The following is a 56,949-nucleotide window of genomic DNA, read 5'->3' on the forward strand; positions in this document are numbered from 1 at the left end:
GGAAAGATCGATGTTCTGCTGGCCAGCACCGGTGGCGCCAGTGGCAGCGGGTCCACCGGATCGTCGTCGCTGGACGCCTACGACCTGCACAGCGGCAACGGCAACAACCTGTCGGGATATGCGAATCCGCAGGTCGACGGCATAATCGGTGCACTTGCGGTGTCCGGCGACCCGGCCGAGCGTGTTCGCCTGCTTGCCGAAGGAGCCCCGGTACTGTGGGGTGATATGCCGACGTTGCCCCTATATCGGCAGCAGCGCACGTTGCTGATGTCGAAAAAGATGTACGCAGTCAGCGCGAATCCGACCCGCTGGGGCGCGGGTTGGAACATGGACCGATGGGCTTTGATGCAGTGACGGATATTCGCGAGCATGCGGCCCTGGCCGACCTCATCGCGTCGTTGACCCGCGACGTTTCCAACTTTCCGAAGCGAGGAGTCCAGTTCAAGGACCTCACTCCGCTGTTCGCCGACCGAACGGCGATGAACGCGGTGATCGACGCGCTGGCTGACATCGCGGCCGGCTCGGATCTGGTCGCCGGGATCGAATCGCGGGGGTCGTTGGTGGCCGCGGCCGTCGCCGCCCGGCTCGGCACCGGCGTGCTGTCCATCCGCAAGGAGGGCAAGCTGCCGCCGCCGGTGCTCCACGAGAAGTACACCCGCGAGTACGGTCCCGCGGCGATCGAGATTCCCGCCGACGGTCTGAACTTGCGCGGCACCAGCATCACGATCATCGACGACGTGCTGGCCACCGGCGGAACGCTGGGTGCCGCGAATCGCTTGCTCGAGCGAGCCGGAGCCAAGGTGACCGGTGCGGCCGTACTGGTGGAAATCACCGCGCTGGGCGGCCGGGAGGCGGTCGCCCCGTTGGTGGTAGACAGCCTGAGCCGCGTTTAGAGGGGATATCCTCGAGGTCGGAGGTGACCAGCGTGGCGGATGAGCAAAGCACGGCGCAAGCTGTCGTGCCGCCCCCCACCGAGACTCCCTCGGCGTCCGGGCCCGTCGTGGAGACGCCGGAACCACCGGCCGAAACCCTGAAGACGTCCAGCAGCGCGTCGCGTCGCGTCCGGGCCCGGCTGGCCCGGCGGATGACCGCCCAGCGCAGCGCGTTCAATCCCGTCCTCGAACCGCTGGTGGCGGTGCACCGGGAGGTCTATCCGAAGGCGAACTTCTCGATGCTCAACCGAGCCTTCGAGGTCGCCGACCAACGGCACGCCAGTCAACTGCGGCGCTCCGGCGATCCCTACATCACCCACCCGCTGGCCGTCGCCAACATTCTCGCCGAGTTGGGCATGGACACCACCACTTTGGTGGCCGCACTGCTGCACGACACCGTCGAGGACACCGGTTACACGCTGGAGGCGTTGAGCGAGGAATTCGGCGAAGAGGTAGGCCATCTCGTCGACGGCGTGACCAAGCTGGACCGCGTCGAGTTGGGCAACGCCGCCGAAGGCGAGACCATCCGCAAGATGATCACCGCGATGGCGCGTGACCCGCGGGTGCTGGTGATCAAGGTGGCCGACCGGCTGCACAACATGCGGACGATGCGCTTTCTGCCGCCGGAAAAGCAGGCGCGCAAAGCCCGCGAGACGTTGGAAGTCATTGCGCCCCTTGCGCATCGGCTGGGTATGGCCAGCGTCAAGTGGGAGCTCGAAGACCTGTCGTTCGCGATCCTGCACCCGAAGAAGTACGAGGAGATCGTTCGTCTGGTCGCCGGGCGCGCGCCGTCTCGGGACACCTACCTGGCCAAGGTCCGCGCCGAAATCGTCGCCACCCTCACCGCGTCGAAAATCAAAGCGACAGTTGAGGGCCGGCCCAAGCACTACTGGTCGATCTACCAGAAGATGATCGTCAAGGGCCGCGACTTCGACGACATCCACGACCTGGTCGGCATTCGCATCCTGTGCGACGAGATCCGGGACTGCTATGCCGCTGTGGGCGTGGTGCACTCGCTGTGGCAGCCGATGGCGGGGCGGTTCAAGGATTACATCGCCCAGCCCAGATACGGCGTCTACCAGTCACTGCACACCACGGTCGTCGGTCCGGAGGGCAAGCCGCTGGAGGTGCAGATCCGCACCCGCGACATGCACCGCACCGCCGAATACGGCATCGCCGCGCACTGGCGATACAAGGAAGCCAAGGGCCGCAACGGTGTTCTGCATCCGCACGCCGCCGCCGAGATCGACGACATGGCCTGGATGCGGCAGCTGCTCGACTGGCAACGTGAGGCCGCGGACCCGGGCGAGTTTCTGGAGTCGTTGCGTTACGACCTTGCGGTGCAAGAGATTTTCGTGTTCACCCCGAAGGGTGATGTCGTCACCCTGCCGACCGGGTCGACGCCGGTGGACTTCGCCTACGCGGTGCACACCGAGGTCGGCCACCGCTGCATCGGTGCCCGGGTCAACGGGCGGCTGGTGGCGCTGGAACGCAAGCTCGAAAACGGGGAAGTCGTCGAGGTTTTCACTTCCAAGGCCGCCAACGCCGGACCGTCGCGAGACTGGCAGCAGTTCGTGGTGTCGCCCCGGGCCAAGGCGAAGATCCGCCAATGGTTCGCCAAGGAGCGCCGTGAAGAGGCGCTGGAGGCCGGCAAGGAAGCGATGGCCCGCGAGGTCCGTCGCGGTGGACTTCCGTTGCAGCGCTTGGTCAATGGCGAGGCAATGGCGGCGGTGGCCCGCGAATTGCACTACACCGACGTGTCCGCGATGTACACCGCGATCGGTGAGGGGCATGTGTCGGCGCGCCACGTCGTGCAGCGGTTGCTCGCCGAGCTCGGCGGTATCGACCAGGCCGAAGAAGACCTCGCCGAAAGGTCCACGCCCACAACGATGTTGCGCCGCCCGCGCAGCACCGACGACGTCGGCGTCTCGGTCCCCGGTGCGCCCGGCGTGCTGACCAAGCTGGCCAAGTGCTGCACACCCGTGCCGGGCGACGCGATCATGGGCTTCGTCACCCGCGGCGGTGGTGTTAGCGTGCACCGCACCGACTGCACCAATGCCGCGTCGCTGCAGCAGCAGGCCGAACGCATCATCGAGGTGCTGTGGGCGCCGTCGCCGTCGTCGGTGTTCCTGGTGGCTATTCAGGTCGAGGCGCTCGACCGGCACCGGTTGCTGTCGGATGTCACGCGGGTGCTCGCCGACGAGAAGGTGAACATCCTGTCCGCGTCGGTCACCACCTCGGGTGACCGAGTTGCGATCAGCCGCTTCACTTTTGAGATGGGTGACCCCAAGCATCTCGGGCACTTGCTCAATGTCGTGCGCAATGTCGAAGGCGTATACGACGTCTACCGCGTCACGTCTGCCGCGTAAGCCTCAGCCGATCCGCACCGAGGTGATGGTGACCGGGCTGGACGGCAGCCCGTCGTCACCGTTGCCGAGAACGCCGGCCTTCACGATCTTGTCGATCGTCGCCAGGCCCGCCTGATCGATCGTGCCGAAGACCGTGCAGTTCGGGTCGCTGACGCTGTCCTTGTAGGTCAGATTGAATTGGCTTCCGCTCGGATTGGGCCCGTCGAAGGGCGCCGTGGTGAGCGCCCCGCGCGGGTACAGCACGGGCTGCTTGTAGGCGGGATCGCCTGCGCTGTACTGGTTGGCGGGGTATTCGTTGGCGAACTCATAGCCCGGGCCGCCGGTGCCTTCGGTGTCGGGGCCGCCGCACTGCAGGATGCCGAAATCGGACTGGATTATCAGCTTGCCGCATTGGGTGCCGTCGAAGAATTGCTGTCTTGCCAGGCTGACGAAGCTGTTCACCGTGCAGGGGGCTTTGGCGTTGTCCAGCGCGATGCCGATATCGCCGACGTTGGTGGTGATGGTCGCCCGGATCACCGGCGGTTCGGTGGATATCTTGCCCGACGGCGGTGGGTTGACGGGCTTGACGGACGCTTCCTGCGCCGCTGGGTACTGGCAGTTGGCGCCGAGGTCGGGCGGCGGGGCGAACGCCGGCAAAGCCGGAACGGGCGCCCCCGGCCCGATTCCGGGTCTGGGCTCTTTGGTGTGCACCGGGATCCGCATCGTCGTGCTGGTTGTCGCCGTTGAGGATCCGCTGTTGTGGTGGGTCACCAGGACAACCACCAGCGTTATCACCGCGGCGAGCACCACGACCGATCCGCCGACGATGCCCAAGATCAATCGCCGGGAATTCGCCGGTTTGGGTTGCTGTGACGCTCCCGATTCGGGCCGGGGTGCCGGCGGCTGGGAGGCAGGCGGTTGCGCCGGCGGCGCGCTCCAGGCCGCGGTCGAGGACGGGCTGCTCAGGGCGGCCCGGGCCGCCTGCGCCAGCTCGATGGCCGTCTGGAAGCGCCGGTCGACGTCTTTTGCCATGCCGCGCGCGACCACCGCGTCGAGCGCTTGCGATACGTCCGTCGAGGCTGCCGACGGTCGCGGCGGCGGGGTGTTCAGGTGCGCGTTGAGCTGTTCTTCGAAGGTGTCGCCGGGGTAGGGCAGATGCCCGGTCAGGCATTCGTAGAGCACGCAGGCCAGCGCGTAGACGTCGGCGCGGTGATCGGTGATGCCCCGGAAGCGCTCGGGGGCCATGTAGGCCATCGTGCCCATGGTGTGCCCGGTGTGGGTCAGCGCGGTGTCGGCGGCGGTGCGCGCCAGCCCGAAGTCGATCAAGTAGACGAAGTCGCGGGTGGACACCAGGATGTTGGACGGCTTGATGTCGCGGTGGATCAGGCCGACCTCGTGGGCCGTATCCAGTGCTGCGGCAACCTGTTCGACGACCGCGACGGCGCGCTCGGGGCTCAGCCGTCCACCGTTTTCGGCGATGTAGGCCAACAGGTCGCGGCCCTCGACCAGCCGCATGTCGACATACAGGCGGCCGTCGATCTCGCCGTAGCTGTGGATCGGCACCATGTGCGGATCGTTCAAGCTCGCCGCGATGCGCGCCTCACGCCGGAACCGCTGCTGAAATTCCTCGTCGTCGGCCAGATGCGCGGGCAACACCTTGAGGGCAACCACCCGGTCGGTGCGGGTGTCGTGAGCGCGGAACACCTGTCCCATCCCGCCGCGCCCCAACAGGCCCTGTAGTTCGTAATGTCCGAATACTTCGGTCGACACCCAACGACCATAAGCCGTCGTGCGCGCCAAATCGTGGGATCCGCGCCGTTAGCGCAACGGCTTTGGTGTTAGCCGACCCGCACCGAGTTGATCGTTACCGGAGACGTGGGAAGGCCGGTCGGCCGGTGGCCGGCGACTCCTGCCGCGGCGATCTTATCGAGGACCGCCAGGCCGGCCGCGTCGATGTTGCCGAGCACCGTGAACGTCGGCGGAGCCTCGGTGTCCTGGTAGAACATCACGAACTGGCTGCCGTTGGTGTTGGGCTCGTTGGTGGCCATGACCACGGCTCCGCGCGGGTACACCACCGTCGCCCTGAGCGCGGGATCTCCGGGCGGATATTGATTGGTGGGGTATTCGTCGGCGAATTCGTAACCGGGGCCGCCGTTGCCGTCCTTGTCCGGGCCACCGCACACCAGCGTCGCGCCGTCGGAGCCGGTGGACAGGCGCGGGCAGGTGGTGCCGTCGAAGAATTGTTGGCGGGCCAGGCTGACGAAGCTGTTCACCGTGCACGGTGACTCATTGTTGGCGAGCGTGATGCCGATATCGCCGAAGTTGGTGGAAAGCGTGGCGGGAATCTGCGCCGGCGTGGTCGAGACCCTGCCGGACGGAGGCAGGTTGACGGGCTTGGGGGATGCATCCACGGAATCGCTGCCGACGACCACGTATTGGCAATTGGCACCCAGGTCGGGTGGCGGGGCGAAGGCCGGCAACGGCGGCGCGACATTGCCGTTCGGGGTGGCCGGGGTCGTCGCCGCGCCCGGTCCGCCGAAGGTGGGTCCTTGCTTGGGCGACCTCGGGCGGGGTGCGGCGCTGGATGTCGCATTGTTCGACGAGGAATCTCCGTTCGTCACCAGGGCGACGACCAGCAACGTGACCATGGCCAGCGTGAAGAGCGATGCCGCGACGATGCCGACGATCAGGCCCCGGTTCGATTTCTGCGGCTGGGATTGCTGCGGGGTGTGGGCCGTCGGGGTGGGCGTGGTTTGCGCAGGCGGCGGCGCCGGGGTGGCCGCCGTTGCCGGGTAGGACGGCGGTGGTGGCGGGCTGGGCGGGATGGTGCCGCCGTGGCTTGCCAGTGCGGCTTTGGCGGCGTCGGCGAACTCGATGGCCGTCTGGTAGCGGTGGTCGACGTCTTTTGCCATGCCGCGGGCGACCACCTCGTCCAGGGCGGGCGGGACGCCGGGCACGGTGAACGAGGCGCGCGGCGGCGGGGTGTTCAGGTGCGCGTTGAGCTGTTCTTCGAAGGTGTCGCCGGGGTAGGGCAGATGCCCGGTCAGGCATTCGTAGAGCACGCAGGCCAGCGCGTAGACGTCGGCGCGGTGATCGGTGATGCCCCGGAAGCGCTCGGGGGCCATGTAGGCCATCGTGCCCATTGTGTGCCCGGTGTGGGTCAGCGCGGTGTCGGCGGCGGTGCGCGCCAGCCCGAAGTCGATCAGGTAGACGAAGTCGCGGGTGGACACCAGGATGTTGGACGGCTTGATGTCGCGGTGGATCAGGCCGACCTCGTGGGCCGTATCCAGTGCTGCGGCAACCTGTTCGACGACCGCGACGGCGCGCTCGGGGCTCAGCCGTCCGCCGTTTTCGGCGATGTAGGCCAACAGGTCGCGGCCCTCGATCAGCCGCATGTCGACATACAGGCGGCCGTCGATCTCGCCGTAGCTGTGGATCGGCACCATGTGCGGATCGTTCAAGCTCGCCGCGATGCGCGCCTCACGCCGGAACCGCTGCTGAAATTCCTCGTCGTCGGCCAGATGCGCGGGCAACACCTTGAGCGCGACGACGCGGTCCGTGCTGGTGTCATAGGCGCGAAATACCTGTCCCATGCCCCCGCGGCCCAGCAGCTCGCGCAGTTCGTAATGTCCGAATGACTCCGTCACCACGCAATGACCTTAAGGTGTCGGCCCATGGGGGCACCAAATTTCACGAACCCGTAACGACTCGTGTTGCGCTGCCTCGGGTTTAGTCCAGCAGGATCGACTTGATCGTGACTTCGCTGTTCGGTGCGCCGTCTTCACCGCCACCGTTGATGCCGCCCTTGGCGATCTTGTCGAGAACGGCCAGCCCGTCGGGCTGAATCGTGCCGAAGACGGTGTACTGGGGCGGCAGCTGCGAGTCCTTGTAGACCATGAAGAACTGGCTGCCGTTGGTGCCGGGTCCGGCGTTGGCCATCGCGAGGGTGCCGCGCGGGTAGAGCACCGGTTCGCGCAGCTTGGGGTCGTTCGGCGGGTACTGGTCGGTCGGATACTCGTTGGCGAACTGGTAACCCGGTCCGCCGGTGCCGTCACCCTTGGGATCACCACACTGCAGGACGCCCAGCGTGTCCGAGGTGGTCAGCCGGTGGCACTTGGTGTTGTCGAAGTACTTCTGCCCGATCAGGCTCGCGAAACTGTTGACCGTGCAAGGTGATTCGTTGTTCGCCAGCAGCAGGCCGATGTTGCCCTGGCTGGTCGCCATGCTGGCGCTCACCTGCGCGGGATCGGTCGGCACCTTGCCGGTGCGCGGCGGCTTGACCGGCTTGGCGGCCGGGTCCGTCGACGGTGGGTACTGGCAGTTGGCGCCCACGGTGTCCGACGGTTTGAAGACCGGTAGCGGCGGAACCGGCGGAACCTGACCGGTTTGCGGAGTCGTCGTGCCGGACGTCGCCGGCGAGTTGCTCGTCGTCGGCGCTGCCGTGTCGTGCTTGTGCTTGTTGTTCGTGTTGATCACGGTCACCACCACCGCGGCGATCACCGCGATGGCCGCGACCACACCGCCGACGATGAGTAGGATGCGGCGCATGCGGGCTTGCTTCGCGCGGCGTTCGAGCTGCCGTTCGAGTTTGCGCTTGGCGTTCGCGCGTCGTTGTTCGTTGGTCGGCACGGCCGGTATGCCTCCATGCTCGTCAGTGGGGGCGGGTTAGCAGGCTCAGGCTAATGCGGGCGGCGCGAGCGGTGTCAACTGGCCCCCGTGGGAAAATGACAAACGTGTTGATAACCGGATTTCCCGCCGGCATGTTGCAGTGCAACTGCTACGTGCTGGCCGAGCGCCCCGGTACGGACGCCGTGATCGTGGATCCGGGGCAGCGAGCGATGGCGCCGCTGCGGCGCATTCTTGACCAGAATCGGCTCACCCCGGCCGCCGTGCTGCTCACCCACGGGCACATCGACCACATGTGGTCTGCTCAGAAGGTGTCCGATACCTACGGCTGCCCGACTTACATTCATCCCGCAGACCGCTTCATGCTCAAAGACCCGATCTTCGGCATGGGGCCGCGGCTGGCGCAGCTGATGACGGGTGCGTTCTTCCGCGAGCCCAAGCAGGTGATTGAACTGGACCGCGACGGCGACAAGATCGACCTGGGCAACCTCAGCGTCAACGTCGATCACACGCCCGGGCACACCCGCGGATCGGTGGTGTTCCGGGTCGCCCAAGCCGCCAAGTCCGACAAAGATGTGGTGTTCACCGGCGACACGCTGTTCGAGCGCTCGGTCGGCCGCACCGACCTGTTCGGCGGCAGTGGTCGCGATTTGCTGACCTCGATCATCGACAAGCTCCTGGTGCTCGACGACGACACCGTGGTGCTGCCCGGCCACGGCGGCGCGACCACGATCGGCGCCGAGCGGCGTTTCAATCCGTTCCTCGAAGGCCTGGCCGGATGACGGAGTCGTTCACCGCCTTCTCCGGGCCCAAGGGCGTGCCCGACTATGTCCCGCCGGACTCGGCACAATTCGTCGCGGTGCGCTCTGGCCTGCTCGGAGCCGCCCGCCGGGCCGGCTATGGCGACATCGAGCTGCCCATCTTCGAGGACACCGGGCTGTTCGCCCGCGGCGTCGGTGAATCCACCGACGTGGTGTCCAAGGAGATGTATACCTTCGCCGACCGCGGTGAGCGCTCCGTGACGCTGCGGCCGGAGGGCACCGCCGGGGTGGTGCGCGCGGTGATCGAGCACGGCTTGGACCGCGGCGCGCTGCCCGTCAAACTCTGTTACGCCGGGCCGTTTTTCCGTTACGAGCGTCCTCAGGCCGGCCGGTATCGCCAGCTGCAGCAGGTGGGCGTGGAGGCGATCGGCGTCGACGACCCGGCGCTGGACGCCGAAGTGATCGCGATTGCCGACGGCGGGTTCCGGTCGCTGGGCCTGACTGGGTTCCGGCTGGAGATCACCTCGCTGGGCGACGACAGTTGCCGCCCACAGTACCGGGAACTGTTGCAGGAGTTCCTATTTGGGCTCGATCTCGACCAGGAAACGTTACGACGCGCACGACTGAACCCGCTGCGCGTGCTCGACGACAAACGGCCCGAGGTGAAGGCCATGACGGCCGACGCCCCGGTGCTGCTCGACCACCTGTCCGATGCGGCCAAGCAGCACTTCGACACGGTGCTGGCCCACCTGGATGCGCTGGGTGTGCCCTATGTCATCAACCCGCGGATGGTGCGGGGGCTGGACTACTACACCAAGACCACCTTCGAGTTCGTGCACGACGGGCTGGGCGCCCAGTCGGGCATCGGTGGCGGTGGCCGCTACGACGGGCTGATGCGCCGGCTCGGCGGACAGGACCTGTCCGGCATCGGATTTGGGCTCGGAGTGGACCGCACGCTGCTGGCGCTGCGGGCCGAGGGCCGCAGCGTGGGGGAGACCAGCCACTGCGAGGTCTTCGGTGTGCCGTTGAGCGAGGCGGCTAAGCTGCGGCTGGCGGTGCTGGGCGGTGAGCTGCGCGCCGCGGGTGTCCGGGTCGATATGGCCTACGGCGACCGCGGGCTCAAGGGTGCGATGCGCGCCGCCGACCGGTCCGGTGCCCGCTACGCGCTGGTGGCCGGCGATCGCGATCTGGAGGCCGGCACAATCGGCGTCAAGGATCTCGCGACCGGGGAACAGGTGTCGGTGTCGCTCGATTCGGTTGTCGCCGAGGTGCTCTCGCGTCTCGGGCGTTGAGTTCAACCGATCTTCCGGTCTGCGCCGGCGACTTCCCAGTCTTTGATATTGGCGACGGGCCCGAATACATCCCTGGGCACGTCGGGCGATAACGGTTGGCCGGACCGCACCCGGTGGGGCCAGTCCCGGTTGGCCAGCGCCGGTTTGGCCAGGGCGACAACATCAGCGGCGCCGGAATCGATGATCGCGGCGGCGTCCCGGGGGTCGTCGAGATGGCCGTTGGCGATTATCGACAGCCCGCTGTGTTGCTTCGCGAGTTGTGCGAGCGATTTGTCAGATTCGGCGAATGCTGGTGCCAGCGCCCGATATTCGGTGGTATGGACGTAGTCGATGCCGGTGTCGGCCAGAGTGCCGAAGATGATGGCTGCGTCGTCCTCGGTGCCGGCCCACCGATGGCGATTGTCGGACACCTTTGCCTGGGAGATCCGGATACCGACGGCGATGTCGCCGTCGACGGCCGACACGACGTCATGGCAGACCTCGGCCGCCAGCCGCACCCGATTGGCGACGCTGCCGCCGTACCGGTCGGTGCGCGTATTCAGGTAATCAGTGAGAAATTCGTCGAGCAGGTAGCCGTTTGCGCCGTGGATCTCGACTCCGTCGAACCCGGCGTCGCGCGCCTGCCGTGCGGCATTGACGAAGGCGGAGCGGACTTGGTCGATGTGCTCGGTGGTCATCGCCTGGGGAATTTGGAATGGGCCGGAACCGCGGTACATGGGCAGTTGCTCGCCTTTCGGGCGTATTGCGGACGGGCCCCAGGTCGTCGTTGTGTGCGGGTTGCCCTGCGACTGGCTGCCGGCGTGCATGAGTTGGGCGAAATACTTGGCCCCACAGTCATGGACGCCGTCGACGACCCGACGCCAGGCCGCGGCGTGACTGGAGTTCGCGATGCCGGGTTGGAAGAGGTACCCCTGACTCGTCAGGTCGTCGATGTAGAGCCCTTCGGTGATCAACAGACCGAAGCCGCCCAGGGCGAATGCGCGGTAGTAAGAAGCCATCCGGTCGGTGGGCAGACCGTCGGCCGTCGCGCTCACTCGCGTCATCGGCGACAGGGCGACGCGATTGGCGAGGTCGACGTTGCCGATGGTCGCCGGGGTGAACAGGCTCTGGTGCGGCGGGTGTACGGGGTCGGTCACGAGGTCATCCTTGCCTTTAGGATTGCGGCCCTTTTTCGCGATGCAGTTGAAAGAGATTCACCGCAGACAACGACATAAAGAGCAGCGGGATAACTGGAGGCTTTATCTTCAGGGGAAGCACGTTTGCCGGCACCTGCGGGTGCAAGTGCACATAGGTGGCACCCGCCATGTTGGCAATCAGCCCCGCCGAGGCGCCGGCGACGATCGGGCGAAACAGATTCGACGGCTTCCGTCTGAACCAGGAAGCCGAAAGCAGCGCGAGACCAATGGATATCTCTCCGGCAATGCCCACGGGGATGCTGAGTCGCGGGAGACCACTTTTGGTGATCTGAACATCGAACCACGTCCGAAATGGCTCGAAAAATTTCAAGACGCCGAACACGAACGTCGTGGAACCCAGAAACATCGAGTTATAGGTCAGGACCCTGTGCGTGTTGCTCACCGTGCGTCCGGATGCTCGGTTATGTAGCGGATGAAGCCGATCACGTCGTCGGCGACCAACCGGCCGATGGCGCCGCTCGAGTACACGGCGAGCCGCACCGTCCCGTCCGGTGCCAAGATGAAGCCGGTCGATTGCAGAAAGTGCGGGTCGTCATTGACGTAGGCGCCCGTCGCCGCGGCGATCGTGTCGGCATCCGCGCTGTGGCCGACCGGGAAGCGCAGCTTGCGCTTGGAGACCAGCTCCGCGGAGGTCTGGGCATCGTCGACCGACAAGGCGACGACCTTGACCCCCAGCTCGGTCAGCGCGTCGAATGCGCGAGAGAACGCGGCCAGCTGAGCATTGCAGTACGGGCACCAGGACCCTCGGTACATCAAGACGACGCCGTAGGAACCGGCGAGATCGCCGGGCAGCGAGATGGTGCCGCCACCGACAGCGGGGACCTCGAGCGCGGGGAACCGCTGGCCGTAGTTCAGGCGAGACAATGTCATCCTTTCGGAGGGGTAGCAGAATACGTCGCCAAATTCTGCTGAAGCCGCAGTGGACTATCAAGTCCAATTCGCTCTAAGCTTTCGTGCATGTCCTCGAATGACCGCCCTGGTGCTACGCGCCTGACGAGTCGTGGTGCGGCGACCAGAGCCCGCATCGTCGCCGCGGCGGCAGCACTCGTCCACAAACAGGGGGTTGCCGGAACGAGTCTGGACGACGTGATGGCGGCGACCGGCACCAGCAAGTCGCAGCTGTACCACTACTTCGCCAACAAGGACGACCTCATCCGCGAGGTGGTGAAAACCCAACTCGGCCAGGTCATTGCGGCCCAGCAGCCCAATCTGGGCGAGGTCTCTTCGTGGGAGGGCCTGCAACGGTGGTGTGAGCACGTCGTCGCCATGACCCGTGCGACGCAAGGTGTGGGGGGTTGTCCGCTGGGCTCGCTAGTGGGCGAGCTCGCGGAGCGGTCCGATTCGGCGCGCGAAGAGCTTGCGCAGGCGTTCGCCGAGTGGCAGTCGTATCTATCCGCGGGCTTGGCGATCATGCGCGACAGCGGCGAACTCTCCGCGAACGCCGACCCCGCCGACCTCGCGTTGACCGTGATGAGTGCACTGCAAGGCGGACTGCTGATGGCGCAGACCATGCGCAGCGCCCGACCTGTTGAACTCGCCGTGAACATGGCACTCGGGCACATCGCCGCCTACCGGCGCGGCCAGACGAAATTCAGCGAATCCTAGAAGAGCTAGGCGCTCTTATTGTACGGTCGTACAAGATTGCGCGGGACAGGCGTCGTCGCCGCGTTATAGGCCGCCGGTAAGGAGCCGTCCGTGGAACGTGTTGAGATGCAGAGCGGGACAACCGCTCCCAGGGTGAAATCGTTCCGCGATTTCTCCAGCGTTGTGGTCGAGTGTGCGGCTCTGGGCGCGTCGCCCGCGCTCGGGTCGTTATCGGTACCGCCAGCGTGGCCGAAGGCTAGCCCACGGCCCGACGACCCGCCGCCCGCCGCCGTGCAGGGCAAACCGCCGGGGCTCACCTACCAAGACGGGCTGATGGGTGTGATGACCGGGCGGGCCGTCCCGGCTCCTCAGCCCAAGGAGTTGTTGTCCGACGAGGCGTGAAGGCGGCGGCACTCCAAATCACTTGTGCCACATCAGTTTCAGTCTGACTTTGTCGGCGGGTAGTGCTACTATTCGAACATGAGTTCGAGTGGCTGCGAAACGATCGACGAGGTCTTCGAACGGCGCTATCCATCCGCCACGCCCGACTCCGCGACCTTGGTGGATCGAATCCGCTCGTCCGCGCGACTGGAGAACCGGGCAGCGGCCGCCCAACTGGTGGCCATCGGGGATCTGTTCGGCTATCGGCTATCTCGTTGTTCGGACACCGAAGCGTGGGCGGTCGACACCATGGAGGCGGTGGCCGCCGAAGTGGCGGCGGCATTGCGGATCGGTCAGGGACTGGCGGCCAGCCGTCTGCGGTACGCCCGCGCAATGCGTGAGCGGCTGCCGAGGGTCGCGGAAGTCTTCGAGACCGGCGACATCGACTATCGGACGTTTCAGACCATCGTCTATCGCACCGATCTGCTGATCGACGACGAGGTACTGGCCAGAGTCGACGCGGAGCTGGCCGTCAAGGTGCCGCGTTGGCCATCGATGACCCAGGGTCGTCTCGCCGGACAGGTGGACAGCATCGTCATGCGGGCCGACGCGGATGCCGTCCGGCGGCGTAAGGAACGCCAGTGCGGGCGCGAGATCTGGATCGGCGACATCGGGGACGGCATCTCGGAGATCCACGGTTCCTTACTGACTCCAGATGCGCGGGCTCTGGAAAAGCGGCTGAATGCGTTGTCCGGCACGGTGTGTGAGCATGATCCTCGAGGCCTCGACGAGCGCCGGGCGGACGCGCTGGGGGCGCTGGCTGTAGCGGCCGACCGGCTCGGCTGCCGGTGTGGCCGGCCGGACTGCGCGGCGGGCGACCGGCCGGCCGCATCGCCCGTCGTCATTCATGTGATCGCCGAGCAGGCCACGATCGCGGGCACCGGTTCGGTGCCGGCCTCCCAGCTCGGAGCGGATGGCCTCATCGCACCGGAACTCGTTGCAGAACTGGCCAAGTCGGCCAAGATGGTGCCACTGATCCATCCCGCCGACGCGCCGCCGGAGCCCGGGTACGTGCCGTCCAGGGCGTTGCGGGATTTTGTGCGATGCCGGGACCTGACGTGCCGCTGGCCCGGCTGCGACCGCCCGGCGATCGAGTGTGACCTTGACCATACGATCCCGTACGCCAGCGGGGGACCGACCCACGCGTCGAACCTCAAGTGCTACTGCCGCACGCATCACCTGGTCAAGACGTTCTGGGGATGGCGCGACGAGCAGCTGCCGGACGGGACATTGATCCTGACGTCGCCGGCCGGGCAAACCCACGTCACCACACCGGGCAGCGCGCTGCTCTTTCCGAGTCTATGCCTGGCGACGGGCGGTGCGCCGGCTCCCGAAGTCGATCTGCCGCAGGATTATTGCGGCGAGCGGATCGCGATGATGCCCCTCCGACGTCGCACCCGCGCCCAGAACCGCGCCGCGCGGATCGCCGTCGAGCGTCGACGGAATCAAACAGCGCGTGTCGGCCCGGCACCTCCCGAGGCCGACGAAGAACCTCCACCATTCTGATTGCCGATCAACGGTTTACGCGAGGGCGACGGCCAGACCGGACAGCGCCTGGGGCAACGGTTCTCGGTGCAGGACCCCGAGGCGTTGCGTGGCGCGGGTCAGGGCGACGTAGAGCTCGGACGCGCCGCGCGGGCCGTCCGCGAGGATCCGTTGCGGGTCGACCACCAGCACGGCGTCGAACTCCAGTCCCTTGGTCTGCGACACCGGCACCGTGCCTGGCACACCGGGTGGACCGATCACGACGCTGGTGCCTTCGCGACCGTCTTCGTCGCGCACGAATTCTTGGATCGCGCTCGGCAATTCGTCGTCGGTGACTCGCCGGGACCACGGCCGCACGCCGCACGCGCGAACCGACTCCGGTGGCTGAATCCCCGGCGCGAACTCCTCGAGCAGCGCGGCGGCGACCGTCATGATCTCTTCCGGGGTGCGGTAGTTGACCGTCAGCGACCGGTAATCCCACCGGTCCGGCACGTACGGCTGCAGCATCGCGTGCCACGATGTCGCGCCGGCTGCCGACCGGCGCTGGGCGAGGTCGCCGACCACGGTGAAGGACCGGCCCGGGCAGCGCCGCATCAACACCCGCCAGTCCATCTCGGACAGTTCCTGGGCCTCGTCGACGACGACATGGCGATAGGTCCAATCCCGATCTGCCGCAGCACGTTCGGCGAGTTCACGCGTGTCGCGCTCGATGAACCGATCGGCCAGCGCCTCGGCATGGATCACATCGCGGGCCATCAGTTGGTCCTCGTCGTCCATCAGATCCTCGCGCGCGACCATCAGGTCCAGCACGCCGGCGGCGTATTCGGCCTCGTAATTGCGCTCGCGCTTGGCACTCGCCTCGGCGGCCTCGGCCGCCTTGTCGCGGCCCAACAGATCGACCAGCTCGTCGAGCAGCGGCACGTCCGAGACGGTCCAGGCCTCGCCGTCGACGCGCAACAGCGCCTGGGGAGCACCGACGGCATGCAGCCGCTCGGGGGAGAGGTACAGCGAAGCCAACAGCTCCCGCGGTGTCAGGATCGGCCAGAGCCGGTCGAGCGCCGCGGTGAACTGTTCGTTGTCCGCGAGCTCGGCGAGCAGGTCGGAACGCAGTTGTTCCCACGCGCTGCGGTCCTCCCGGGTCAGCCAGCCGCGGCCGATCCGGGCGATCGCCCGCTCGGTCAGCGCCCAGGTGAGGATGTCGACGAACACCGCGCGGGCCTGGTTGTGCGGTTGTCCGCTACCGCGCGCCTCTTCGCGCGCCCACCCCGCGATCTCGGCGTCGATGCGCATCGTCACATCCGCCAGTTCGATCTCGAGCGGGCGCTCGGGCACCCGCTGTCGGTCGGCGATCGCGGCGGCCAGCACGTCGAGGATTTTCAGCGAGCCCTTGAACGCCGCACTCTCCGGGCTGTCCTCGGCGGTGACGTGCATCCCGGGCACCAGATCGCCCGGCGTCGTGAACACCACGCTGGACTCGCCCAGCGACGGCAGCACGCGATCGACGTGGCGCAAAAACGCCGAATTAGGGCCCACCACAAGCACTCCGTGGCGCTCGATGCGCTCGCGCTGGGTGTACAGCAGGTACGCGACGCGGTGCAGCGCCACCACCGTCTTCCCGGTGCCGGGGCCGCCCTCGATCACCAGGACGCCGGGGTGATCGAGCCGGATGATCTCGTCCTGCTCGGCCTGAATGGTCGCCACGATGTCGCGCATGCCCTCGCCGCGCGGCGCGTTGATCGCCGCCAGCAAGGCCGCGTCCCCTTGCGCGTCCGCACCCGGCCGGCCGAACACCTCGTCGGTGAAGTCTTCGATGCGCCGCCCGCGGGTGTGGAACTGGCGGCGCCGGCGCATGCCCTCGGGGCTGGCTGCGGTCGCGACGTAGAAGGCGCGCGCGGCCGGCGCCCGCCAGTCGACCAACAGTGGTCGGTACTCGTTGTCGGCATCGAACAGGCCGATCCGCCCGATGTAGGAACGTTCGCCCGAGATGGCGTCCAGCCGCCCGAAGCACAGCCCGTAGTCCGCCACGTCGAGCCGTTTGACCTCCCTGGCCACCGCGCGTACCTCGGCATCCCGGTCCGAAAGGCTTTCGCCGTCGCCCAGCAATGCCGCGCGGAAATTCTCCTTCGCCCGGGCACGCTCGGTATCGAGGCGCGCATAGAGCCCGGTCACGTACCCCTGCTCGGACCGCAGTTCGCTTTCATACTCAGGATTCGACAAGACCCCTCCGCCACTTCTGTTCTAGGAGCTAGAGGGCTCCTCAATCCAATAGTGCCCCTCGATCAACTGCAAAAAGCCAGGGCCTCGTCGAGCAAGGTCGGCCAGAGCGCCGATTGAGTGGGCGCGATCGCGGCCCACTCCCGAAAGCGTCGCCCGGCTGGAGCGAAGGGTAAGCCCAACTCGGAAGTAATTAGTTCATCGACTCGCGCCGCGGCAACCTTGACCACCAAGCAGTCGGTTCGTGGGTCGAACGATGCGAAGAAGAGACCGTTGACGCGCAGGCAAGGCAAGCCCATCATCGTCGAACGAGTCACCGAATCGATTTTCAAGAGGATGTCCGCGAGTTCCCAGAACCAGGCCTCGGGGGAGACCTGGCCGGTCATGATCGCCGCTCCGCAAGCGTGGGCACGCGACGTTCTGCCCACGGGTCGGCGCCGACGTCCTCGCCCTCGGCGGTGCGTCGGATGCGGTCGAGGTAGTGCACCCAGCCGCCGCGGTGGGCATCGGCGGCGGGTTTGTCGAGTCCGCGATGAACCAGCGTGACCAAGGTGGAACCGTCCGGCTGGGGGGTCAGGTCGATCTCGACAGTGGTTGACCCGGGCGGTATTTCGACATCGGGGCGTTCCCATCCGTAGGTGAACACGATCCGATTCGGCGTGATCTCTAGGTAGTGGCCAGAAACGGTGTCGCCGTTGGGATGTGTCCATCGCACGATCCCGCCGGGGACCGGCTCGAGCGTGGCTTGGGGCGCCATCCACTGAACGAATTGATCCGGATCGGTAAAGAGGTCGAACACTCGTTGCGCGCTGGCATGAACCACGAGTTGCTGGGTGGCCAGTTTCATGTCGGATCTGATTCGGCGATCGTACGCAGCCGTTGCAGCGGAGCGGCCCAGAACTCATCGAGCATCGCCGCGATCTGGCCAACGCGACCAAGGTCGGCGCGATACAGCCGGCGGGTGGCCTCCACCCGGACCTCCACCAGGCCGGCCTCGCGCAGCAGCCTGAGATGTTGGCTGGCAGCCGATTTCGACAAGCCCGCGGCTTCGGCGAGAGCAGAAGCGGTGCGTTCCTGGTCCCAGACCAGCTGCAGCATGGCCCGCCGACCCGGGTGGGCCAGTGCCCTGATCGCGTCCTCAATGGCCGGTTGGCTCATGGGCGACGACCCATCGCGGCCAGGAGCCGATCCTGCGCCGACGCGTCGGCGCTGACTTCCACCTCCGGTCCGATGATGCCGGCTTCCCTTCCCCGCCTGGGCATCTCGGGTAAGAACATCGACGTGCAGGCCTGGACCAGACGTGGGTCGAGCCGCACGTCTTGATCGGTGGCGCGCGCCAGATCCCAGGTGTGGATCAGCACATCCATGAACGTTCCGGCGACCGCCTGAGCGAGTGGCCAATCAAAGCCGAGCGGGGACACGCAGATTTGTTCCAGCACTCCCGGCTTCGTGACAGCGGACAGCACTCGCTGCACGTCCCGGCGATAGTCGTCGGGCATCGCGTCCGTTACCACTGCGGGTTGCCGACCCGACGTCGCTGCCAGCAGATACTCTGCGCTCCCGACCAGATGGTCGATGAGCTGCTGCACGGTCCATTGCGAACACGGTGTGGGCCAATCGAGTTGATCCGACCGAACCGTCTCAACGACGGTGATCGCTCGCTCGGTCGCCGTGCGATACAGCGTGACGGGATCGACCAGTACCTCTTTGTTTAGCATTCGCTAAATTTAGCTATAGCTAAACAAACGGTCAAGGGTGTAGCCCGCTTGACATCGCATCGAACAATTGTTCGAATAGCGTCATGCGGTGGGCGGATCAGGCCGTAGCTGTCAACGGGCAACCGGTCGATGACGGAGCATTACCAGGCCTGCAGCGGATCGGCCTGGTCCGCAGCGTGCGCGCACCGCAGTTCGAGGGGATCACCTTTCACGAGGTGCTCTGCAAATCGGCGCTCAACAGAATTCCGGACGCGGCCGCACTGCCGTTTCGCTACACCGTCAACGGTTACCGCGGCTGCTCGCACGCCTGCCGCTATTGTTTCGCCCGCCCCACCCACGAGTATCTGGACTTCGACTCCGGCACCGACTTTGACTCCCAGATTGTGGTCAAGACCAATGTCGCGGAGGTATTGCGCCGCGAGCTGCGCCGGCCGTCGTGGCGACGTGACGCGGTCGCGCTGGGCACCAACACCGATCCTTACCAGCGCGCAGAGGGCCGCTACGCGTTGATGCCCGGCATCATCGGCGCACTCGCCGAATCCGGTACGCCGCTGTCCATCCTGACCAAGGGCACCCTGCTGCGCCGCGACCTGCCACTGATTACCGCTGCGGCACAACAGGTTCCGGTGTCGGTCGCGGTGTCGCTGGCGGTCGGGGATGCGGAGCTGCACCGCGACGTCGAGCCGGGAACGCCGACGCCGCAGGCGCGACTGGGGCTGATCGCCGCGATCCGCGACGCCGGCCTGGACTGCCACGTGATGGTCGCGCCGGTGCTGCCACACCTCACCGACTCCGTCGAGCACCTCGACCGCCTGCTCGGCCAGATCTCGGTCGCCGGTGCCACCAGCGTCACCGTGTTCGGCTTGCATCTGCGCCGTTCCACCCGCGCCTGGTTCATGTCCTGGCTGGCCGGTTCGCATCCCGAACTCGTCGGCCGCTACCGCGAGTTGTATAGGCGCGGAGCATATTTGCCGCCCGACTATCGCGAGATGCTCCGGGCCCGGGCCGCGCCGCTGATCGCCAAACACGGGCTGTCCGGTGACCAGCGACCGTTTTCGCAGGCGCCGAAAACCGAGCCGGAACCCAACCAGCCCACACTGTTCTAAGCGGGCTTGTCGCCGCGCGGTTTGGTCAGGGTGAACTGCTCCACGACGGCAACCGCGCCGAGTTGCCCGCGCAGTGCATAATGCGTGGCCGTGATCGAGGTGTTGCCGCCGGGTTGGCCGGGATCGACGTCGAAAGCCACGAAGCCATAGGGGTTCTCGAAGTCGCGAAACGCCGACCATGGTGCGTCCTCGAGGACGTAAATCGGCTTCTTGCGCCCGATCGAGGGATCGAACGCGCCGACGCCGGTGATCACCCGGCACCGGGGCTCGGGGAAGAGCATGCCGTTAGACGGTGCCGAGGTGCCGCCGCCGCCCGCGACGACGTGCACCGTCCCGCGCGTCGTGTCGATCACGTCGTGGGTGTCGACGGGTATCGGCGTTCGGGTGTCGGTGTTTTCGGTTCCCCGCAACGGATGGGACCGCTCGTAGTGGTGCTCGTGGCCGCACAACACCAGATCGACCTGGTACTGGTCGAACAGCGGCAACCATTGCTCGCGGACGCCGAGGTCGGCGCCGTTGGCGCGCTCGGCGGTCGACACGGCGGTCTGATGCATGCAGATGACCACCCAGTCGATATCGGGATCGCGCCGCGCCGCCGCGAGTTCAGCTGTCAGCCAACGCTTCTGCTCGCCACCCGAATAGTTGTGGATGTAGAAGTTGCCGCCGTCCTGGTAGGCCACGTCGTCGTTGTTAAGGCTGATCACCCGCACCGAACCGGCGGTGAACGAGTACCAGAGCCCACGCAGTTCAGGGCTTGCCCCGGAATCGGGCACCGTGAAGTACGTCTGGTACGCGCCGTAGCCGACCGGCCCGTTGCCCAACTCGTTCTCGTGGTTGCCGGCCGCCGGCATCCACGGTCGGTAGCGCGCCGAACGCGTGTTGTTCTCGAACCAGTTGGACCAGGTGCGGACGCGGTCCTGGGCGAGGTTGGCGTAGCACAGGTCGCCGTTGACGAGGTTGAACAGCGGTCCGAGGCGCTCGATCGCCAGCGTGGTGTCGGCGGCCGCGGGTGAACCGATGTTGTCGGTGCTGTAGGTGCCATCGGGCATCCTGTCCAGAGTCGGGGTCGACTGATCGCCGAAGCTTGTGAAGCGCAACGGCTTTCGCCCCACAGGTCCGGTCCGGACGGTGCCCTGCTCCGGTTCGGCGCCGTCGTGCACCGCGGCATACACATAGTCGGTATCCGGAGTCAGGTTGGTCAGGCGAGCGTGGTTGACACGAACCTCGTTGTTGGACTTAGCATCTCGGTAAGTTCGGGTTTCTGCCGCAACGGTCTGGCCGAAACCGGATCCCGGCGTGCCAAGCATGACCCGCGGATTGCGGACGGCCTCGGTGCTGTGCCATGACACCACCACCTCGGTGCCGGCGTTCTTGCCGAATTGCAGGTGCAGGCCGAACACCGGCGGTGCACCGTCGCGATCCGGCCGGCGCAGCAGCCCGGGCCCGGGCGAGTGGGACCACAACAGCGCGGCGGCGCCCACCCCGACGCCTGCGCCAACACCCATCCCGACGACCGCCGAGGTGGCGCTGGTGGTCAACAACCGGCGGCGGCTAATGCCCGACCCGCTGTCCGGCGCGGCGGGGTCGGCGTCGTCGGTCATGCATGTTTCATACCCGAGCCGGGCGACAGTTGGCGTATCAAGCGGTGAACGCCGGAGCCGTCGGTAACAAATCCGGTAGCGTTTTCGATATGACGAGCGTGAAGACGAACCTGCGAAAAGGGGCCAGCGCGGTCGCGTCGGCAACGTTTGCGCTGGTCGGGGGAGTGATTCTCGGACCGGCCACGGCGCATGCGGACGGCCACCAGGTGACTTACACGATCACCTCGACCGGCAACCTGACTGCCACGGTGAACTATGTGAGTTCCGATCCGCCCAGCCAGGCCGCCTACAGCGCGGACCCGTCGAAGTTCATGACCAGCGTGCAGGCCCCGCTCAGCGGGGGAGCGCCGGTTACCTACACGGCGACGCTGGCAAACCCGAATCAGTACGCGAGCATCACCGCCAGCGGCATGCTGCACTGGCCGGATTCGGGTAACGGCCCCGCCTCGTTCCACTGCGAGATCGCGGTGGACGGCCAGGTGGTCGCCCACGCGGACGCCACCACCACCGTCACCTGCAAAGCCGGTTAGTCGGCTCGCCCGAGGTCTAGCCGAGGTTCGTCGAGGCGAATGTGTCGCACTGCTGCACATCGCCGGTCTGGTAGCCGATGGTGAACCACTTTTGGCGCTGCGCGGCGGATCCGTGGGTCCACGACTCCGGGTTGACGCGCCCGGTCGACTCCTTCTGGATCCGGTCATCGCCGACGGACGCGGCAGCCGAGAGCGCATCCTGAATATCCTTGTCACTCAGCGGCTCTAGGTACGGCACGCCGGTGCTTTCCTGCTTGACCGTCGACGCGTAGTGCGCCCAGATGCCGGCGTAGCAGTCGGCCTGCAACTCCGTGCGGACCCCGTTCCCGCCGGCGCCCTGGGCGCCCTGCTGGGCGCGGCCCAGGTTGCCCTGCAACTGCTGGACGTGGTGGCCGTATTCATGGGCAACCACGTACTCCTGCGCGAAAGGGCCACCGCTGGAACCGAATCGATCAACCAGCTCCTTGAAGAAGTCGGTGTCGAAATACGCGGTCTGGTCCACCGGGCAGTAGAACGGCCCCACCGCCGTGGTGGCCGGTCCGCAGCCGGTGTTGACCGATCCGGTGAACAGCCGCACATGCGGACGGGTGTAGTTCGGCATCAGCTGGTGCCAGACCGCGTCCACGGAGTTGCCGGTGGCGACCACCCGGCACTGCACGTACTTGTTGGCGTCGGCTCCGGTCTTGCACTGGCTCAAGTCGAAGCCGGGCGCCGAGTAGCCGCCGGTATTCGCGCCCTGCGGCGCCATGACCTTGCCGGGATCGATGCCGAAGAACAAGGCCGCGACCAGGATCAGCAGCCCGACGCCGCCGCCCCCGAGGGCCATCCCCATGCCGCCACCGCCGGACGAATCCGCGGTGCTGGTGTCGATCTGCATACCCTCGTTGAAGGTCATGGTTTAGCTTTGCACACACCTAACGCTGTTGCGTAGCAGCAAATCGGTTGTCGGTATAGCGGCGCAGGTTGCTCAGAAATCGGCGCAGGCCCAGGTTCAGCAGCGGCCCGGCGAAGACCATCGCAAATCGTGCCGGCCCGGCGGGCTTCTGGGCCATGGTCCAGGTCAGCCGGCAGCCGCCGGGGATAACCTCGACGCGGTAGTCCTCGGCGAAGGCGGCGACGGCTGCCGTCGAGCACTCGTTGAACCGAAATGCCATGCGGGTGAACGGTTCCCAAGCCAAAAACTCCTCGTCGCCGGTGATGCCGCCGCGCATCTCGACGATGCGGGTGGTGCCGACCCCACGAGGTTCGGGACTGGTCCAGGTGACCTTGGTGATCACCGACGCCCAGCTCGGCCAGGCCTCGGCGTCGGCCAGCACCTCGAAAACCTGCTCGGGCGTTATCGCCAGGTCGACGCTGTTGCGGAACCGGAATGGCGCGTTCTCGATGAAGTCGAGGTCGACGCGCTCGCAGGGATGCATGGCCTAACTTAACCCGGTGACGATGCGCGCCGCGAAGCGGCGGGCGCAGGGCCGATCTAACTCAGCCCGGTGACGATGCGCGCCGCGAAGCGGCGGGCGCAGGAGGCGGGCCGATCTAACTCAGCCGGGACCGTCGCTGGCTGCGGCCAGCAGCGGCACCAGCACATCGCTGATCGGTGTCGGCAGGTTGTGCGCGCGTGCCTTGCGGATGATCACCCCGTTGCGGATGTCCCACTCCATCCGCCGGTGGTTCTCCGCGTCGGCCAGGATCGAGGTGCCCATGTCCTCGGGGGCCTGCCGGAAGAGCCCGCCCAACTCGTCGACCACGTCGTCGGGCAGCCGGGCGCCCTCGGCTCGCGCGACGGCCAGGCATTCGGCCACATAGCGCCGCGACAACTCGGCGACGTCGTCGCGGCGGAACATGCCGGAGCGCCGCCGCGACAGCGCCATGAAGCCGGCCAGCGCGTTGGTCAGCAGCTTGCGCCATGCGGCGGTGAGGAAGTCGGGGTCGCAGTCCACCCGGCAGCCGGCGCCGCGCAGCAACTCGGCAACCGTCGCGGCCGCGGGGCCGCTGGGCAGCACCAGCGCGGGCTCCGTGCGCAGGCGGACCCACCCCCCGGGCTGGGTCTCGGCGCCGTACCAGACGATCCCGGGGACCACGGGCGACGATGGGCACAGCGGCTGGACCTGCTCGACCTGCTCGACGCCGTTCTGCAGCACCGTGACGATGGTGTGCTCGGCGCACAGGCGCGACAGCCAGCCGGCCGAGGCCTCGTTCTGGGTGGCCTTGACCGCCAGTATCACGACGTCGACGGGGTCGCAGATCAGGGCGGGATCGGTGTGGACGGGCCCGGGCACCACGATCGGGTCCTGGCCGTCGGGACGCAGTTCGATGCTGTCGCGGGCCGTGCGACCGCAGACCAGCACCGAATGCCCGGCCTGGTACAGGAGCGCGGCGACCGTCGTGCCGACAGCACCGGGACCCACGAGAGCGATGTTTGTGGCGATAAAGGCGAAGTTACACGGCCCCTTAGACTGGTCAGTCGTCCAACGTCAAGAGGAGTATTCGTGCTGCGCAGCCACGCCGCTGGTTCACTACGTGATCGCGACGCCGGCCAACAGGTGACGCTGGTCGGGTGGGTGGCTCGCCGCCGCGATCACGGTGGCGTCATCTTCATCGACCTGCGGGACGCGTCCGGCATCGCGCAGGTGGTCTTCCGCGCGGCAGACGTGCTGGAACAGGCGCACCGGTTGCGCGCCGAGTTCTGCGTCGCGGTGCAAGGCGTCGTCGAGATCCGCCCGGAAGGCAACGCCAACGCCGAGATTCCCACCGGCGATGTCGAATTGAACGTCACGTCGTTGACCGTGCTCGGCGAAAGTGCGCCGCTGCCATTCCAGTTGGACGAGCCGGCGGGCGAGGAGCTGCGGCTCAAGTACCGCTACCTCGACCTGCGCCGCGACGGACCTGCTGCGGCAATTCGGTTGCGTTCCAAGGTGAATGCCGCCGCTCGCGCGGTGCTGGCGCGTCACGACTTCGTCGAGATCGAGACGCCGACGATCACCCGTTCGACGCCGGAGGGTGCCCGCGACTTCCTGGTGCCGGCCCGGCTGCACCCCGGATCGTTCTACGCGCTGCCGCAAAGCCCGCAGCTGTTCAAACAGTTGCTGATGGTGGCCGGCATGGAGCGCTACTACCAGATCGCGCGCTGCTATCGCGACGAGGATTTCCGTGCCGACCGGCAACCGGAATTCACTCAGCTCGACATGGAGATGAGTTTCGTCGACGTCGAGGACATCATCGCGATCTCCGAGGAGATCCTGGGCGCGCTGTGGGCCCTGATCGGCTACCAGATCCCGACGCCGATTCCGCGCATCAGTTACGCCGAGGCCATGCGACGGTTCGGCTCCGACAAGCCGGACATGCGCTTCGGGCTGGAGCTTGTCGAGTGCACAGAGTTCTTCTCCGACACCACCTTCCGGGTGTTCCAGGCGCCGTACGTCGGTGCGCTGGTGATGCCCGGCGGGGCGTCGCAGCCGCGCCGGACGCTGGATGGCTGGCAGGAGTGGGCCAAACAGCGCGGGCACCGCGGGCTGGCCTACGTGCTGGTCGGCGAGGGGGGCGAGCTGAGCGGTCCGGTGGCCAAGAACCTGACCGATGCCGAACGCGACGGACTGGCCGGCCACGTCGGGGCCAGCCCGGGCGACTGCATCTTCTTCTCCGCCGGGCCGGCGAAGGCGTCGCGGGCCCTGCTGGGTGCGGCCCGCGGCGAGATCGCCCAGCGGCTCAACCTGATTGAGGCGGGAGCCTGGGCGTTCGTCTGGGTGGTCGACCCGCCGCTGTTCGAACCCGCCGAGGACGCGACCGCCGCCGGTGATGTCGCCGTCGGGTCCGGCGCCTGGACCGCGGTTCACCACGCGTTCACCTCGCCCAAGCCCGAGTTCGTGGGGGCCCTCGACACCGATCCCGGCGTGGTGCTCGCCGATGCCTACGACATCGTCTGCAACGGCAACGAGATCGGCGGCGGCTCGATCCGTATCCATCGCCGCGACGTCCAGGAGCGGGTTTTCGCGGTGATGGGTCTGGACCAGGCGGAAGCCGTGGAGAAGTTCGGATTCCTGTTGGAGGCGTTCACGTTTGGCGCGCCCCCGCACGGCGGTATCGCGTTCGGCTGGGACCGGATCAACGCACTGCTGTCCGGGGTGGACTCCATCCGCGAGGTGATTGCCTTCCCGAAGACGGGCGGCGGTGTCGACCCGCTGACCAATGCACCCGCGCCGATCACCGCACAGCAGCGCAAGGAATCCGGAATAGATGCCAAACCCAAACAGGTTGACTAGGCATGCGCGTCGACGACGATGCAGTGGGGGTACCTCCCGCTTGCGGGGGACGAAGCGATGAGGAGGAGCGGCGCTATGACTGAGGAACAGTTCCCCGACACCGAAACAGTCAAAGCATTCAACAACGCGATCACCGAAGAGTTCCGCGCTAACGGCGGCAAGGTCGGCGGCCAGTTCGAAGGCGCCGACCTCCTGCTGCTCACCACGACCGGCGCCAAATCCGGGCAGCAGCGGGTATCGCCGCTGGCGTACTTCACGATCGACGGCAGGCTGATCATCATGGGCTCGTTCGCCGGGTCGCCCAAGGATCCGGCCTGGGTGCACAACCTGCGGGCCAACCCGCGGGCGCACATCGACCTGGGCACCGATGCGTACGACGTCACCGCACACGAACTGCCGTCCGCGGAGCGCGAGCAGCTGTTCGACAAGGTGGTCGCCGTGGCGCCGGGCTTCGCCGAATATCAGTCGAAGACCAGCCGGGTCATTCCGCTGTTCGAGTTGCAGCGCAACTGACACAGCATTGCCGCACGCGCCGGCGCTGCGGTAAGCAGGCGAGATGAGCACTTCGCTGCTGACGCGGCCGTTCGCGGGTCGAGCCGTCGTCGGGGGTTTCAAACGGGTCCGCGGCGTGTGGTTCTACCTCGTGCAGACCTCGGTAGCGGCGGGTCTGTCGTGGTACATCGCGCACGACTTGCTGGCCCACCCGCAACCGTTCTTCGCCCCGATCGCCGCGGCGGTGTCATTGTCGACCAGCAACGTGCTGCGCGCGCAACGCGCGATCCAGATGATCGTCGGGGTGACCCTGGGTATCGGGACGGGGACCCTGGTGCAGGCGCTGTGCGGACCTGGCGCGGTACCCATCACGATCGCGGCGCTGGCCGCGCTGTTGGCCGCGGTCTTCATCGGTCAGGGCTATATCGGCCAGGGGATGATGTTCGCCAACCAGACCGTGGTGTCGTCGATTCTGGTACTCGCCCTCTATCGCAGCGGTGTCGGTTGGGAACGCATCTACGACGCGCTGATCGGTGGGGGGCTGGCGATCATCGTCGCCACCCTGCTGCTCCCGGCCGACCCGCTCGTCGTGCTGCGCAGCGCGCGCGTCGAGGTGCTGCGCACCCTGCACTCGGTGCTGGACCGCACCGCCGATCTGGCCCGCGGCCGTGACGTTGCCGCCCGGGACTGGCCGCTGCCGGCCGTCGACGGGGTGCACGAGCAGCTCGGCGGACTCATCCAGGCGCGGGCCACAGCTCGTCAGGTCGTGCGATTCGCGCCGCGGCGGTGGGGACTGCGCGGCGCCGTGCAGGCCGCGGATCACCAGGCCTTGCATCTGGCCCTGCTCGCCGTGTCGGTGCTGCAACTGGCGCGCGTGGTGGTCCCCGCCGTCGACGGCAGCTGCGCCCGGCTCCCGCAACCGGCGGCGGCGGTGCTCGACGATCTCGCGCGGGCGACGGCCCTCGCCGACTCCGATCCCACGACCGCGACCAGTCATGTCGACGCGGCCCGCCGGCATACGTCGACGCTGCTGGCGAACGCCCGGGAACGAAGCGATGTGGTGCTGGGCGACGTCGTCCAAGCGTGCGTCGACGACCTGCAGCGAGTGATCGACCTGGGCCAGCGGTAGGGGTGCTCAGATTGAGCCGGTCAAGTACTCCTGGACCAGCTTCTTGGGCGCGCGCGTCAGCCAGGCCTCAGTGATCAGCTCCTCGAGACCGCGGACGTCGATCTGCGCAAGCTTGACCAGCACCGCGGGATAGCCGTCGAAGTGCGGGGTGGTGAAGTAGATGTCCGGCTCCTCGGCGACCAGCGCGAGCTTGACGCCCTCGTCGGACACCCAGACGCCGAGGATGTCGCCCTCGGGTGCCTGGACGCCGTTGGCCGACAGCGCAGCGCGGTCGGACACGCGCAGCGGTCGCTCCCATGCCAGCAACTTCTTGCCGACCCTCCAGTCATGCGGCGACTGCTCGCAGGTGAGTGGCAGCTCACCCACGATCCGGGCGACGTCGTCCCAGGTGGCCACGCATCGATTGTGCTCCCGCTATGGTGCGCATGGAGCCGTATTGGCTATCGGTCGCAGATCCCAGGAGGTCGCTCGTTGGCTGCTGTAGCGCAACCCCCGGCCACCCGCCGTCATCGCATCACCCACCGCACCGAGTACCGCTACTCGGACGTCGTGACCAGTTCCTACGGTCGCGGCTTTCTCACCCCGCGCGACTCACAGCGCCAGCAGTGCGTGGCGCACCGGCTGACGATCGATCCGGCCCCTGCCGACAGTTCCACCAGCGTCGACTTCTACGGCAACATCAGCTCCTACTTCCACGTCACCGAGCCGCATTACACCCTGACGGTCACCAGCGACTCCATCGTCGACGTCTATCCGGCGCCCCCCGAGCGCTACAGCAACGGGCCGGCGATCCAACCGTGGGAGGCGGCCCGCCCGGCCGGGCGCCGAGGGGCGCTGGCGACCGAGTTCGCCCTGGACCTGAACCCGCCGGAGATCACCGACGAGGTCCGCGACTACGCGGCACCCAGCTTCGTGCCCGGACGCCCGCTGGTCGAGGTGCTGCGTGACCTCGCCTCGCGAATTTTCACCGACTTCACCTACCGGTCTGGCTCGACGACGATTTCCACCGGGGTCAATGAGGTTCTGGCGGCCCGGGAAGGGGTATGTCAAGACTTTGCGAGGTTGGCGATCGCCTGCCTGCGCGCCAACGGGTTGGCGGCCAGCTACGTGTCCGGTTATCTGGCCACCGACCCGCCCCCCGGAAAGGAACGAATGATCGGCATCGACGCCACCCACGCCTGGGCCGCGGTGTGGACCCCACAGGAGCCCGGCTTATTCGAATGGCTGGGCCTGGATCCCACCAACGACCAGATGGTCGACCAGCGCTACATCATCGTGGGGCGGGGCCGTGACTACGCGGACGTGCCGCCGCTGCGTGGCATCATCTACACCGACTCCGAGCGCAGCGTCATCGACGTTGCCGTCGACGTCGTGCCGTTCGAAGGCGACGAACTCTATGCGTGACTTCCACTGCCCCAACTGCGGCCAGCGCCTGACGTTCGAGAACTCCACCTGCCTGAATTGCAAAAGCGCGCTGGGGTTCTCCCTCGAGCAGATGGCGCTGTTGGTGATCGCCGAGGGCGATCGCAGCGAGCAGGCCGGCTTCGTGAATGCCGCCGACTATCAGCTGTGCGCCAATCTGCGGCTGGCCGAATGCAATTGGCTGGTCCCCGTCAATACCCCCCGGCTGCTGTGCGCGTCGTGTGTGCTCACCTCCGAACGGCCCAACGACGCCGACACGTCCGGCCTGGCGGAGTTCGCCGCGGCCGAGGCGGCCAAGCGCCGGCTGATCGTCGAGCTGCACGAACTGAAGCTGCCGATCATCGGCCGTGATGAGGATCCCGATTACGGGTTGGCCTTCCGGCTGCTGTCCAGTGCGCACGAACAGGTGCTGACCGGGCACGAGGACGGCGTCATCACGCTGGATCTGGCCGAGGGCGACGACGTGCACCGCGAGCAGCTGCGGGTCGAGATGGACGAGCCCTACCGAACCCTGCTCGGGCATTTCCGGCACGAAATCGGTCACTACTACTTCTACCGCTTGATCGATCCGAACAGCGATCACTTGGCCCGCTTCAACGAGCTATTCGGCGATCCGGACGCCGACTATCAGGAGGCGCTGGACCGGCACTACAGCCAGGGTGCCCCGGATGGCTGGCAGGAGACCTTCGTGTCGTCGTATGCGACCATGCACCCGGCCGAGGATTGGGCCGAGACGTTCGCGCACTATCTGCACATCCGCGACACGCTGGACACCTCGGCATGGTGCGGTCTGGCGTCGGCGTCGGCGACCTTCGACCGGCCGCCGTTGGGCCCCAGCGCTTTTCCCAACATCATCGAGATGTGGCTGCCGTTGTCGTGGTCGCTGAACATGGTCAACCGGTCGATGGGCCACGACGATTTGTATCCCTTCGTGCTGCCGGTCGCGGTGCTGAACAAGATGCAGTTCATCCACACGGTGATCGAAGATGTGACATCAGCGGCGAGCGGTCCGGCGGCGGCGATCGCCTAGTACGGCCGGCACCCCGTGAGGTGACAGGACCTACAGCCAGCTAGACACCGCGCAGGCGACGGATGCGGTCGGCGAAGACCCGCCGAGACACCGCGGCGTTCGGGGCCAGTATGTCGAAGACATGTGGGCACCCCGGGTGCACATGCACCTCGGTTGGGACACCGGCGCGAGCCAGGCGAAGGGCGTAAGCGACGTCCTCGTCGCGGAAGATGTCGAGATCGCCCACGTCGATGTAGGCGGGGGGCAGGAGCGCGAGATCGGTCGCCCGCGTCGGAGCAGCGTAGGCGTTCACAGCGTCGCTGCCGGAGTGTTCGCCCAGCAAGGCCTGCCACCCGGTGATGTTGTCCTCGTAGCTCCAGATCGCCGTCTGCGCCAATTCCGGGTCCGGCAGCTTCGTTCGGTCGTCGAGCATCGGGTAGATCAGCAGCTGCAGCGCGATCGGGGGACCGCCGCGGTCACGCGCGATCAAGCACACCGCGGCACCGAGCCCACCACCGGCGCTGTCTCCCATCACCGCCACCCGCGCCGGATCGACACCGAGTTCGTCGGCATGCGCTGCCAGCCAACACAGCGCCGCATAGCAGTCCTCGACCGGAACCGGGTGGGGGTATTCCGGGGCGACCCGATAGTCGACGAGCAACACCGGCACGTTGGACTCCGCGACGTAGCGCGCTGCCAACAAGCCGTAGAGGCCGCCGAATTCGCGCAATCCGACGATCATTCCGCCGCCGTGCAGGTACAGCACCGCGCTGCCGGGGGCCGGTGTTTGCGTCCCATAGAACCAGCTCAACGCCAGCGCGGCCCCGTCATCGGTGTCGAGTGTGTATCGGCGCACCTCTACCCCGGCGACGCCCGGCAGGGTGGGTACCAATTCGGCGAATACCTGGCGGGTGATCGCACGCCGTCCCATCACATCTCCGGCCGGTGGCGGTTCTGAAGCGGCCAGCAGCGCTGGCTGCGCGGTGATCGCGGCGAGTACCTCGGGGTCGATTTGTAGGGCCACTGCTTCGACTCGCTCTCCAGTGCGCTTATCCCCGAAGTGGCGGCCGCGCGCTGGTGGGGGGCGAATCGCTGGGCTGAGCCGTCAACTCGCAGCGTTGGACTTTCCCAACACGTTCTTAGAGCGGGGCCGGCAAATTAGGCTGACGCCATCATGCGGCACACGAAGACGTTGGCGCAACGCTCGGGTCGAGCGCCGGAAGCGGTGACCGGCCACAGCGGTCGGTTGCCAGAGACCCCGGCCTACGGCTCCTGGTTGCTCGGGCACGTCTCGGACAGTCAACTGCATCGACGCCGACGCACCCAAATTATCTTGGCCCTGCTCATCGTGGCGGCGAACCTGATCGGAATCGGCATCGCCCTGCTGTTGGTAACCGTCGGCGTCCGCACACCAAGCGTATTCGACGACGCACCGTTATGGATCACGGTCGTTGCCGTTCCGGCTTACTGCGTGCTGGCCATTGTCTTGGGCACCTATTGGATAACCCGCCGGAGCGTGCTCGCGCTGCGCTGGGCCATCGAGGAAGGCAAACCCAGTTCCGCCGACCAGCGCAACATTTTCCTGGCTCCATCGCGGGTGGCGATCGCCCACCTGATTCTCTGGGGAGTCGGGGCCGCGTTGTGTACGGGCCTCTACGGCCTGATCAACCGATTGTTCATTCCACGGTTCCTCTTTTCCGTGGGCGCTTCCGGCATCTTGGTTGCCACCGGGTGCTTCTTGGTGACGGAATTCGCGCTGCGGCCCCTGGCTGCGCAGGCACTCGCGGCGGGCCGGCCGCCCCGCCGGATAGCCGCGGGCATCATGGGCCGAATCATCATGGTGTGGCTGCTGGGTTCTGGCGTGCCCGTCGTCGGGATCGCTTTCATGACGATCGTCCAGACGTCGATGCGAAACCTCACCGAAACCCAGTTCGAGTTCAGAGTGCTGATCGTGTCGGTGGCGACGCTGGTCTTCGGTTTCGCCTTGATGTGGATCCTGGCCTGGACGACCGCAACGCCGGTGCGGGTGGTGTGCGCGGCGCTAGAGCGCGTCGAGCGTGGCAATCTGCGCGGCGACCTGGTGGTGTTCGACGGGACCGAACTCGGCGAACTACAAAGTGGTTTCAACACGATGGTCGCCGGCCTGCGGGAACGCGAACGCCTGCGCGACATTTTCGGCCGCCACGTGGGGCGCGAAGTCGCCGCGGCCGCCGAACGCGAGCGACCGCAGCTGGGCGGGGAGGAACGTCACGTCGCGGTCATATTCGTCGACATCATCGGGTCGACGCGGTTGGTGACCAGCCAACCTCCGGCCAAAGTGGTCGCATTGCTCAACCGGTTCTTCTCCATCATCGTCGAGGAAGTGGACCGCCATCGCGGGCTGGTCAACAAATTCGAGGGCGACGCGTCGCTGGCCATCTTCGGCGCCCCGAACCGCCTGGACTCGCCCGAGACCGAGGCGCTCGTCGCCGCGCGGACCATTGCCGACCGGCTGGCCGACGAACTACCCGAGTGTCGGGCGGGCATCGGTGTGGCGGCGGGCCAGGTTATCGCCGGCAATGTCGGCGCGCGAGAGCGGTTTGAATACACCGTGATCGGCGAGCCGGTCAACCAGGCGGCCCGATTGTGCGAACTGGCGAAAACCTATCCGCGCCGATTGCTCGCTTCGTCGGAAGCGCTGCGCGCGGCGAGCGAAACCGAATGCGCCCGTTGGTCTTTGGGTGAGACGGTGACACTTCGCGGATACGACCAGCCCACCCAGTTGGCCACGGCCCGGTGAGGCCGCTTCGAGGGCTGGTGGTCATGATTGCCCGCGCGAGAACACCACTGCGGTTGACGCGGCGCCGAACCGGGACGGGGGCCGCACGAACTGGATGCGCATCTGTGGGTCGGCTGCTCTGCCGAGGGCAATGAATGCGGAGCGGCTGTAGGACCGCAGCATGCTGATGGACCCGTCGTGCATCCAGGGGCCCGCTGACGGCAACGAGAACCGTACCGCCATCGGCGCCATCAACAGGATGTTCAGGATCAGTCCGAGCGGGGACCGACGTCCGATGTCGATGACCAGAAATCGCTTGCCGACCCGAGTGGCCTCGGCGATCGCCTTGCAGGCGGCACTCGGTGGCAGGTGGTGAAACGCCAGCGCGAACACGACGAGGTCGTAGCTGTCATCCGCGGCGGCAATCGCGGTGGCGTCGACCACCTCGGTGCGCACCCGCGGATGGGTGCCCAACTCGCCGGCAGAGATTTTCGCCACCGAGGTCGGGTCGAGATCGCTGATCGTTACCGTCGCCGTGGGGTGCAAGTCCAAGATCTTCGCGGACAACTGGCCGTGCCCGGCACCGATTTCCAGGATGCGCGGGTGGGCGATGTCGGCGACGGCGCTGAGCGCGATGCGGGCATTTTTCTCGTGCAGGCCGACGCAGGTGCCCATCCGGTCGAGAGCCGAGATCACTTTTTGCTTGACCTCATCGGAAACGTCGTCGCGGTCGGTGTACTCCAATGCCTGGGTCTGCAGCAGTCGATCGAGCCAGGAGGCATCCGGCCCGCCACGGGGCATCGTCGCGATCGCCTCGATCGGGGTAGCCAGTTTGTTCATCACAAGCTCCTTACATTCGTCGTGGTAGTCGAAGGCTAACAGACGAACTAGTTCGTTTGGCACGGGGTAGGGCTGTGAGAAGCACCACAGAGCTGCGCGGCGAAATCGCGGCGGCCGCCCGGGCCGGATGCGCCCAGGACGGGCTGGCCGGCGCCAGGATCGCGCGTGCGACTTAGGCCGGCATCTCTCGTCGTTGGTCGGGGCCCCACAGCGGCTGCATACCGCCGGGCAGGGTCAATTGTGTTTCGGTGATGACGCCGGCCAGGTCGCGCAGCTCGGTGTGGATTGTGGCGAGCAGGTCGGCCAGCTCTTCGCGGTGTCCGTTGACGGCCACCTCCAGCGCGGCGGGGTCCGAGCGGCGCAGCAGCGTGCTGATCTCCTCCACGGTCCGCTCCGGACGCGACGACCCCGACGCGCTGGGCAGGTCCTTGAGGTTGGCCCGTAGCCGCTCCAGCTGATAGAGCAGCGAGCGCGGGTTGTTCGCGTCGAACAGCATCAGTTCGGTCACCGCGGCGACGCTGACCTGACCGACGGTACGGCGCCGGTAGATGACCGACGATTCGCAGGCCACCAGGGTCGACTCGATGACGGTCTGCTCGGCATCCGCGCTGCGGACCGTCGTGAGCGTGGCGCCCAGCAACGCGGTCAGCCACAGGCCACGTTCGATCCGCTTGCCGATGTCCATCATCGACCAGCCCACGTCGCGCACCATCGACTCGTTGGCCACGCCCGACAGGGTCAGCATTCCGGCCAGGGTGCGTCCATGGGCCGACGCGAGCCGGGTGTCGGCTTCGGCCAGCGACTGCGGCGGCTCGGCCCGATGCGCAAGTCCGCGCTCCAGGGTGGCCAGCACCACCCAGGTGTCGTTGGACATCTGGTCGCGCACCGCCCTGGCGGCCAGCGCGAGCCCCTCCACGGACTGGATCAGAGATCCCGCCCGGTCCGGGTCGAAGGTCAACGCCCACAACGTCGACGGGACGATCGCGATCATCTCGGCGTGGTCGTTGTCGGCCCCGGTGTCGGTGCCGGTGATGCGGCCCAGGGCGGCCATCAGCACCGGCACGACCTCGCTTTCCTCGGTGTCCTGGTGGTGGCGATAGACATGGAAGCGGTCGCGGGCGGCCATCAGGAGGCGGGCCGTGCTCTCCGCACGTTCGCCATAGCGGCCGATCCAGAACAGGTCGGACAGCACGCGCGGCGAGCTGACTCCCCAGGTGCCCGCGGCGGTCTTGACCGGCTGCGCCTCGGTCGGCAGCGTGATGGTCTCCGCTCGCACCCGTTCGGTTGGACGAACCCAAACATCTTTAGCCGCGACAGTTTTCAGTTCATATGCCGCGGGACCCGGTGCTACCACGTAACCGACGCCGCCGATCATCGGGGCATAGCCGCCGCGCTGGGCGACCGTGAACAGCCGCATTCCCACCCCGGCTGACGACAACACGCCGGCGTGGTCGGTCGGCGCGGAGGAGAACTGGGGCAGCTCCTGGCCGGCCCACTGCCACGGCATGCTCTCGATCTGTGCCGCGAGTCCGGCCAGCTGAGTCGACGAAAGTGTCGGTCCGACAATGGTTTGTCCGCCGACTGTCGATTTGATCAACAGCGACGAGAGGTTGGCCAGCAGGTGCGAACGTTCCTTGTCGATGCCTCCCCAGTACACCGGCGCGGTGGTCAGCAGCGGGGCTTCGCCGAGCAGTCGCTCGGCCAGTTCGGGCAGAAAGCGCAGCAGCCCAGGGCTTTCCAGGATTCCGCTGCCCAGCGTGTTGACGACGGTCACGGTGCCGCGGCGTTGCGCCTCCACCAAGCCGACCACCCCGAGCCGGGAATCGGCGCGCAGATCCAGCGGGTCGGCGTAGAGCGCGTCGACGCGGCGCAGCACGACGTCGACCCGCTTCAGCGTCCCGAGCGAGCGCATCCAGAGCTTGCCGTCGCGGACCACCAAGTCGGCGCTTTCCACCAGCGGAAAACCCAGCAGCGTCGCGAGATACGCCTGGTCGAACGCGGTCTCGGAGTAGATGCCCGGGCTGAGCACCACCACCACCGGGTCTTGGGCGTCGTCGGGCGCGGAATCGATCAGCGCCAGCCGCAGCGCCTGCGCGAACGGCGTGTTGGGCCGCGGCGCGATCCGTTCGTAGAGATCGGGAATCGCGTGCGCCACCACGCGTCGGTCCGCCAGCGCATAACCGGCACCCGAGGGGGCCTGCGTCCAGTCCGCATTGACCTCGAAGGCGCCGCTGGGCAGCCGGCTCAGATCGCAGGCGTGCATGAACAGCTGGTGGTGGCCCGGTACTTCGATTCCGCTGGCCGCGCGCACGTATCCGGGGTGGGCGAACACCAGCTCCGGGGGCAGCATGCCGTCGGTGAGTAGGCTACGCGGCCCGTACAGGTCGGCGAGCACGGCATCGAGCAGCCGCGAGCGCTGCACCAGCCCGGCCTCCAGCACCTCCCAATCGGCCGCGGACACCACGATCGGCAGGGTGTCCAGACTCCATGGCCGGGGCTCCAGCGCACGGCCGTTGGTGGGATCGACTTCGGTGTAGGTGATCCCGTCGTTGTCGATCAGGTTGTGCACCACCGAGCGCAGCTGATTCAGCCCGGTCCGGCCGCGTTCGGCGACCGTGTCGGCCAGCTCGGTCCAGGCCGGGCGCACGTGTCCGTCTTCGCCGAGGAATTCGTCGTAGCCGGCTCCCAGTGAGCCGGTGGGGCGCAGCTCGAACAGTGCTTCCTGGGCGCGTGCGGTCCGGTACCCGGCCAGCAGTCGATCGGCGTCGTAATGATCGGCCGGAACCGCCGACGGTTCGAGTGCCATCTGGATCCCAGTTTCCGAATACGCCATTACTGCTGCACGGTACGCACGCGTCGCAGGTCGAGAATGCCCGGCGCGCCGATATCGGTGAATATCCGGGCCTGCTTCTCCCGGATGCCGGAGAGGTCCAATTTGCCCGGGGTGAAGCCGATCGCCTCGAACCGTCGGGCGCGGCGCGATTCGGCCGCAACGGCGTTGACGGGTGGCTCCTCGTAGGCCATGCCACCCGGATGCGAGACGTGATACGTGCAGCCGCCACGCGAGGTGCCCGACGTCAGATCGATCAGCTCGAACTGCAACGGCACGTCGGTGGTGATCGTCGGATGCAGCGCACTGGGCGGCTGCCACGCCTTGTACCGCACCCCGCCCACATGGATGTCGGGGTTGTCGGTGGCCAGCAACGGCACCGGATAGCCGTTGCAGGTCACCACGTAGCGGTGCCGGTCGGCGCCGATGATGCGGATCTGCAGCCGCTCGACCGACGAGTCGACGTAGCGGGCGGTGCCCGTCGCGGTGGCCTCCTCGCCGAGGGTGTTCCACGGCTCGATCGCCCCGCGCAGCTCGATCTCGACGCCGTCGAAGACGGCGGTGCCGATGCGCGGGAACCGGAACTCGGTGAACGGGTCCAGCCAGCTGGTCTCGAACGCGATGCCGTGCGCGCGCAGGTCGGCGGCGACGTCGGCGATGTCGTGGATCAAGAAGTGCGGCAACAGGTATCGCCCGTGCAGGTTAGTCCCGTGCCGGATCAGCGGGGCGCGTAGCGGCTCGTCCCAGAACCAGGCCACCAGCGAGCGCACCAACAGCGACTGCACCATCGCCATCCGCAGGTGCGGCGGCATCTCGAACCCGCGCAGCTCCAGCAGGCCGAGGCGGCCGCGGGGGCTGTCGGGGCTGTACAGCTTGTCGATGCAGAACTCGGCGCGGTGGGTGTTGCCGGTGACGTCGGTCAGCAGGTGTCGCAATGCGCGGTCGGTCACCCACGGTGGTGGCGGCCCATCCTTGGAAGACGAAGCGAGCCGAGCGATCTCGGCGAACGCGATCTCGAGCTCGTACAGCGCCTCGGTGCGGCCCTCGTCCACCCGCGGCGCCTGCGACGTGGTGCCGACGAACCGGCCGGCGAACAGGTAGGACAGCGACGGGTGTCGTTGCCAGTAGGTCAGCAGCGAGACCAGCAGGTCCGGGCGGCGCAGCAGCGGCGAGTCCGCCGGCGTCACGCCGCCGAGTGTGATGTGGTTGCCGCCTCCCGTGCCGCCGTGGCTGCCGTCCACGTCGAACGACTCCGTGGACAGTCGGGCCAATCGTGCTTGTTCGTAAAGGGTTTCGAGCTGCTGGCGCTGTTCGTCGAAACTGGCGGTGGGCGCGATGTTGACTTCGATCACGCCGGGGTCGGGCGTGATCGTCGTCGACTGCAGCCGCGGGTCCGGCGGCGGGCCATAGCCCTCGATGACGACCGGGCTGCGGGTTTTGGCGGCCGCGGCCTCGATGCGGGCGATGAGGTCGACGAAGTGCTCCAGCGCCTCGGTGGGCGGGACGAACACGTACAGCAGCCCGTCGCGGGCCTCGGCGACCATCGCGGTCGGCGGTGCGGTGTCCGGGTCTTCGACCGGCGCGCTGGTCGACTCCGCCGGCAAGGTGTCCGACACGGCGGTGGGATCGACGTCGTACGTCGGCCGCGGCGGCTTCCAGCTGATCGAATTCAGCGGCAGCCGCAGCCCCGCGGGCGAATCTCCCTCGAGCAGCACGACGCGGCCGCGGCGCAGCCGCCAGTTCGCGCTGGCCCAGCCCAGGTCGTCGTCGCGGCGGTGCAGTGGCAGCACGAATGCGGCTGGGGCCGTGGTGGTTTCGTCGAGGCGAGCCAGCAGTGCGGCGCGCGCCGCCGCGTCGTCGTCGGCGAGGTCGTCGCCGGGCCGCACCGCGTCGCCCTGCGGCAGGCGGACTTTGGCCGCCAGCCGGGCCAACGGGTCCTCGAAGGCGGGCCGCACCTGGGACAGCGGCAATCCCAGACCTTCGGCGACCTCGGCGAGGATCTTGTAGGCCGTTTCATTGTCCGCGGTCGAGCTCGTCGGCTGAGACGCCCAGGGGTCAGCCAACAGCGCGTCGTCGGTCCACAGTGGCAGCCCGTCGGTGCGCCAATACAGGCCAATCTGCCAGCGCGGCAACGGTTCTCCCGGATACCACCGACCCTGGCCGCGATGGACCAGCCCCTGCGGAGCCCACGCGGCTTTCAGCCGAGCGGCCAGCGCGGACGCGCGCTCTCGTTTGTGCGGACCGTCTGCGGCGGTCGTCCACTCCTCGTCCACCTGGTTGTCGACCGACACAAAGGTCGGTTCGCCGCCGACCGTCAGCCGGACGTCGGCGGCGGTAAGCCGTTCGTCGACACCGCGGCCGACCGCGCAGATGGTCGCCCACGCCTCCTCGGTGTAGGGCAGCGTGACGCGCGGATCCTCGTGGATGCGGGTGACGGTGTTGGAGAACTCCAGGGTGGTCTCACACGGGTCGGTGCTGCCGGTGATGGGAGCAGCGCTCGAGGGATGTGGAGTGGCCGCCAGCGGGATGTGGCCCTCACCGGCGAACAGCCCCGACGTGGGATCGAGCCCGATCCAGCCCGCGCCGGGGATATACACCTCGGTCCACGCGTGCAGGTCGGTGAAATCGGCCGCGGGCCCCGAGGGCCCGTCGAGGGCCTCCACGTCGGAGGCCAGCTGCACCAGATAGCCGGAGACGAACCGGGCGGCCAGGCCGAACTGGCGCAGGATCGACACCAGCAGCCATGCCGAATCGCGGCACGATCCGACGCCGGTGCGCAGCGTGAAATCCGGTGTCTGGACGCCGGGTTCCATCCGCAGGCTGTAGGCCACGTCGGCGTTGACCGCGTGGTTGAGCGCGACCAGGAAGTCGATGGTGCGGGTTCCGTCGGGCACTGAGAAGTTCTCCACCCAGGCCCGCGCCAGCTCACCGGGGCCGGACCCTTCGACGTCCTCGTCGACCGGGCGCAGATAGGGCTTGAGATCGTCGGCGAGCGCCTTGGGATAGATCAACCCCGAAGCGGGGGGCCATATTTCGGCCCAGTCCTCGATGAAGAAGTCGAACGGGTTGATCACCTTGAGGTCGGCGATCAGGCCGACGGTGATCGTCAACTGCCGCATGGGATTCGGAAACACAAGCCGGGCAAGGAAATTGCCGAGCGCGTCCTGCTGCCAGTTGATGAAGTGGTCGGCGGGCTCGATGCGTAACGAGTAGGCCTCGATGGGCGTGCGCGAGTGCGGAGCCGGGCGCAGCCGCACCACGTGCGGAAACACTGGAACCAGCCGGTCAAAGGTGTAGCTGGTGCGATGCTCCAGCGCAACTTTGATGCTCATAACCGCTGATCTCATCACAAGGGTCGCAGCGTCGCAGCGCGCCGCGAGCGCGCGGAACCCTGTTGGCTACACGGGCAGCGGTCCCGATGGTGGGCCGGCAGGCGGTCCGGGCTGGTAGCCGGGCTGCTGCGCCGGCACCACCTGACCACCCGAAAGCTTGCGGTAGGCATACGTCAGGATCAGCGCCACCAGCGGGGCGGCCACCACGAGGCCGACACCGCACAACAGCGCGCCGACGATCACTGTGGCCATGGTGACCAACCACACCAGCAGGGCGTTGAGGAAATTCGAGCCGACCAACGAGAAGCCCGAGGCGAACCCCTTGAAGGCGTTCTCCGAGCGATCGACCACGAAAAGAATGACGAACTGGGTGAAGATCCCCACGATGATGCCGGGGACGAAGCAGGCGGCATAGCCGACCGAGGTGACGATGCTGACCAGGATCGCTGCGAGAAACGCCATGCCGAGGTTGCGCGGCTTGAAGAAGGACCCGATACTCACCTGCCGGCCGTCCGCGATGTCCAGGCATCCGGAGAAGAACGCGGCCTGGGCATACGCGGTCACGATCAGGGAGACGAGGTAGCCGAGCCCGACGACGGCCATTCCGGTGGGACTGAGATTCGCCGAGAAGGCGAAGTCGTAGTCGGAGGAGTCGTACGGGGTCACATTCGAACTCATGTTCTGGCCCACAAAGTTCAGCGCGGACGACGCGGCGAACAGCAGACCGAAGACCAGGGTGGGCACGATCAGTGCGACGGCGTTCTTGGTGAAGGTGTTCCAGGCCCAGCTGAAGGCCTCACCGACGCTGAATTGCGGCTTGGGCGGCCCGCCGTAACCCGGGGGCGGTCCGTAGCCGGGAGGGGGCGCGCCATAACCGGGCGGTGGGCCGTAGCCCGGGGGCGGGGTCGAGCCATAACCGGGCGGTGGGCCGTAGCCCGGGGGCGGCGCGCCGTAACCCGGCGGTGGCGGCGTGCCATAACCGGGCGGTGGCGGCGTGCCATAACCCGGCGGTGGCGCGCTTCCGGGAGGTGGGCCGTAGCCCGGAGGATTCTGGCTGCCGCCGAAAGGTTCGGCCGAATCACCTGGATGTTCGGGGGGCTGGCTCATGTCGCCGTCCTAACGTGCACGCGCGGAACTCGGATTGGACTTCGGCTGCCTAGGCGAGCTGTTGTCCGGGTGGGGGCCCGGCGGGCGGTCCCGCCGGGTACCCGGGCTGCTCCAGCGCAACGACCTGACCGCCGGAAAGCTTGCGGTAGGTGTACACCTGGATCAGCGCGGCAATCGGGATGGCCGCGATCATGCCCACCCCGCATAGCAGTTCGCCGACCAGCACCACCGCGTACTGCACCAGCCACGACAGCAGCGCAGGGACGAGGTTGGCTCGCGTCGTCGCGATGCTGGCCTTGATGGATTCCACCGGTGACAGCGATCGGTCGACGACGAACGGGATGGCGAACAAGGTGACGAACGCGAAGATGATGCCGGGGATGATGCACAGGATCGAGCCGATCACGGTGCCGAACGCGATCAGCAACGCGACGACGAACACCGCGCCGAGGTTGCGTGGCTTGAAGAACGTGCCGATCGTCACCGGCTTGCCGTCCGCGATGTCCAGGCAGCCGGTCGTCACCCCCGCGTGCATGTAGATCGCGGCGATGAAGAGCAGCACGTAGCCGACGACCATGACCGCGATCGACGCCGGGCCATACGCGATGTCGACGCCGCTGGTGGTCTCGCCGTAGCTGTCGGTGTAGGTGGTGCTGGTGCTCTCACCGAACACCATCGGCAGCAGCGCAGCGATCAGGGCGAACACCGTGATCACCGCGACGTAGATCAAGACCGGAACGACCAGCGCGGCGATGTTCTGCTGGAACTTGCCCCACGACCACTTGAACGCCTGGGTGACGTCGAACTGCGCGGACGCCGGGTCCCCGTATGCGCCGAAGCCGGGCGGCGGCGGGTAGCCCGCCGGCGGCGCCCCGTATCCGGGGGGCGGGGGAGGCGGCGCTGCGTAGCCCGGGGGCGGGGGAGGCGGCGCGCTGCCGGGAGGCGGGCTATAGCCGCCGGGCGGCTGGCCGTAGCCCGGGGGCGGTGCGCTGCTGGGAGGCGGGGCGCCATAGCTCGGCGCGGCGTGTCGGGGCGGCGGCGCGTAGCCCGCGGGGTTCTGGTCGCCGGCGAAGGGTTCGGCCGGGTCGCCTGGCTGTTCAGGGGGCTGGCTCATTTGCCGTCCTAATTTGCTGTTGGAAAAGCTTGCTGGGCACGCGCGCGGAACTAGGCAACCCGGAACTTAGCAAATATGCGGCGGGGGAGCGAGGATTGGGCCGGGCTTGCTTCGGAGCCTGCTTCGAGCCTGTGGCGGGGTCAGTTTGGCATCCCACCGCCAATGCGCGTACCTGTCCCAGCTGCGTGGTATGCCTGAAGCCGTGTCCGACGGTCTGTTCGACCTCCCCGGCGAATCGCAGGCGGCCCACGACGCCCTGAGCGTGCCGGCCGGCGCGCCGCTGGCGGTGCGGATGCGCCCGGCGTCGCTCGACGAAGTCGTCGGGCAGGACCACTTGCTGGCGCCCGGCTCGCCGCTGCGCCGGCTGGTCGAGGGCTCGGGGGTGGCGTCGGCCATCTTGTACGGCCCGCCGGGCAGCGGCAAGACGACGTTGGCCGCGCTGGTCTCGCACGCGACCGGCCGCCGATTCGAGGCGCTGTCAGCCTTGTCGGCGGGCGTCAAGGACGTCCGGGCGGTCATCGACAGCGCACGCAAGGCCCTCCTTTCCGGCGAGCAGACGGTGCTGTTCATCGACGAGGTGCACCGGTTCTCGAAAACCCAGCAGGACGCCTTGCTGTCCGCGGTGGAGAACCGGGTGGTGTTGCTGGTGGCGGCGACGACCGAGAACCCGTCGTTCTCGGTCGTGGCGCCGCTGCTGTCGCGATCGCTGATCCTGCAGCTGCGCCCGCTGACGGCCGACGACATCCGGACCGTCGTGCAGCGCGCCATCGACGATCCGCGGGGCCTGGGCGGCCGGATCGGCGTGCAGCCCGAGGCCGTCGAGCTGCTGGTGCAATTGGCCGCCGGCGACGCCCGCCGCGCGCTGACCGCGCTGGAGGTCGCCGCGGAGACGGTTGAGGCGGGCGGCGAGCTGACGGTCGCGGCCGTCGAGCAGTCACTGGACAAAGCCGCCGTGCGGTACGACCGCGACGGCGATCAGCACTACGACGTCATCAGCGCGTTCATCAAATCGGTGCGCGGCTCCGACGTCGACGCGGCGCTGCATTATCTGGCCCGCATGCTCGTCGCGGGAGAGGACCCGCGGTTCATCGGGCGCCGGCTGATGATCCTGGCCAGCGAGGACATCGGGATGGCCGACCCCACGGCGCTTCAGATCGCGGTGGCCGCCGCGCAGACCGTGGCGCTGATCGGCATGCCCGAGGCGCAACTGACGTTGGCGCACGCCACTATTCACCTGGCCACCGCGCCGAAGTCGAACGCGGTGACCACCGCGCTAAGCGCGGCAATGAACGACATCAAGGCCGGCAAGGCGGGTCTGGTGCCGGCGCAGCTGCGCGACGGCCACTACTCGGGAGCGGCCGCACTGGGCAACGCGCAGGGCTACAAATACGCTCACGATCACCCGGATGGCGTTGTCGCGCAACAATATCCGCCGGACGAGTTGGTGGGCGTGGATTACTATCGGCCCACCGAGCGTGGCGCGGAGCGCCAGATCGGCACGCGGCTGGATCGCTTGCGGGCGATCATCCGTAAACAACGCGGAGAGTGAGGGGGCACCGATGAGGACCTTCACCGACGAAGAGATGCGCCAGCTACTGCCCAGCGCGAGGGCGTACACGGTCGTCATCCTCAAGCGGGGGCCGCGATTCGACGACCCCACCGCACCCGCACTCATCTGGGAGCACGGCCGACGCAACTTCGGGTTGCGCGACGACGGTGCGCTCGCAGTGGTCCTGCCGGTCACCGACGGGTCCGACGTCTGCGGCATCGGGGTGTTCGCGACGACCGTCGAGGGCGCCACGGCGCTGATGAACGACGACCCCGGGGTGGCCGCCGGGGTGTTCACTTACGAGGCACATCCCTGCCGCGGCTTCCCCGGGGATGCGCTGCCCTAGTCGCCGCCCGGTCAGACCAGCTCGGGAACCCGCAGGCGCGCGATCGCCAGCTCGAACTCGGCGACGTCGACGATCTCGGCGCCCAGGTCGCGGGCCCGCCTGCTGCGCAGTTCGCTGGCCGCCTCGCTGTTGCGGGCCATGGCCTCCTGGCTGTCGAACGTCGAGCACGACACCGCTCGCCGCCCGGCCGGGTGGTCGATCATCAGGCTGGCGCTGCAGAACCCTTCGAGGCTCTCCATCTCCGGAACCACTGCCATCCGGTAGAAGTCCAGGGATCGCTCGAGCTGATCGGGCACCACCTTTAGCCAGGTGGCGCGCACAAACGCACCCTCGGGTGACCGGTGCCGGCGCTGCAGCGACGCGATGTGCCACTCCTCGACGCTGGCGCAACCGTCGAACATCAACGCCACGTGGTCGCGGATGATCGCTACCCGCTCGGAGCTGGCGCGCATCGCGGCGATCGTGTCCCAGGCACTGGTGGCGATGCAGCGGCCGGAGTGCCGGTCGACCAACAGCGACAGCCCGATATAACCGTCGAGTTCTTCCATTTCATGCATGACGACGTCGCGAACATGCGCAATTCCGATGTCGACCGACAAGGGTTGACCGTCGATCGTGAATGACCGTGCGTACACGATGGATCCCTAACTACTCGGGGCAGCACCGCCGGTGGCGCCACCGGTCCCACCGAATACCTTCCTCCTACCGATTACCTGCTGGCAATGGGTTTCCGGCGTGTCCGCTCGGGGTGGCCGCGGTCACCAAGGATCGGCTGGTCCGAAGCAGGTCCGGTGGCCGCGCCGTACCCTTGAACGGATGCAGACGGATGTGCTCGAGGTGGACACCGCCAGTCGTCGCATCGTGGATCTGACCGACGCGGTGCGCAGGTTTTGCTTCTCCTACGGCGACGGCTTGTGCAACGTTTTCGTCCCGCACGCAACGGCCGGGGTCGCGATCATCGAGACCGGCGCCGGTTCCGACGACGACCTGGTCGAGACGCTGGAGCGGCTGTTGCCGCGCGATGACCGCTACCGACACGCGCACGGCTCGGCTGGGCACGGCGCTGACCACGTGTTGCCGGCGATCGTCGCGCCGTCGGTGACGCTGCCGGTCGCGGCCGGCGAGCCGCAGCTGGGCACCTGGCAAAGCGTCGTTTTGGTCGACCTCAACCGGGACAACCCGCGGCGCTCGGTGCGGTTGAGCTTTTTGGAGGGTTAGCTGCCGGGTTAGGGGCCGCGCCGGGACCGGTACTGTGAGCGGTCGAAACGCGTCGTCGGACAGCCCTATAGGAAGAAGCGGAAAGAGTGCAGACACACGAGATCAGGAAGAGGTTTCTTGATCACTTCGTGAAGGCGGGTCACACCGAGGTGCCGAGCGCATCGGTGATCCTCGACGACCCTAACCTACTGTTCGTCAACGCCGGCATGGTTCAGTTCGTGCCGTTCTTCTTGGGCGCGCGCACGCCGCCGTACGCGAAGGCCACCAGCATCCAGAAGTGCATCCGCACGCCGGATATCGACGAGGTGGGCATCACCACGCGGCACAACACCTTCTTCCAGATGGCCGGCAACTTCTCGTTCGGCGATTACTTCAAACGCGACGCCATCGAGCTGGCCTGGTCCTTGCTGACCGATTCCGTCGCCGATGGCGGCTACGGCCTGGACCCCGAAAAAATATGGACGACGGTCTTTTTCGACGACGACGAGGCCGTGCGGCTGTGGCAGGAGATCGCCGGGCTGCCGGCCGAGCGGATCCAGCGCCGGGGCATGGCGGACAACTATTGGTCGATGGGCATCCCCGGACCGTGTGGGCCCTCGTCGGAGATCTACTACGACCGTGGCCCGGAATTCGGCGTCGAAGGCGGCCCGATCGCCAACGAGGACCGCTACATCGAGATCTGGAATCTCGTGTTCATGCAGAACGAGCGCGGCGAAGGAACCAGCAAGGAAGACTTCGAGATCCTTGGGCCGTTGCCGCGCAAGAACATTGACACCGGCATGGGTGTGGAGCGGGTCGCGTTCATCCTGCAGGGCGTGCACAACGTGTACGAAACCGACCTGCTGCGACCGGTTATCGACAAAGTGGCCCTGGTCGCCGCGCGCCCGTACGACATCGGCAACCACGACGACGACGTGCGCTACCGGGTGATCGCCGACCACAGCCGCACCGCCGCGATCCTGATCGGCGACGGCGTGAGCCCGGGCAACGACGGCCGAGGTTACGTGCTGCGCCGGCTGTTGCGCCGGGTGATCCGCTCGGCCAAGCTGCTGGGCATCGACGGCCCGATCGTCGGCGAGCTGATGACCACGGTGCGCGACGCGATGGGCCCGTCCTATCCCGAACTCGTCGCCGACTTCGACCGGATCAAGCGCATCGCCGTCGCCGAGGAAACCGCGTTCAACCGCACGCTGGCATCGGGCTCGAAGTTGTTCGACGACGTGGCCGGCGCCACCAAAGCTGCTGGGGCCAAAGTGGTTTCCGGCGCGGACGCCTTCACCCTGCACGACACCTACGGCTTCCCGATCGAGCTCACGCTGGAGATGGCGTCGGAGGCCGGCCTGCAGGTCGACGAAATCGGCTTCCGGGAGCTGATGGCCGAGCAGCGCCGGCGTGCCAAGGCCGATGCCGCCGCACGCAAGCACGCGCACGCCGACCTGACCGCATACCGCGAGCTGGTCGACGCCGGCCCCACCGAGTTCACCGGCTTCGACGAGTTGAGCTCGCAGGCAAGGATTTTGGGTATCTTCGTCGACGGCAAGCGGGTGCCGGTGGTCGCACACGGCTTGCAGGGCGCCGAGGCTGCCGATCGAGTCGAACTGATCCTGGACCGCACGCCGCTGTACGCGGAATCCGGTGGCCAGATCGCCGACGAGGGGACCATCAGTGGAACGGGAGCAGGCGAGAGCGCCCGGGCGGCGGTCACCGATGTACAAAAGATCGGCAAAACCCTTTGGGTGCATCGGGTTAACGTCGAGTCCGGTGAGTTCGTCGAGGGCGACACCGTGATCGCAGCGGTGGATCCCGGCTGGCGCAAGGGCGCTACCCAAGGCCACTCGGGCACCCACATGGTGCACGCCGCACTGCGACAAGTGTTGGGCCCCAACGCCGTTCAGGCCGGATCGTTGAACCGTCCGGGCTACCTGCGCTTCGACTTCAATTGGCAGGGCGCACTATCCGACGAACAGCGCAGCCAGATCGAAGAAGTGACCAACGAGGCCGTCCAGGCCGACTTCGAGGTGCACACCTTCAACGAATCTCTGGAGAAGGCCAAGGCGATGGGCGCGATGGCGCTGTTCGGTGAGGCCTACCCCGACGAAGTGCGGGTGGTGGAGATCGGCGGCCCGTTCTCGCTGGAGCTGTGCGGCGGAACCCACGTGCACAACTCGGCGCAGATCGGCCCGGTGACAATCCTCGGCGAATCGTCGATCGGCTCGGGGGTGCGCCGGGTGGAGGCCTACGTCGGGCTGGAGTCATTTCGGCACCTGGCCAAGGAGCGGGCCCTGATGGCGGGGCTGGCGTCGTCGCTGAAGGTGCCGTCCGACGAAGTGCCCGCCCGGGTGGCCAACCTGGTCGAGCGGCTCAAGGCCGCCGAGAAGGAACTCGAACGTGCCCGGCTGGCCGGCGCAAAGGCCGCGGCGGTCAATGCCGCGGCCGGAGCGGAGCGGATCGGTAACGTCCGTGTGGTGGCGCAGCGGATGGCGGGTGGGATGACGGCGGCCGATCTGCGATCCCTCGTCGGCGACATCAAGGGCAAGCTGGGCAGCGATCCGGCGGTGGTCGCGCTGATCGCTTCGTCGTCCGGGGAGCAGGGCTCCACGGTGCCATATGCCGTCGCCGCCAATCCGGCCGCCCAAGATCTCGGGCTCCGCGCCAACGACCTGGTCAAACAGCTCGCCATGGCCGTCGACGGCCGCGGCGGCGGCAAGCCCGACCTGGCGCAGGGTTCCGGCAAGAATCCGAGCGGCATTGACGCGGCGCTGGACGCAGTCCGCTCCGAGATCGCCGTGATAGCGCAGGTCGGTTGAGTGGAATTGGCAGAGCATCGCTTGCCCGACCGGCCCGGCGACCCTAACCAGGACAGTCCGGGCCGGGGCCGCCGACCTGGGAGAAGCCTCGGCGTCGACGTGGGCAGTGTGCGCATTGGCGTGGCCGTCAGCGATCCCGACGGCATCCTCGCCACCCCGGTGGAAACGGTGCGCCGCGACCGTTCCGGCAGGCACGTCCGGCGGCTGGCCGAGCTCGTCGGCGAGCTGGAAGCCGTCGAGGTCGTCGTCGGGTTGCCCAGGACGCTGGCCGATCGCACCGGCCCGTCGGCGATCGACGCGATCGAGGTGGCCGAGGCGCTGGCTGAAGTTTTGGCGCGGGGACCCGCGCCGGTGCCGGTGCGGCTGGCCGACGAGCGACTGACCACCGTCAGCGCGCAGCGTTCTCTGCGTGCGGCGGGGGTGCGGGCCAGGGAGCAGCGGGCGGTGATCGACCAGGCGGCGGCCGTCGCGATCCTGCAGAGCTGGCTCGATCAGCGCCGGGCAATGCAGGCCCGGTCCGCGGCTGGGGATGTCATCGATGGTGGATAGCGCGCGGGACGAACGGGCCGAGCCGACCGCGGTCGGTCCACCCCGGCACCGAGCCAGCCGGATGGCCCGGATCAAGGCCGAACGCGGGCGCCGGCGGCGCCGTCTCGCCGGCCGCATCATCGTGGGCGTGCTCGTCGTGATCGTGGTGGCCGCGGTGTTCGTCGGCTCCAAGATGTGGCACACGGTGTTCGGCGCCGGCGACGACTACAGCGGAGACGGCAAGCGCGACATCGTGATTCAGATACAGGCCGGCGACTCGACGACGATGGTCGGCGAGACGCTGCACAACCAGGGAGTGATCAAGACCGTCCGGGCTTTCATCAACGCCGCGCACGGCAACGCCGCGATCACCTCGATCCAGCCGGGCTTCTACCGGATGCGCACCGAAATCCCGGCCGATTCGGCCGTCACGCGGCTGACCGACCCCGGCAACCGGGTGGGCAAGCTCGTCATTCCGGAAGGGCGTCAGCTTGACGACACCACCGACATGAAGACCAACAAGGGCAACCCGGGAATCCTGACGCTGATCTCCCGCGCCACCTGCGTGGACCTCGACGGCAACAAGCACTGCGTCTCGGTGGAGGACCTGCGTGCGGCGGCGGGCAACACCCCGCCCAACGTGTTGTCGGTGCCGGTCTGGGCGATTCAGCCGGTCACCGAGCTGGGCACCGACCACCGCCGCCTGGAGGGGCTGATCGCGCCGGGAACCTTTAACGTTGATCCGTCGGCTTCGCCACAGAACATACTGGCCAACCTGATCAGCGCGGGGGCCGCGACGTACATGCAGTCCGGGCTGGTGGACAGCGCGCAGGCCATGAAGCTGTCGCCCTACGACATCCTTGTGGTGGCCTCGCTGGTGCAGCAGGAATCCAACTCGCAGGACTTCGCGAAGGTGGCGCAGGTCATCTACAACCGCCTGAACGCCCACCACACGCTGGAGTTCGACTCGACGGTGAACTATCCGCTGGACCGCCGCGAGGTCGCCACCAGCGATGCCGACCGGGCGCAGAAGACGCCGTGGAACACCTACGTCTCACCGGGTCTGCCCGCCACGGCGATCTGCTCGCCCGGCATCGACGCGCTGCATGCCGCCGAGCATCCCGAGCCGGGTGACTGGTTGTACTTCGTCACGATCGATGCCCAGGGGACCACACTGTTCACCAAGGACTACAAGCAGCATTTGGCCAACATCGAGCTGGCTAAGCACAACGGTGTCCTCGACAGCACGCCCCGCTGACGCGGGCCCGCGAAAGGCGGCCGTGCTCGGCTCGCCGATCGCCCATTCCAAATCCCCGCAACTGCATCTGGCCGCCTATCACGCACTGGGCCTGAACGGCTGGACCTACGAACGCATCGAGTGCAGCGCCGAGGAGTTGCCGGGCGTCGTCGGCGGGTTAGGGCCGGAGTGGGTCGGCGTGTCGGTGACCGCGCCGGACAAATTCGCCGCGCTGGAGTTCGCCGACGAGCGCACCGAACGCGCCGAGCAGGTGGGATCGGCCAACACCCTGGTGCGCACACCGCACGGCTGGCGGGCCGACAACACCGACATCGACGGCGTCGCGGGGGCGATCGCGTCGATAGGGGGAGCCTCGGGACGGGCACTGGTCTGTGGATCGGGTGGCACCGCGCCGGCGGCCGTCGTGGGCTTGGCGCAGCTCGGCGTCAGCGGCATCACCGTCGTGGCGCGCAACCCAGAGAAGGCGGCCCGGTTGGTGGACCTGGGAACTCGGATCGGCGTGCCGACCCGGTTCTGCGGGTTGGGTGCCTCCGACGATCGGGCGCTGACCGCCGAGGTCGCGACCGCGGAGGTGCTGGTCAGCACAATTCCGGCCGAGGTGGCGTCGCGGTATGCCGGCGCTTTCGCGCCGATCCCGGTGCTGCTGGACGCCGTCTACGACCCGTGGCCCACCCCGCTGGCCGTGGGGGTGGCCGGCGCGGGCGGGCGGGTGATCAACGGCCTGCAGATGCTGCTGCACCAGGCCTTCGCGCAGGTAGAGCAGTTCACCGGGCTGCCCGCCCCCCGCGAAGCGATGACTTGCGCGTTGGCCGCCCTGGACTAGCGTTTCGCGGGTGCGGGCAACAGCGGGGGCGGTAGTGGTGGTCTGGCTGCTCGTGCTGAGCTGCTACGACGTGCGGCAACGCCGACTGCCCAACCTGCTGACGCTGCCCGGCGCCGGCGTGATCCTGGTGGCCGCATGCTGGGGTGGACGCGGCGCGTTCGCGCTGGCCGGAGCCGCGGCACTGGCGACGCTGTATCTGCTGGTGCACCTGATCTCGCCGGCCGGGATGGGAGCCGGCGACGTGAAGCTGGCGATCGGCGTGGGCGGGCTGGCCGGCTGTTTCGGCGCCGCGGCGTGGTTTCTGGCGGCGCTGGCGGCACCGCTGCTGACCGCGCTGCTGGGGGTGGCGTGGCGCGGCGGCGCCTCGGTGCCGCACGGTCCGTCGATGTGCCTGGCGACCGCGGGCGCGGCGGGATTGGCTCTGCTCGGCTGAGCCCACGGTGCGGCCCCGACGTCACGAGTGTGCGTCCAGGGCGGCAACAGCGCGCAAATCTCGCCCTCAGCGCACACGCGAAGCCCAGGATGCACGCCGCACCTTGGCAAGTCCGCGCCTGACCCCATGGGAGAATGGGACCCGTGTTGCGTTGGATCACCGCCGGGGAGTCCCATGGCCGCGCGCTGGTAGCCGTGGTCGAAGGCATGGTTGCGGGTGTGGAGGTCACCTCCACCGAAATCGGCGACCAGCTGGCCCGGCGCCGGCTCGGCTACGGCCGGGGCGCCCGGATGCAGTTCGAGCGTGACGCGGTGACCGTGCTGGCCGGGGTGCGCCACGGCGTGACCCTGGGCGGGCCGATCGCCATCGAGATCGGCAACACCGAGTGGCCGAAGTGGGAAACCGTGATGGCCGCCGACCCGGTCGACCCGGCCGAGCTGGCCGATATCGCGCGCAACGCGCCGCTCACCCGGCCGCGGCCCGGGCACGCGGACTACGCCGGCATGCTCAAGTACGGCTTCGACGACGCCCGCCCGGTGCTGGAGCGCGCCAGCGCGCGCGAGACCGCCGCCCGCGTCGCGGCGGGAACCGTCGCCCGGTCGTTTCTGCGCCAGGCGCTGGGCGTCGAGGTGCTCTCGCACGTGATCGCGATCGGCCCGTCGCAGCCCTACGACGGGCCGCCGCCCGGACCCGGCGACCTGGCGGCGATCGACGCCAGCCCGGTGCGCGCCTTCGACAAGGCCGCCGAGCAGGCGATGATCGCCGAGATCGAGGCCGCCAAGAAGGACGGCGACACCCTCGGCGGGGTGGTGGAAGTCGTGGCGCTCGGCCTGCCGGTCGGCCTGGGCTCGTTCACCAGCGGCGACAACCGTCTGGACAGCCAGCTGGCCGCCGCCGTGATGGGCATTCAGGCGATTAAGGGTGTGGAGATCGGCGACGGCTTTGCGACCGCGCGCCGCCGCGGCAGCCAGGCCCACGACGAGATGTATCCGGGGCCCGACGGCGTGATCCGCTCGACCAACCGGGCCGGCGGCCTGGAGGGCGGCATGACCAACGGCCAGGCGCTGCGGGTGCGGGCCGCGATGAAGCCGATCTCGACGGTGCCGCGGGCGCTGGCCACCGTCGACATGGCCACCGGTGACGAGGCCGTCGCCATCCACCAGCGCTCCGACGTGTGCGCGGTGCCGGCCGCCGGCGTCGTCGTCGAGACCATGGTGGCGCTGGTGCTGGCCCGGGCCGCGCTGGAGAAGTTCGGCGGCGATTCGCTGACCGAAACCCGGCGCAACATCGAGGCCTACCAGCGCGCGGTCGCCGAGCACGAGACGCCGGCCGCGCGCGCCGAGGCGTCCGGGTAGGCGTGCCGTGACCCCAAGGGCGGTACTCGTCGGATTGCCGGGCTCGGGCAAGTCGACCATCGGGCGCCGGCTGTCCAAGGCGATGGGCGTCGGCTACGTCGACACCGACGTACTGATCGAGCAGCAGACCGGCCGCACCATCGCCGACATCTTCGCCACCGACGGGGAACAGGAATTCCGCCGCATCGAGGAAGACGTGGTGCGTGCGGCGCTGGCCACCCACGACGGCGTCGTGTCACTCGGCGGCGGTGCGGTCACCACGGCGGGGGTGTGCGACGCGCTCGCCGGCCACACCGTCATCTACCTGGAGATCGGCGCCCGCGAAGGCGTGCGGCGCACCGGCGGCACCTCCGCGCGACCCCTGCTGGCCGGCGGAAACCGGGCCGAGAAATACCGCGCCTTGATGGCGCAACGAATTCCGCTGTACCGGCGCGTCGCGACCATCCGGGTCGACACCAACCGCCGCAACCCCGGGGCGGTGGTGCGCTACATCATGTCCCGGCTGCCCCTGCAAACCACCGAACAGCCGGCCACGCCCGGCGCCGCGGATTCCAGCAAGGCAACCACATGACACAACCCACCCCACCGGTCACCGTGCAGGTGGCCGTCGACCCGCCGTACCCGGTGGTGATCGGCACCGGATTGCTCACCGAGCTGGGCGAATTGCTCGGCAACCGGCACCGGGTCGCGATCCTGCACCAGCCGGTGTTGGCGCAGACCGCCGAGGCGATCCGCGGCTACCTGGCCGACATGGGCGTCGACGCGCACCGTATCGAAATCCCGGACGCCGAGGCCGGAAAAGAATTGCCGGTCGTCGGCTTCATCTGGGAAGTGTTGGGCCGCATCGGAATTGATCGCAAGGACGCGCTGGTCAGTCTCGGCGGCGGCGCGGCCACCGATGTCGCGGGTTTCGCGGCGGCCACCTGGCTGCGCGGCGTTTCGATCGTGCACGTGCCGACCACGCTGCTGGGCATGGTCGACGCGGCGGTGGGCGGCAAGACCGGCATCAACACCGAGGCGGGCAAGAACCTGGTCGGCGCCTTTCATCAGCCGCTGGCCGTCCTGGTCGACCTGGCCACCCTGGAAACGTTGCCGCACAACGAAATAGCCGCCGGAATGGCCGAAGTCGTGAAGGCCGGGTTCATCGCCGACCCGGTGATCCTCGACCTGATCGAGGCCGACCCGCAGGCGGCGCTGGACCCGAAGGGTGACGTGCTGCCGGAGCTGATCCGTCGCGCGATCGCCGTCAAGGCCGAGGTGGTCGCCGCCGACGAAAAGGAATCCGAGCTGCGCGAGATCCTGAACTACGGCCACACTTTGGCACACGCGATCGAGCGCCGGGAGCGCTACCAGTGGCGGCACGGCGCCGCGGTTTCGGTGGGCTTGGTGTTCGCTGCCGAACTCGCCCGGCTCACCGGCCGGCTCGACGACGACACCGCCGCGCGCCATCGCGCCATCCTGACCTCGCTGGGGCTGCCGGTCAGCTACGACCCCGACGCACTGCCCCAACTGCTGGAATACATGGCCGGAGACAAGAAGTCGCGCGCCGGTGTGCTGCGGTTCGTGGTCCTCGACGGGCTGGCGAAGCCGGGCCGGTTGGTCGGACCGGACCCGGGTCTGCTGGTGACCGCCTACGCGGGAGTGTGTGCGCCGTGACCAGCACAGTCAACGTCATCAACGGCCCCAACCTGGGCCGGCTGGGCCGCCGCGAACCCGAGGTCTACGGCGACACCACGCACGATCAGCTGGCCACGCTCGTCGAACGCGAGGCCGCCGCGCTCGGTCTCAAAGCCGTTGTGCGGCAAAGCGATAGCGAAGCCGAATTGCTGGACTGGATACACGCGGCCGCCGATGCGGGGGAGCCGGTGATTCTCAATGCCGGCGGCCTGACCCACACCTCGGTGGCGTTGCGTGATGCCTGCGCCGAACTGCGGGCGCCGCTGATCGAGGTGCACATCTCCAATGTGCATGCGCGCGAAGAGTTTCGGCGTCACTCATATCTGAGCCCGGTGGCGACCGGAGTGATCGTCGGGCTGGGCGTCGAAGGCTACCTGCTGGCGCTGCGCTACCTGGCGAAAGGCTAGCGGCTAGTCCTTCTTCCCCCACTGCGAACTCGGCCATTCGGATTCCGGGCTCGCATGCTTCGGGTCGGACTCGGTGCGGATCACCTCGGTTTTGGTGTCGTCCGCGCGGGTCGGGATCACCTCGGTTTTGGCGTCATCCGTACGGATCGTCTCGGTGGGCGCCTCCCGCTCGGCGGTGGCCACCGCCGACGTCTGGGCCTGGGCTCCGGGGTGCGGCACGGGGACCTCGCCGGTCGGCGCCTCGTCGGCGCTGGCGGCGGTGAACACGTCGGTGTCAGCCCGTTCCTCGTCCGCTCCGGCGCCGCGGTCGGCCGGGGGATTGCGGTCGATCCGCCAGCGGCCGACGGCCACGCCGATGATGCCGGGCAAGAAGACGCACAGCGCGGTGAACGCCGCGAACGTCGTCACCTCGTTGATCAAGCCCCCGGTGTAGAGGCCCTTGTAGAACAGCGCGATGAGCCAGGAGACGGCCCCGCTCACGATCCCGGCGAACAGGCCCGCCAGTAGCCAGGTCATCGCCAGATCCGCACGGCGATCCGGATCCGCGTGGGCTTTCGCGTCGGCCCGGCCGTCCATCACCCCCCACACGCCCACGGCGATGACGAACAGCAGCAGCAGTACGACACTGACCAGTGCGGCCTGCGTCTGCCACACGTTGATGATCGCCCCCTGGAACAACCGGACGACGACCATCAGCCCAGCGAACGCCAATCCACGCACCATCCAGTTACTCATGGCCAACCAGCGTAGCGAGTACCGTCGTGAGTCGTGACACATTCCCAGCGTCGAGACAATCTAAAACGCCAGATCGAGGCCAGTGGGCTGGACGCGATGCTGGTCACGGACCTGATCAACGTGCGTTATCTGTCAGGTTTCTCCGGATCCAACGGCGCGTTGCTGGTCTTCGCCGATGATCGCGACGCCATTTTGGCCACCGATGGCCGTTATCGCACCCAGGCCGCCGCGCAGGCGCCCGACCTCGAGGTCGCCATCGAGCGGGCCGTCGGGCGCCATCTGGCGGGGCAGGCGGCCGAGGCGGGCGTGTCCAAGCTGGGGTTCGAAAGCAATGTGGTCACGGTGGACGGCTTCGACGCCCTGACCAAAGAGGTCGGCGAGCACGGCGGCGCGACCGAGCTGGTGCGGGCCGCCGGAATGGTCGAGGCGCTGCGCGAGATCAAGGACGCGGGCGAAGTGGCGCTGCTGCGGCTGGCCTGCGAGGCCGCCGACGCCGCACTGAAAGACCTGGTGGCGCGCGGCGGCTTGCGCCCCGGCCGCACCGAGCGTGAGGTGAGCCGCGAGCTCGAGGCCCTGATGCTCGATCACGGCGCCGACGCCGTCTCGTTCGAGACGATCGTGGCCGCCGGACCGAATTCGGCGATCCCGCACCACCGGCCGACCGACGCGGTTCTCGCCGACGGCGATTTCGTCAAGATCGACTTCGGCGCGCTGGTCGCGGGCTATCACTCCGACATGACCCGCACCTTCGTGCTGGGCAAGGCCGCTGACTGGCAGCTGGAGCTCTATGCGCTGGTCGCCGAGTCACAGCGGGCCGGTCGTGAGGCGCTGCGGCCGGGCGCCGATCTGCGTGAGGTGGACGGCGCCGCGCGCCAGGTGATCGTCGACGCCGGGTACGGCGAACAGTTCAGCCACGGATTGGGTCACGGGGTGGGCCTGGAGATCCACGAAGCACCGGGAATCGGCGCGACGTCGTCGGGGACGTTGCTGGCCGGTTCGGTGGTGACGGTGGAGCCCGGCGTCTACCTGCCGGGCCGGGGCGGCGTCCGCATCGAGGACACCTTGGTCGTCGCCGCAGCCGGGTCACCGACCAGCGGTCAGACCGCGGAGCTGCTGACCCGGTACCCCAAAGAGTTGGCCATTCTGGCGTAGCCGGCGGCTGCGCTCGAACTCGGGCGGCTGCGTAGGATTTGGGAAATGGCCTACCTCGCCCTCAGCGCCGTCTACGTGGTCGCCGCATGCACCGCTCTGGCCGGATTCTGGCTCACCGCCGTGTTGTTCGTCGGCCACGACTACGACGCGACCGGGGTCGTCATGACGGCCGTTCGCAGGGTGGCCGGGCGGGGCCCGATTCTGATCGCGGCCGGTGTTGCGCTGGGTTTGCTGGGCAACCTTGCCGCGAACCATCTGCCGCCGGCGCCAGCCTCCGACCTGGTCGCGCCGTCCCGCCCGTCGGACCCGTGCGACCTCAACGACGGCCTTTTCGGCCTGTGCGGTGCCGGGCAGCTGGGTTAGCCGCGCGGTTAGGGGCGGACCGCGGCGCGGGTAAGCTGCATCCGGTGCTGTTCTGCGCGCACCGTTTGCGGCGGAACCCCGCTGCCGGGCACCTGCCCGGGCTTGGAAAGACCCTGAAAATGGCCATCCTGTAGGAGATAGAGCGACCGTGGCATCGACTGCCGACTTCAAGAAC

The 56,949-nt window shown here is 67.7% G+C and carries 55 protein-coding genes and 1 pseudogene (2 of these 56 cut by a window edge); 32 read left to right on the forward strand and 24 right to left on the reverse strand.

Annotation, left to right across the window (positions count from 1 at the left end):
- The 3 genes in view from MJO58_RS10665 to MJO58_RS10675 are tightly spaced (at most 32 nt apart) and all read left to right on the forward strand, a layout consistent with a single transcriptional unit that may run on beyond the window.
- Window positions 1-354, forward strand: the 3' end of a protein-coding gene (locus MJO58_RS10665) for an ABC transporter substrate-binding protein (RefSeq protein WP_090601482.1). 1,296 nt of this gene lie to the left of the window's left edge; the window shows 354 of its 1,650 coding nt (coding positions 1,297-1,650); its start codon lies off the left edge, out of view; the stop codon is at window positions 352-354.
- Entirely contained in the window at window positions 351-893 is a 543-nt protein-coding gene (locus tag MJO58_RS10670; protein ID WP_420845418.1) for an adenine phosphoribosyltransferase, read from the forward strand. Before MJO58_RS10665 ends, MJO58_RS10670 begins: the two co-directional genes overlap by 4 nt.
- Before the next feature lie 32 nt (window positions 894-925).
- Window positions 926-3,301, forward strand: a complete 2,376-nt coding sequence (locus MJO58_RS10675; RefSeq protein WP_239722797.1) for a RelA/SpoT family protein — start codon at window positions 926-928, stop codon at window positions 3,299-3,301.
- Between the two features lie 3 nt (window positions 3,302-3,304).
- Here the strand turns inward: MJO58_RS10675 and MJO58_RS10680 are convergent, their stop codons facing one another.
- The 3 genes from MJO58_RS10680 to MJO58_RS10690 form a co-directional block, all read right to left on the reverse strand.
- Complete coding sequence (locus MJO58_RS10680) at window positions 3,305-4,993, reverse strand: protein kinase domain-containing protein (RefSeq protein WP_239723223.1); 1,689 nt, start codon at window positions 4,991-4,993, stop codon at window positions 3,305-3,307.
- A 125-nt stretch (window positions 4,994-5,118) separates the two neighbouring features.
- Window positions 5,119-6,873 (reverse strand): protein kinase domain-containing protein, encoded by a 1,755-nt coding sequence (locus MJO58_RS10685; protein ID WP_239723224.1) that lies wholly within the window; start codon window positions 6,871-6,873, stop codon window positions 5,119-5,121.
- A 136-nt stretch (window positions 6,874-7,009) separates the two neighbouring features.
- Window positions 7,010-7,909, reverse strand: a complete 900-nt coding sequence (locus MJO58_RS10690; protein WP_239722798.1) for a peptidylprolyl isomerase — start codon at window positions 7,907-7,909, stop codon at window positions 7,010-7,012.
- 104 nt (window positions 7,910-8,013) lie between these two features.
- On the opposite strand from MJO58_RS10690, the gene MJO58_RS10695 reads away from it, so the two are divergent.
- Window positions 8,014-8,688, forward strand: coding sequence for an MBL fold metallo-hydrolase (locus MJO58_RS10695; RefSeq protein WP_239722799.1), 675 nt, complete (start codon window positions 8,014-8,016; stop codon window positions 8,686-8,688).
- Entirely contained in the window at window positions 8,685-9,959 is a 1,275-nt protein-coding gene (gene hisS, locus MJO58_RS10700) for a histidine--tRNA ligase (RefSeq protein ID WP_239722800.1), read from the forward strand. Before MJO58_RS10695 ends, hisS begins: the two co-directional genes overlap by 4 nt.
- Window positions 9,960-9,961: 2 nt before the next feature.
- Here hisS and MJO58_RS10705 read toward each other — a convergent pair whose 3' ends face one another.
- The 3 genes from MJO58_RS10705 to MJO58_RS10715 are packed head-to-tail and all read right to left on the reverse strand — an operon-like array spanning window position 9,962 to window position 12,019.
- The gene (locus tag MJO58_RS10705; protein ID WP_239722801.1) at window positions 9,962-11,095 is read right to left on the reverse strand and encodes an NADH:flavin oxidoreductase; all 1,134 of its coding nucleotides are present in this window, start codon (window positions 11,093-11,095) and stop codon (window positions 9,962-9,964) included.
- A 16-nt stretch (window positions 11,096-11,111) separates the two neighbouring features.
- The gene (locus MJO58_RS10710; RefSeq protein ID WP_239722802.1) at window positions 11,112-11,537 is read right to left on the reverse strand and encodes a hypothetical protein; all 426 of its coding nucleotides are present in this window, start codon (window positions 11,535-11,537) and stop codon (window positions 11,112-11,114) included.
- Window positions 11,534-12,019 carry a peroxiredoxin family protein gene (locus MJO58_RS10715; protein ID WP_090601487.1) on the reverse strand — a complete coding sequence of 162 codons (486 nt, stop codon included), beginning with the start codon at window positions 12,017-12,019 and terminating at the stop codon, window positions 11,534-11,536. Before MJO58_RS10715 ends, MJO58_RS10710 begins: the two co-directional genes overlap by 4 nt.
- A 93-nt stretch (window positions 12,020-12,112) precedes the next feature.
- Between MJO58_RS10715 and MJO58_RS10720 the strand changes: the two genes are divergently transcribed.
- The 3 genes from MJO58_RS10720 to MJO58_RS10730 all read left to right on the forward strand — a co-directional run bounded on the left by MJO58_RS10720 (window position 12,113) and on the right by MJO58_RS10730 (window position 14,686).
- Window positions 12,113-12,760: a TetR/AcrR family transcriptional regulator gene (locus tag MJO58_RS10720; RefSeq protein WP_239722804.1), complete on the forward strand. Its 648-nt coding sequence runs from the start codon at window positions 12,113-12,115 to the stop codon at window positions 12,758-12,760.
- A gap of 90 nt (window positions 12,761-12,850) precedes the next feature.
- Entirely contained in the window at window positions 12,851-13,141 is a 291-nt protein-coding gene (locus MJO58_RS10725; protein ID WP_139043262.1) for a hypothetical protein, read from the forward strand.
- A 78-nt stretch (window positions 13,142-13,219) separates the two neighbouring features.
- Complete coding sequence (locus MJO58_RS10730) at window positions 13,220-14,686, forward strand: HNH endonuclease signature motif containing protein (protein WP_239722805.1); 1,467 nt, start codon at window positions 13,220-13,222, stop codon at window positions 14,684-14,686.
- Window positions 14,687-14,701: 15 nt separating this feature from the next.
- On the opposite strand, the gene helR is transcribed toward MJO58_RS10730, so the two are convergent.
- The 5 genes from helR to MJO58_RS10755 all read right to left on the reverse strand — a co-directional run bounded on the left by helR (window position 14,702) and on the right by MJO58_RS10755 (window position 18,597).
- Window positions 14,702-16,882 carry an RNA polymerase recycling motor ATPase HelR gene (gene helR / locus MJO58_RS10735; RefSeq protein WP_239722806.1) on the reverse strand — a complete coding sequence of 727 codons (2,181 nt, stop codon included), beginning with the start codon at window positions 16,880-16,882 and terminating at the stop codon, window positions 14,702-14,704.
- Window positions 16,883-16,944: 62 nt separating this feature from the next.
- Window positions 16,945-17,265, reverse strand: a complete 321-nt coding sequence (locus MJO58_RS10740; protein ID WP_239722807.1) for a hypothetical protein — start codon at window positions 17,263-17,265, stop codon at window positions 16,945-16,947.
- The gene (locus tag MJO58_RS10745) at window positions 17,262-17,726 is read right to left on the reverse strand and encodes an SRPBCC family protein (RefSeq protein ID WP_239722809.1); all 465 of its coding nucleotides are present in this window, start codon (window positions 17,724-17,726) and stop codon (window positions 17,262-17,264) included. Before MJO58_RS10745 ends, MJO58_RS10740 begins: the two co-directional genes overlap by 4 nt.
- A complete protein-coding gene (locus MJO58_RS10750; protein WP_239722810.1) occupies window positions 17,723-18,037 on the reverse strand; it encodes an ArsR/SmtB family transcription factor in 315 nt (104 codons plus the stop codon). Before MJO58_RS10750 ends, MJO58_RS10745 begins: the two co-directional genes overlap by 4 nt.
- Entirely contained in the window at window positions 18,034-18,597 is a 564-nt protein-coding gene (locus MJO58_RS10755) for a TIGR03086 family metal-binding protein (RefSeq protein ID WP_239722811.1), read from the reverse strand. Before MJO58_RS10755 ends, MJO58_RS10750 begins: the two co-directional genes overlap by 4 nt.
- A gap of 83 nt (window positions 18,598-18,680) precedes the next feature.
- Here MJO58_RS10755 and MJO58_RS10760 point away from each other — a divergent pair, with 83 nt between their 5' ends.
- Complete coding sequence (locus MJO58_RS10760) at window positions 18,681-19,703, forward strand: Rv2578c family radical SAM protein (RefSeq protein WP_239722813.1); 1,023 nt, start codon at window positions 18,681-18,683, stop codon at window positions 19,701-19,703.
- Here the strand turns inward: MJO58_RS10760 and MJO58_RS10765 are convergent.
- Complete coding sequence (locus MJO58_RS10765) at window positions 19,700-21,304, reverse strand: purple acid phosphatase family protein (RefSeq protein WP_090601492.1); 1,605 nt, start codon at window positions 21,302-21,304, stop codon at window positions 19,700-19,702. The two genes, MJO58_RS10760 and MJO58_RS10765, sit on opposite strands and share 4 nt — an antisense overlap.
- Window positions 21,305-21,393: 89 nt before the next feature.
- On the opposite strand from MJO58_RS10765, the gene MJO58_RS10770 reads away from it, so the two are divergent.
- The gene (locus MJO58_RS10770; RefSeq protein WP_090608775.1) at window positions 21,394-21,834 is read left to right on the forward strand and encodes an Rv2576c family protein; all 441 of its coding nucleotides are present in this window, start codon (window positions 21,394-21,396) and stop codon (window positions 21,832-21,834) included.
- A 16-nt stretch (window positions 21,835-21,850) separates the two neighbouring features.
- Here MJO58_RS10770 and ypfJ read toward each other — a convergent pair whose 3' ends face one another.
- From ypfJ to MJO58_RS10785, 3 genes are all read right to left on the reverse strand, one after another.
- Window positions 21,851-22,729 (reverse strand): KPN_02809 family neutral zinc metallopeptidase, encoded by an 879-nt coding sequence (ypfJ, locus tag MJO58_RS10775; protein WP_090601493.1) that lies wholly within the window; start codon window positions 22,727-22,729, stop codon window positions 21,851-21,853.
- A gap of 19 nt (window positions 22,730-22,748) precedes the next feature.
- Entirely contained in the window at window positions 22,749-23,252 is a 504-nt protein-coding gene (locus MJO58_RS10780) for an SRPBCC family protein (protein WP_239722814.1), read from the reverse strand.
- A 120-nt stretch (window positions 23,253-23,372) separates the two neighbouring features.
- Entirely contained in the window at window positions 23,373-24,260 is an 888-nt protein-coding gene (locus MJO58_RS10785; RefSeq protein ID WP_217493172.1) for an oxidoreductase, read from the reverse strand.
- Between the two features lie 60 nt (window positions 24,261-24,320).
- On the opposite strand from MJO58_RS10785, the gene aspS reads away from it, so the two are divergent.
- The 4 genes and pseudogenes from aspS to MJO58_RS10800 all read left to right on the forward strand — a co-directional run bounded on the left by aspS (window position 24,321) and on the right by MJO58_RS10800 (window position 27,711).
- On the forward strand, window positions 24,321-26,090 hold the full coding sequence (gene aspS, locus MJO58_RS10790; protein WP_239722815.1) for an aspartate--tRNA ligase: 1,770 nt from the start codon (window positions 24,321-24,323) through the stop codon (window positions 26,088-26,090).
- A 5-nt stretch (window positions 26,091-26,095) separates the two neighbouring features.
- Window positions 26,096-26,173 (forward strand): annotated as a pseudogene (locus MJO58_RS28925) (hypothetical protein); the annotation flags it as partial.
- Window positions 26,166-26,603, forward strand: coding sequence for a nitroreductase family deazaflavin-dependent oxidoreductase (locus MJO58_RS10795; RefSeq protein ID WP_239722816.1), 438 nt, complete (start codon window positions 26,166-26,168; stop codon window positions 26,601-26,603). The pseudogene MJO58_RS28925 and the gene MJO58_RS10795, both read left to right, overlap by 8 nt.
- Window positions 26,604-26,646: 43 nt before the next feature.
- A complete protein-coding gene (locus MJO58_RS10800; protein WP_090601498.1) occupies window positions 26,647-27,711 on the forward strand; it encodes an FUSC family protein in 1,065 nt (354 codons plus the stop codon).
- Window positions 27,712-27,717: 6 nt separating this feature from the next.
- Here the strand turns inward: MJO58_RS10800 and MJO58_RS10805 are convergent, their stop codons facing one another.
- A complete protein-coding gene (locus tag MJO58_RS10805) occupies window positions 27,718-28,107 on the reverse strand; it encodes an MmcQ/YjbR family DNA-binding protein (RefSeq protein WP_090608778.1) in 390 nt (129 codons plus the stop codon).
- A 75-nt stretch (window positions 28,108-28,182) separates the two neighbouring features.
- Between MJO58_RS10805 and MJO58_RS10810 the strand changes: the two genes are divergently transcribed.
- Window positions 28,183-29,115, forward strand: coding sequence for a transglutaminase family protein (locus tag MJO58_RS10810; RefSeq protein WP_239722817.1), 933 nt, complete (start codon window positions 28,183-28,185; stop codon window positions 29,113-29,115).
- The gene (locus tag MJO58_RS10815; protein WP_090601500.1) at window positions 29,108-30,163 is read left to right on the forward strand and encodes a zinc-binding metallopeptidase family protein; all 1,056 of its coding nucleotides are present in this window, start codon (window positions 29,108-29,110) and stop codon (window positions 30,161-30,163) included. Before MJO58_RS10810 ends, MJO58_RS10815 begins: the two co-directional genes overlap by 8 nt.
- 40 nt (window positions 30,164-30,203) lie before the next feature.
- On the opposite strand, the gene MJO58_RS10820 is transcribed toward MJO58_RS10815, so the two are convergent.
- Window positions 30,204-31,166, reverse strand: coding sequence for an alpha/beta hydrolase (locus tag MJO58_RS10820; protein ID WP_239722818.1), 963 nt, complete (start codon window positions 31,164-31,166; stop codon window positions 30,204-30,206).
- A gap of 150 nt (window positions 31,167-31,316) precedes the next feature.
- On the opposite strand from MJO58_RS10820, the gene MJO58_RS10825 reads away from it, so the two are divergent.
- Window positions 31,317-32,921, forward strand: a complete 1,605-nt coding sequence (locus tag MJO58_RS10825; RefSeq protein WP_239722819.1) for an adenylate/guanylate cyclase domain-containing protein — start codon at window positions 31,317-31,319, stop codon at window positions 32,919-32,921.
- Between the two features lie 21 nt (window positions 32,922-32,942).
- On the opposite strand, the gene MJO58_RS10830 is transcribed toward MJO58_RS10825, so the two are convergent.
- The 5 genes from MJO58_RS10830 to MJO58_RS10850 all read right to left on the reverse strand — a co-directional run bounded on the left by MJO58_RS10830 (window position 32,943) and on the right by MJO58_RS10850 (window position 42,123).
- Complete coding sequence (locus MJO58_RS10830) at window positions 32,943-33,740, reverse strand: class I SAM-dependent methyltransferase (RefSeq protein WP_239722820.1); 798 nt, start codon at window positions 33,738-33,740, stop codon at window positions 32,943-32,945.
- 172 nt (window positions 33,741-33,912) lie between these two features.
- Entirely contained in the window at window positions 33,913-36,546 is a 2,634-nt protein-coding gene (locus tag MJO58_RS10835; protein WP_090608785.1) for a circularly permuted type 2 ATP-grasp protein, read from the reverse strand.
- A gap of 26 nt (window positions 36,547-36,572) precedes the next feature.
- Window positions 36,573-39,902, reverse strand: coding sequence for a transglutaminase family protein (locus tag MJO58_RS10840; RefSeq protein ID WP_239722821.1), 3,330 nt, complete (start codon window positions 39,900-39,902; stop codon window positions 36,573-36,575).
- 66 nt (window positions 39,903-39,968) lie between these two features.
- Window positions 39,969-41,009 carry a hypothetical protein gene (locus MJO58_RS10845; RefSeq protein WP_239722822.1) on the reverse strand — a complete coding sequence of 347 codons (1,041 nt, stop codon included), beginning with the start codon at window positions 41,007-41,009 and terminating at the stop codon, window positions 39,969-39,971.
- A 49-nt stretch (window positions 41,010-41,058) separates the two neighbouring features.
- Window positions 41,059-42,123, reverse strand: a complete 1,065-nt coding sequence (locus tag MJO58_RS10850; protein WP_239722824.1) for a DUF2189 domain-containing protein — start codon at window positions 42,121-42,123, stop codon at window positions 41,059-41,061.
- 190 nt (window positions 42,124-42,313) lie between these two features.
- Here MJO58_RS10850 and MJO58_RS10855 point away from each other — a divergent pair, with 190 nt between their 5' ends.
- Together MJO58_RS10855 and MJO58_RS10860 are read left to right on the forward strand one after the other, a co-directional pair.
- Window positions 42,314-43,672: a replication-associated recombination protein A gene (locus tag MJO58_RS10855; protein WP_090601505.1), complete on the forward strand. Its 1,359-nt coding sequence runs from the start codon at window positions 42,314-42,316 to the stop codon at window positions 43,670-43,672.
- Window positions 43,673-43,682: 10 nt separating this feature from the next.
- Complete coding sequence (locus MJO58_RS10860) at window positions 43,683-44,018, forward strand: hypothetical protein (RefSeq protein ID WP_090601506.1); 336 nt, start codon at window positions 43,683-43,685, stop codon at window positions 44,016-44,018.
- Window positions 44,019-44,029: 11 nt separating this feature from the next.
- Here the strand turns inward: MJO58_RS10860 and MJO58_RS10865 are convergent, their stop codons facing one another.
- Window positions 44,030-44,653 carry a hypothetical protein gene (locus MJO58_RS10865; protein ID WP_239722825.1) on the reverse strand — a complete coding sequence of 208 codons (624 nt, stop codon included), beginning with the start codon at window positions 44,651-44,653 and terminating at the stop codon, window positions 44,030-44,032.
- A gap of 193 nt (window positions 44,654-44,846) precedes the next feature.
- Between MJO58_RS10865 and MJO58_RS10870 the strand changes: the two genes are divergently transcribed.
- From MJO58_RS10870 to aroQ, 10 genes are all read left to right on the forward strand, one after another.
- The gene (locus tag MJO58_RS10870; protein WP_175364622.1) at window positions 44,847-45,236 is read left to right on the forward strand and encodes a secondary thiamine-phosphate synthase enzyme YjbQ; all 390 of its coding nucleotides are present in this window, start codon (window positions 44,847-44,849) and stop codon (window positions 45,234-45,236) included.
- 86 nt (window positions 45,237-45,322) lie between these two features.
- Complete coding sequence (gene alaS, locus MJO58_RS10875) at window positions 45,323-48,043, forward strand: alanine--tRNA ligase (RefSeq protein WP_239722827.1); 2,721 nt, start codon at window positions 45,323-45,325, stop codon at window positions 48,041-48,043.
- Complete coding sequence (gene ruvX / locus MJO58_RS10880; RefSeq protein ID WP_239722828.1) at window positions 48,044-48,592, forward strand: Holliday junction resolvase RuvX; 549 nt, start codon at window positions 48,044-48,046, stop codon at window positions 48,590-48,592.
- Window positions 48,582-49,829 (forward strand): endolytic transglycosylase MltG, encoded by a 1,248-nt coding sequence (locus tag MJO58_RS10885; protein ID WP_090601511.1) that lies wholly within the window; start codon window positions 48,582-48,584, stop codon window positions 49,827-49,829. Before ruvX ends, MJO58_RS10885 begins: the two co-directional genes overlap by 11 nt.
- Window positions 49,804-50,652 (forward strand): shikimate dehydrogenase, encoded by an 849-nt coding sequence (locus tag MJO58_RS10890; RefSeq protein WP_239722829.1) that lies wholly within the window; start codon window positions 49,804-49,806, stop codon window positions 50,650-50,652. The genes MJO58_RS10885 and MJO58_RS10890 overlap by 26 nt, the downstream gene beginning before the upstream one ends.
- 10 nt (window positions 50,653-50,662) lie before the next feature.
- The gene (locus MJO58_RS10895) at window positions 50,663-51,085 is read left to right on the forward strand and encodes an A24 family peptidase (RefSeq protein ID WP_090601513.1); all 423 of its coding nucleotides are present in this window, start codon (window positions 50,663-50,665) and stop codon (window positions 51,083-51,085) included.
- A gap of 143 nt (window positions 51,086-51,228) precedes the next feature.
- Window positions 51,229-52,440 carry a chorismate synthase gene (gene aroC / locus MJO58_RS10900; protein WP_090608787.1) on the forward strand — a complete coding sequence of 404 codons (1,212 nt, stop codon included), beginning with the start codon at window positions 51,229-51,231 and terminating at the stop codon, window positions 52,438-52,440.
- A gap of 7 nt (window positions 52,441-52,447) precedes the next feature.
- The gene (locus MJO58_RS10905) at window positions 52,448-53,011 is read left to right on the forward strand and encodes a shikimate kinase (protein ID WP_090601514.1); all 564 of its coding nucleotides are present in this window, start codon (window positions 52,448-52,450) and stop codon (window positions 53,009-53,011) included.
- Window positions 53,008-54,096 carry a 3-dehydroquinate synthase gene (aroB, locus tag MJO58_RS10910; RefSeq protein WP_239722830.1) on the forward strand — a complete coding sequence of 363 codons (1,089 nt, stop codon included), beginning with the start codon at window positions 53,008-53,010 and terminating at the stop codon, window positions 54,094-54,096. Before MJO58_RS10905 ends, aroB begins: the two co-directional genes overlap by 4 nt.
- Window positions 54,093-54,524 carry a type II 3-dehydroquinate dehydratase gene (aroQ, locus tag MJO58_RS10915; RefSeq protein WP_090608789.1) on the forward strand — a complete coding sequence of 144 codons (432 nt, stop codon included), beginning with the start codon at window positions 54,093-54,095 and terminating at the stop codon, window positions 54,522-54,524. Before aroB ends, aroQ begins: the two co-directional genes overlap by 4 nt.
- Window positions 54,525-54,527: 3 nt before the next feature.
- Here aroQ and MJO58_RS10920 read toward each other — a convergent pair whose 3' ends face one another.
- Window positions 54,528-55,259: a B-4DMT family transporter gene (locus MJO58_RS10920; protein WP_239722831.1), complete on the reverse strand. Its 732-nt coding sequence runs from the start codon at window positions 55,257-55,259 to the stop codon at window positions 54,528-54,530.
- Between the two features lie 33 nt (window positions 55,260-55,292).
- On the opposite strand from MJO58_RS10920, the gene MJO58_RS10925 reads away from it, so the two are divergent.
- The 3 genes from MJO58_RS10925 to efp all read left to right on the forward strand — a co-directional run.
- Complete coding sequence (locus tag MJO58_RS10925; protein ID WP_239722832.1) at window positions 55,293-56,411, forward strand: M24 family metallopeptidase; 1,119 nt, start codon at window positions 55,293-55,295, stop codon at window positions 56,409-56,411.
- Window positions 56,412-56,456: 45 nt separating this feature from the next.
- Complete coding sequence (locus MJO58_RS10930) at window positions 56,457-56,774, forward strand: hypothetical protein (RefSeq protein ID WP_090601518.1); 318 nt, start codon at window positions 56,457-56,459, stop codon at window positions 56,772-56,774.
- Window positions 56,775-56,922: 148 nt separating this feature from the next.
- A protein-coding gene (efp, locus tag MJO58_RS10935; protein ID WP_036468528.1) for an elongation factor P crosses the window boundary here: on the forward strand, window positions 56,923-56,949 show its 5' end (the start). The gene runs 537 nt beyond the window's last position; the window shows 27 of its 564 coding nt (coding positions 1-27); it begins with the start codon at window positions 56,923-56,925; its stop codon lies off the right edge, out of view.

It is taken from the genome of Mycobacterium lentiflavum (assembly GCF_022374895.2).
Taxonomy (GTDB): domain Bacteria; phylum Actinomycetota; class Actinomycetes; order Mycobacteriales; family Mycobacteriaceae; genus Mycobacterium; species Mycobacterium lentiflavum.

Excerpts from the sequence above, each read along its gene's own strand:
- MJO58_RS10750 (WP_239722810.1), bottom strand. The coding sequence starts at position 18,037 with ATGAGCCAACCGGCCATTGAGGACGCGATCAGGGCACTGGCCCACCCG.
- MJO58_RS10730 (WP_239722805.1), top strand. The coding sequence starts at position 13,220 with ATGAGTTCGAGTGGCTGCGAAACGATCGACGAGGTCTTCGAACGGCGC.
- MJO58_RS10680 (WP_239723223.1), bottom strand. The coding sequence starts at position 4,993 with ATGGGACAGGTGTTCCGCGCTCACGACACCCGCACCGACCGGGTGGTT.
- MJO58_RS10770 (WP_090608775.1), top strand. The coding sequence starts at position 21,394 with ATGACGAGCGTGAAGACGAACCTGCGAAAAGGGGCCAGCGCGGTCGCG.
- MJO58_RS10740 (WP_239722807.1), bottom strand. The coding sequence starts at position 17,265 with ATGACCGGCCAGGTCTCCCCCGAGGCCTGGTTCTGGGAACTCGCGGAC.
- MJO58_RS10755 (WP_239722811.1), bottom strand. The coding sequence starts at position 18,597 with ATGCTAAACAAAGAGGTACTGGTCGATCCCGTCACGCTGTATCGCACG.
- MJO58_RS10830 (WP_239722820.1), bottom strand. The coding sequence starts at position 33,740 with ATGAACAAACTGGCTACCCCGATCGAGGCGATCGCGACGATGCCCCGT.
- MJO58_RS10720 (WP_239722804.1), top strand. The coding sequence starts at position 12,113 with ATGTCCTCGAATGACCGCCCTGGTGCTACGCGCCTGACGAGTCGTGGT.
- MJO58_RS10765 (WP_090601492.1), bottom strand. The coding sequence starts at position 21,304 with ATGACCGACGACGCCGACCCCGCCGCGCCGGACAGCGGGTCGGGCATT.
- MJO58_RS10835 (WP_090608785.1), bottom strand. The coding sequence starts at position 36,546 with ATGGCACTCGAACCGTCGGCGGTTCCGGCCGATCATTACGACGCCGAT.
- ypfJ (WP_090601493.1), bottom strand. The coding sequence starts at position 22,729 with ATGACCTTCAACGAGGGTATGCAGATCGACACCAGCACCGCGGATTCG.
- MJO58_RS10850 (WP_239722824.1), bottom strand. The coding sequence starts at position 42,123 with ATGAGCCAGCCCCCTGAACAGCCAGGCGACCCGGCCGAACCCTTCGCC.
- MJO58_RS10745 (WP_239722809.1), bottom strand. The coding sequence starts at position 17,726 with ATGAAACTGGCCACCCAGCAACTCGTGGTTCATGCCAGCGCGCAACGA.
- MJO58_RS10815 (WP_090601500.1), top strand. The coding sequence starts at position 29,108 with ATGCGTGACTTCCACTGCCCCAACTGCGGCCAGCGCCTGACGTTCGAG.
- aroB (WP_239722830.1), top strand. The coding sequence starts at position 53,008 with ATGACACAACCCACCCCACCGGTCACCGTGCAGGTGGCCGTCGACCCG.
- MJO58_RS10920 (WP_239722831.1), bottom strand. The coding sequence starts at position 55,259 with ATGAGTAACTGGATGGTGCGTGGATTGGCGTTCGCTGGGCTGATGGTC.
- hisS (WP_239722800.1), top strand. The coding sequence starts at position 8,685 with ATGACGGAGTCGTTCACCGCCTTCTCCGGGCCCAAGGGCGTGCCCGAC.
- MJO58_RS10825 (WP_239722819.1), top strand. The coding sequence starts at position 31,317 with ATGCGGCACACGAAGACGTTGGCGCAACGCTCGGGTCGAGCGCCGGAA.
- MJO58_RS10780 (WP_239722814.1), bottom strand. The coding sequence starts at position 23,252 with ATGCATCCCTGCGAGCGCGTCGACCTCGACTTCATCGAGAACGCGCCA.
- MJO58_RS10860 (WP_090601506.1), top strand. The coding sequence starts at position 43,683 with ATGAGGACCTTCACCGACGAAGAGATGCGCCAGCTACTGCCCAGCGCG.
- MJO58_RS10795 (WP_239722816.1), top strand. The coding sequence starts at position 26,166 with ATGACTGAGGAACAGTTCCCCGACACCGAAACAGTCAAAGCATTCAAC.
- MJO58_RS10930 (WP_090601518.1), top strand. The coding sequence starts at position 56,457 with ATGGCCTACCTCGCCCTCAGCGCCGTCTACGTGGTCGCCGCATGCACC.
- MJO58_RS10800 (WP_090601498.1), top strand. The coding sequence starts at position 26,647 with ATGAGCACTTCGCTGCTGACGCGGCCGTTCGCGGGTCGAGCCGTCGTC.
- MJO58_RS10840 (WP_239722821.1), bottom strand. The coding sequence starts at position 39,902 with ATGAGCATCAAAGTTGCGCTGGAGCATCGCACCAGCTACACCTTTGAC.
- MJO58_RS10855 (WP_090601505.1), top strand. The coding sequence starts at position 42,314 with ATGCCTGAAGCCGTGTCCGACGGTCTGTTCGACCTCCCCGGCGAATCG.
- MJO58_RS10760 (WP_239722813.1), top strand. The coding sequence starts at position 18,681 with ATGCGGTGGGCGGATCAGGCCGTAGCTGTCAACGGGCAACCGGTCGAT.
- MJO58_RS10845 (WP_239722822.1), bottom strand. The coding sequence starts at position 41,009 with ATGAGCCAGCCCCCCGAACATCCAGGTGATTCGGCCGAACCTTTCGGC.
- MJO58_RS10885 (WP_090601511.1), top strand. The coding sequence starts at position 48,582 with ATGGTGGATAGCGCGCGGGACGAACGGGCCGAGCCGACCGCGGTCGGT.
- MJO58_RS10685 (WP_239723224.1), bottom strand. The coding sequence starts at position 6,873 with ATGGGACAGGTATTTCGCGCCTATGACACCAGCACGGACCGCGTCGTC.